The organism is Brucella pseudogrignonensis (genome assembly GCF_002252525.1).
In the GTDB taxonomy this organism is placed as follows: Bacteria; Pseudomonadota; Alphaproteobacteria; order Rhizobiales; family Rhizobiaceae; genus Brucella; species Brucella pseudogrignonensis.
The window spans coordinates 163,897-210,326 of record NZ_NNRM01000021.1; the positions used below are offsets into that span (position 1 = coordinate 163,897).

A 46,430-nucleotide genomic window follows, 5' to 3' on the forward strand; every position below is an offset into this window, starting at 1 on the left:
GGCGTCCGGTATCCGCGATTTCTACATCGAGTTCAGCAAAATCAGCTGATCCAATCAGGATCGTGGGACGAAGAGGATGATACAGGTACCGACAAAGGCCGTTGCGGCACCAATGATATCCCAGCGGTCTGGACGCATTCCTTCTGCAGCCCAAATCCAAACAATCGAAGCGATGATGTAAATACCGCCATAAGCGGCGTAAGCACGGCCAGCAGCGTCACTTTCAATCAGTGTAAGCAGGTAAGCAAAGAGCCCAAGGCAAACCAGCCCGGGAATGAGCCAGAGCGGCGACTTATCGAGTTTGAGCCACGCCCAGAATGTAAAACAGCCTGCGATTTCAAACAAAGCTGCGGCGACATAGATAAGAAGCTGCAAAGCGATTTTCCTAGAGACGGTTTGTTGCACAAGGCTGAGGTTCAGCAGCTTTGCGCTGGTATTTATACTCCAGCCCCGCGCACCCCCAAATAATGCCGAATAGCAAATAGAAATGACGCCAGTGATCGGTATCAATGACATTGCCAATCAGCACATGCCCCAGATAGGCAGCATAGGCGCACATCAGAAATGGCTGCCACGGGCGGTTTCGAAACATCAGTTTGAAACCAATGCCGAGCGTTAGAAAAGTCAGCGTCATAAAGCTTATGAAACCGATCCATCCATAGTCGAGTACCGCTTTTAGCCAGGTATTATGCGTGTCCTCACCAAACATAGGCCCAAACTCAAGCGGTCCAATGCCCAAGGGATGTTCGGTGGCTAACCACATGCCCAGCCAGTGACGCGCAAAGCGGCCCAGCCGCGCGCTATCGTAGCTTTGTTCCAGCTGTGCACGCTCGAGAAAGAAGGAGCGAACATCTGGAATCTGCAGCAGCAGCAGCACAGTGAGAACAATCACGACAACAGAGAGGAGGCCAATCGTTATAAGTCGCAGCCGGAACTTGTTGCTTTCACTTTGCAAAAACAGAACTGCGAAAATGCAAATGAAGGAGAGGGGAACCATCCCCCATGCGGCGCGTGAGAACGATACCAATATGCCCAGCACAAGCACACAACATAGCGGCATGTAAATCAGGAGATCGCGCATATTTCCGCGCATGATACGGTAAAGGCACCATGTAAAAGGCAGGACCAGAAACGGAGCGTAGACGTTAGAATCCTGAAATGCCCCTTTAGCACGATCATAACGCGTGAAGATTTCCGCACCGGGAAAAAGATTGAGATAGCCAGCAATGCCCAATAGCGAAGATACAAGACCGATGAGCAGATAGGCATTGAAGATCATTTTCAGGCGCCGATAGTCGGCTTCGATGATTGCTGCATAGAAAACTGCTGTGAAGGCCAGGAAGAGCGACACAGCGATGTAAAGCGGCGCATCCTTGGTATCCGCCATCTGCATGACGGAAATCATGCCGCCGAAATTGAACATGGCGAAGATTGCAAGCAGCACCATACTGGTCCGCGTCAACCGCATCCCGAAAAGCAGCGCTACACTAATGAGCGCGACCATATAGAGTTCATACGGCGCGGGCTCGCTCATGACGAACCCAAGCAGAAATACACCGAACCCTATAGCGAAATTACTGATCAGCCTGTTCAGTGCGCGCTTGCCCGCAACATCGGCAGCAGGCAGGCTACGCCGATTTTGAGCCGCATCGTTGACGCTATGGGAAATCGCGCTCAATAAGCATTTTCCGTATTGAGAAGTCGGATCGGCGTGAGAAACAGGATCTTCAGGTCAAACCAAAGCGACCAGTTTTCAATATAAAACAGATCATATTCGGTGCGCATTCTGATCTTGTCGTCATTGTCGATTTCGCCGCGCCAGCCATTGATCTGAGCCCAGCCTGTTACGCCCGGTTTTACGCGGTGGCGGGCGAAATAGCCGTCAACCACTTCGTTGTAGAGCACATTGTGTGAGTGAGCAGCTACTGCATGGGGGCGAGGTCCGACGAGGGACAGCGATCCGGTTAGCGAGTTGAAGAACTGTGGCAGCTCATCGATAGACGTTTTGCGGATAAAGCGGCCAACTCGAGTTACACGCGGATCATTTTTAGTGACGGCATTGCGCGCTGTCGGGTCGCTAAGCTCGGTGTACATCGAGCGGAACTTCCAGACATTGATCACTTCGTTGTTAAAGCCATGGCGCTTCTGCTTGAAGATTACAGGTCCCTTGCTGTCGAGCTTGATGGCAATGGCTGTGGCCAGCATGATCGGCGAAAGGAAAATGATGCCAAGCAGACTGAAGGTAATGTCGAAAATACGTTTCGCGACAGAATCCCAATCGTTGATTGGTTTGTCGAAAATATCCAGCATCGGCACGGTGCCGATGTAGGAATAAGCACGGGGACGGAAGCGAAGATGATTGTTGAGGGCCGAAAGACGAATATCGACCGGCAGGACCCAAAGCTTGTTCAAGATCATTAGAATACGCTCTTCAGCACTGATCGGCAGAGAGACGATCAGCATGTCGATATAGGCGATACGTGCAAATTCTATGAGTTCTTTGATGTTTCCAAGCTTGGGATAGCCAGCGACGATAGGTGGAGAGCGTTTATCATCGCGATCATCGAAAATGCCGCAAATGCGAATATCATTATCCGGCTGTTGCTCGAGCGAGCGGATCAGCGCTTCAGCGTTAGGGCCACCACCGACGATTACGGCGCGACGCTCCATGATACCGTTTCGTGCCCAGCGGCGGATGCGCCATGAAACGAACAGACGGCAAATAATGAGAACAATCAGACCGCTCAAGGCCCAGATAAGAAACCAGGCACGCGAAAAGTCGGACGAAACTTTAAACAGAAAGCCAGCGACGGCGACTGTGCCAAGAACCGTCGCCCAGCTGATGATGACGCGTTTCAAATGGCGGCTGGGGCTACGCAGAATATTGATCTGATAGCCGTTGTTTATTTCCATCGAAAGCACATACAGGCCACCACCTGCGGCCATGATCAGGAAATAATAAAGCAGATGAGGAGTGTTGAAGCTTACATAATAAGCGAAACTGAATACGCCCGTCAGAAAAACAATGCCGAACTCAACGAGCCTGATGACCCCGCTCACCATGGTTGGTGACAATGTGTCACGAGCATATTGCTCGGCCATCTGGCGCGCCATCGGGTTCAGTTCTACCCGTTCGTTCTGCTTGGAATCCTTCGCACCGCTGGCATTGCTTGCCTCAAGGCTGTTTGGAGAAGGCGTATTATTATCCCGCACAGTTTTACCCCTACTAATCAAAGTGCCGGGCTATCTTTAAAGGCAAATCCTAAGGAATTGCTGATTAAACGGCCTCCATCACGATAAGATCGTTAGGATCGTGCCTCACGGTAAACCAATTCTATAGAATGTGCCATTGTCTGGAGGCTGAAGCGCTCATGCAAGCGCGAGGCGTCGGGCATGGAAGCCTTGAAGCTGTCTTCGTCGTTCATGATGACAAGCAGCTTAGCTGCCAATTTCTCCACGTCGGGTTCGACGAGAGAAGGAGAGCTGGGGCCGAAGATTTCAGGGATGCCACCGACATTGCTGGCGAGCACAGCCTTTCCTGCAGCCAAAGCTTCCAGAACGATATAGGGAAAAGCTTCTGCACGCGATGGCACGACCATGACTTTCCCGAGCGCAAAAGCTTCGCGTGCTGCCATTCCAGACATGAAACGGATTTGGTCCGCCATTCCCAGCTCATCTGAGAGCGCCAGAAATTCCGGCTTCTCGGCGCCGTCGCCTATGATTGTCGTGGTGAAGCGTTGGTTGTGTTTGTCGCGAAGGTCGGCGAGGGCGCGGATCAACAGATCAGGGCCCTTCAAGGCACGCATGGTTCCGACAAATAGAAAATCGGTGGCGTCTGGTACGGTTGCCGCATGAACAAACTCTTCATCGGACAAACCATTATAGATGACCGCATGAAGATCATATGGTCGACCGACTTTCTCTTCGTATGTTCGCTTCTCAAAATTTGAAACAAACAGAACAGCGTCGGTCAGCGGCGCCAGCAGTTTTTCGATGAGAAAGACAGCGCCACCGCGGCGTGTCTTTCTGTCGAAATGCAGGCTACCGCCATGCGGTGAATAGATACGGGCTACGCGAGACTTAAAAACCCGTAGGACTGAACCGAACAGACGTGCATAAACGCCACCTTTGGCGCCATGACCGTGCAGGATGTCCGGCTGCAATTTCTTGATGATACGATACGCTTTGAATGCCGCTTTGATATCGCCAGTGCCGATATGTCGTTGCATGGCGATACGGTGGATACCAAGCGTAAGGTACGGCTGTAACTCTTCGAGCAACGCTTCTTCACGCGGACCGCCGGTCGTAGCATCGCAGACGATGCCGACCTGATGTCCATTTTGAGCTTGCGTCGCGACGAGATCACGCACATGGCGGAACAGCCCGCCGGTTGGCTCACGGAAACAATGGACGATCCGAAGTGGGGAAACGCTTTTTTCATCAGACATTTATCGCCATCAGAACAGACGTTCGCGGACATAGACTGTGTCGCCCGGCAGGATCGGATCAGAGATCAGAACCCGACCTGTCACCACTTCGCCGTTAACGGTGCGCGTGATGTCTACATTCTCCTGATTGGCACGAGGGCTGAAACCGCCAGCCGCAGCAATGGCTTTCTGAACAGTCATGCCCGGCACGTATGAATACTGACCGGAGCCACCGACTTCACCCATGATGAAGATTGGTCGATAGCGATCAACCTCGACACTTACATCTGGATCGCGAAGGTAGCCGCCGCGCAGTTTGGACGCGATAATGCCTTCAAGCTGCTTTACGGTTTTGCCGCTCGCAGGAACGCTGCCAATAAGCGGGAAAGCGATGTAGCCCGATTGATCGACGCTATAATTATTGGTGAGGCTTGCCTGCTCAAATACGGTAACGCGCACGCGGTCGCCAGAATTGAGCATATAAGGCTCGTTCAGTGCTGCATGAAAAGCCGGAGGAGCAGGGCGATAGCTTGAACATGCGGAAAGCGTCATCGCCGCGAGGCCGAGCGCGATGAGGACCACGTGGCCCGAGCGCTTTTTATGAGTTTTCTGCATTGTCATTGTTGCCTCGGTCTCTTCCGAAAAGCCTGCCGCATTTAGAGATTCGGATCACGAATATCCGAATGCTTATGAGTGATGTTATCGTTTGATTAAGGTTAATGGCTGGTAAAGAACCGCCATTCGGATGAAAAATCTTTATACATGGGCAGCTTATACAGGGCGTATTGAATAAAACCCGTTTGTCCTCTGCTAATTCGAGCGGCGATCCGTGCTGCGTCAGCAATTTGAGCCTTGGTATTAACATTGCGATGCGTGTGTTTAACGGTCTGGTTACCTTGTTCGTTTACGTTTCCTTACAAAATTGGCTGTTTGCCTTTGTATGGGTGAGGGCGGTTGCTCGAGAACCGTTGTCTCGCGGAGTGTCGGAATGACTGAAGTCGATAGCCTGTCGAAAGACGCAGATATTGATATCGGTGCGCTCTTTGCGAGCCTGCGCCGCAATTGGCTTTTGATTATCAGTGGTGCAGCCATCATGGCTGTGCTGGCGTGGATTATTTGTCTGCTTCTCACCCCGGACTATCGTGCAGAAACGCGCATTCTGATTGAATCGCGCGAGTCCGTTTTTACGCGCCCCAATGGTGAAGCGACGACCGAACGTCCTGTCATGGACCCCGAAGGCGTTAAAAGTCAGGTCGAGGTTCTAACCTCTGGCGATCTTTTGAAGCAGGTTGCAGACAAGCTCAAGCTTACCGAAAACGAGGCATTTACCTCAACGAATATAAAGCCTTGGACGCGTGTCTTGATTCTTCTTGGGATGCGTAACAACCCAGAAAATCTGACGCCTGAAGAGCGCGTGTTGCAGATTCTGCGTCAAAACCTGCAAGTCTTCAATGTCGCCGGTTCACGCGTGATCGTGGTTCAATATACGTCTGCCAGTGCGCAGGAAGCAGCTGATATCGCAAATGCGGTTGCAGACGCATATATCGCGCTTCAAGGTGCTGCAAAACTTCAATCCAATGATGATGCTACCGGCTGGCTTGCGCCTGAAATCGAGGATCTGCGCGGTAAGGTTCGCGATTCAGAAAAGAAAGTCGCTGATTATCGTGCGGCCCAGGGACTTCTGACCGGACAGACGAACAGCACCATCGCCGCCCAGCAGCTCACAGAAGTTACAACCGAACTTACGCGTCTGCGCGCCAATCGTGCCGCTTCGGAAGCTCGTGCCGAGAGCGTCCGTCAGGCACTCGCTTCGGGTGTGCCGGTTGATACGCTGCCCGATTTGGTTGCGTCAGGCATGATGCAGCGCCTTGCTGAACGTCGCATTGAACTCAACGCGCAAATTGCTGATCTATCGGTGACGCTGCTTGAAGGTCATCCGCGTATTAAGGCTTTGCGTTCGCAGCTTGCCGATCTGGATCGTCAGATTAATGCGGAAGGTCGCAAATTGCTTGCGAGCCTCAATAATGAGGTGAACGCCGCGAAACTTCGCGAAGATGAGCTTAACCGCGAGCTTAATCGTGTCAAAGCACAGGCCGCACAGGCTGGCGCGCAGGAAGTGGAGTTGCGGGCTCTTGAGCGTGAAGCCGCGGCTCAGCGTCAGCTGCTGGAAACTTATCTGACGCGTTATCGCGAAGCTGCGTCGCGAACGGATCGCAATTATGTTCCTGCCGATGCGCGCATCTTCTCGCGCGCCGATGCACCTGCCGTTCCTTATTATCCGAAGATCTTGCCTATCGTCAGCGCAACCTTTGTTGCCGGACTTCTCATTCTTTCAATCTTCGTATTGCTACGTGAGCTGTTCAGCGGTCGGGCATTTGTAACTGCGGATGGAAGGCGCATTGCTTCGGTCGAAGAAATTGAAATGCCGGTCATTGGGGCTGCGACCGATATGGCTTTTGTGCCGCCTTCGGAAAATGAACTAGAAGGCGCTCACAGGCCTGTCCGGCATTGGACATCGCCATTCATGACGGAAGCTTTGGTCGAAATCGACCAGAATGCTCCAGCCATTCCGGAAAACCCGAATGGTGTGAAAGCGGTTGCCGATAGGCTCGTGGCGAACAAATTGAAGCGCGTTATTGCGGTTTCGCCAGAAGGCGATGCGGCTTCCGCGGGCACTGTTCGGTTGCTGCGCGAGCTGGCGGATCGTGGCAAGCGTGCCATTCTGATCGATATGACTGCCTATGGCACGTTGGGGCGAACAATGCTGGATGGCGGCAACCGTGCCGGCATTACAGAGCTTCTCGCGGGAGAACGCCGCTTCAATGACGTCATTCACACCGACCACTATTCTCAGGCGCATGTAATGCCGCTTGGTAAAGTTGAGCCGGAAAGCGCAATGCGTTCGGCTGATCGTCTGCCGTATATTCTTGACGCGCTGGAAACGGTTTATGATTTCGTCGTTGTCGAATGTGGTCCTTCGACCTCACGTCAGATACGCCGTATCGCAGATGGTCCGGCATTGGTTATCATGAATATCGTCGATCCTGACGACAATACTGTCGTTATGGCAGCCCTTGATATGGATCAGGGTGGCTATGAAGACGTCATCATTCTGATGGATAGCCCGGCCCACGCTGCGGCTGCTTCCAGTTCTGAAACGCCACGGCCGACAGCCTGATTTCGATTCCCCATCAATGAGATAGCGCTTTCAACTGAATCAGATCGGGAAGCGCTTACCTTGAAATCTCAGCGTCGGGCCAATTTGCTCCGCATAGTCTTTGCTAATTGCCATAGGCGCGGATTGCCCTTGATTGCAGCAACCATCTTGCTTCTTGCTGATTGCAATACAGTGAATGCTTTGCCTTTTGCAGTCAGCGGAATGATGGTGTCGTAGATGCTGGATTGGATATCGCACCATTCCCGCTTATAGGACTCATCGCCGATACCGAAACTATAGATGTCTCGTCCGCTCTCGCAGTTTTTCTTGATATCTTCGTAGAACAAAAACTCGCCGGGGCTGGCGGTCATCAACTCATCATCGGCAATGGCGCTGAACTCGACGGTTGGCCCGGATTTCGAGATGCTCTTGCCAATAAGCGAACGGATTTTGCCGTTCACCTCCAGAACCTGAAGTTCGAAATTTGGAGATTGCTGTTCTGCAGCATGGCTATAAAGCTGTTTGAAGAAGGCCTGAATGTTTGCCTCTGCAAAAGGGTCGCTTATTCCCATTTGTTTAAAACGGTGGGCTTTGAGTGCAAAGAATGCGTCGAGCGCCTGCTCAGATTGCAGACGAGATTCAGGCCTATAAATCCGCCATCCGCCAGCTTCTTCATAGCGCCGACCATGCTGACGATGTTTTTTAAGTTTACGCTTGGCGTTGCTGCGCTCCAGCACGCTTTCAAAGCTGCAAGTGATAGATGCCGCAAGAACCGGATTAGGGTTCTCTGCGCTCTTCGTCTGTAACAACGGATTATCGCGCCCAGATAAGGACGGTAGCTGCCGCGTCAGTGAAAGCACATCCACGTCTGGGCGCGCTTTGCGTATAGCTGTCACAAGATTTTCGATTGATTCGTAATCAACCTGACCGTCAAGCCATGGGAAATTGCAATTCGCGTGGCTTCCACCGGGATAGCGCAGAACGCGTGCGCCATTCATTCTTAGGGCTTCCAATGGCAATAGCATGATGGGCTCGTTGCCAGCAAAAAGACCCGCTACAAAGCTATCCGCATTAACTTGCCTGCGCCAGCAGTCGATCCAGTCAAAACTTTGAGCATTCCCGTGGACGGCATCCTGTTTTGACCAGATATCGCGCAACTGCTCATAATCGGTGATGAGCCGCGGTGTCAGGCTAACTGTTGCCTTGTCAGTCACGTTCGACCCGCCCCCGCAAAATAATCAGTGACGTTTTTGGCGCGGAGGTTGTGCCATCCACCAGATAATACCCATGGCTGGTAAAACCCATAAAAGACCTGTGAGAAGGAAGTAGAGCAGATGTACCCATGCCGGTGAATTGGCGAGCTGGGCTACAGCGATGATCGTTGCAAAAACTGCATAGATAATCACAAGGGCTACCAGCAGAAACGTGCCAATGAGTTTTTTCAGCCGAACGGGCATGTCTTTCTCCTCTGTCCTGTCTTCACTAGCTCGTGAGCACGCGCAAAGGAAGCGAAAACGCGTCGGCATGTCGCGTGAACCTGTCTTGTAACCTCTTCGCCTATGCGGCATGTATCCCTGACTAAATATTGAAGGAAGAGATGGCATGGCGGCAGTTACCGTTCGACATGAAGGGCAGGGCGCAACAAGATCCCGCGATGATACAAATCGTCGGTTGATCCGGTATTGGCTCTATGCGGTTTTTGTCGTTCTGATCGCCATTGTCATGGTCGGCGGCGCCACCCGCATGACAGGCTCGGGCCTGTCGATTACCGAGTGGAAGCCGATCCATGGCGTTATTCCGCCACTCAATCATGCAGAATGGCTGGAAGAATTCGATAAGTACCGCCAGATTCCGCAATATCAGCAGATTAACAAGGGCATGGCCCTTGAAGAGTTTCAGTTCATCTTCTGGTGGGAATGGGCGCATCGTATGCTGGCCCGCTTCGTGGGCTTTCTGGTGGCGGTGCCGCTTGCGTTCTTCTGGCTTACGGGCCGTCTTAACACGACACTGAAATATCGTATGCTCGGTCTGCTTGCATTGGGCGGTTTTCAGGGCGCAATCGGCTGGTGGATGGTTGCATCGGGCCTGAGCGAACGCACAAGTGTCAGCCAGTATCGCCTGGCGATCCACCTGACCACAGCCTGCGTCATCATAACGGCGGTGTTCTACATCGCCCGCGGTTTGGTGAAATATACCGAACGCCCGGCGGAACGGTCTATCCAGCGTTTCGCAGGCTGGCTGGTATTTGCGGTGCTGATACAGATTTATCTTGGCGGTCTGGTTGCCGGTCTTCATGCCGGTCTGACTTATAACACCTGGCCATTGATGGACGGTGCGATCATTCCGTCAGATCTGTTCATACAGTCGCCTTGGTGGCGTAACCTGTTTGAAAATCCAAAGACCGTGCAGTTCGTTCACCGGATGTTTGCCTATACGGTGCTGGTTCTGGCTGTGCTTCATGCTGTGCAGGTCTGGAAAAACGCAGCTGCAACCACCCATGCGCGCCGGACCATCGTTCTGCTGGGCCTGATACTGGTACAGGCGGCTATCGGCATTGCAACACTTCTGATGAGCGTTCCACTTGATCTCGGTCTCACACACCAGTTTGTTGCGCTGATGGTGCTGGCCTTTGCTGTGGCGCATTGGCGCGCAACGAAGGGCGCTTACGAGGGATAGGCTTCGGGCCTATTATGAAGGGGTCCAAGCCTAAGCCGTCAGGCGCAGGCTTCGTAGCGCAGAGGCTATTTTCAGCTCCCGCGCTTCATCGGCATCATTGCCGTCTTCACGGTGCCACGCCGCCGAAAGGCAGCCATAAGCAAAAGCATAATCCAGAACATAGGCCGGATCGCGTTTGAGGATTGGCGCGAAATGCTCGGCCATGTGCTTTGCGCGTTGAAGATCAAGGCACAGATCATCGCGATCAAGCGGATTGTAGAAGATATTGGCGGCATCGAATGCTGCATCACCTATCAATCCATGGGGATCGATCACCAGCCACCCGCGCGGCCCAAAAATGACGTTCTCGTGGTGAATATCACCATGCAGCGGAATGACGCTATGTGGCGATGACAGAAGGCGTTGGGCAAGGGATGCGGCTTCCGCATAGACCGGGCTTTCATTGGCGACTGCAAACAGACCTGCGAAATGCTTATCCAAAGGCTGCAGATCAGTGGGAACGGCAGCGGGAGAAGGCTGATGCAGTGCAGCCAGAACCTCACCGAAAACTGTCAGGCACTCGCCGTCTTTACCGTTCTTCAGGTGCTGATCAAGATGATAGCTGCCCGCATATTCGAGCAGCATCGACGTGTCTTTGAGATCGTAAAGCTTTGCAGCGCCGTGACCGTCACGCCATGAAAGATAATGCGCGCCACGCAATTCTTCCATGCCTGCAGGCTTCAGCTGCTTGATAACAAAAACGTCGTCTGGATAATCGTTGCGTTCGACTTTCCAGACGAGGCTTGAATGTGTATCAGCCAGTGGCTCAAAAGAGCCGATATTCCATTCGGCAGGGAATATCGGCCTTTCCGTCATTAGGCTTTTCCAAGCATCAGATTCATGTTCTGAACAGCGGCACCCGAAGCACCCTTGCCGAGATTGTCGAGCAGCGCCACGAGATTGACCTGATTGTCACCTTCCGTGCCAAACACGAACAGCTTCATGCCATCCTTGCCTGCAAGCTCCTCAGCATCGACGCGCGCAAGCTTGCTGCTTTCATCAAGCGAAACCACTTCCACAATATCCTGACCGGCGTAATGTGCAGTCAGAGCGGCATGAATATCCTTGAGCGATGGAGTGCCTTCAAGCTCGGTAACAAACAGCGGAACCTGAACGATCATACCCTGCGGGAAACGGCCCACGCTTGGGCTGAAAATCGGACGACGATCCAGACGGCCATGCAACTGAAGCTCCGGCACATGCTTGTGGTGCAGCGACAAGCCATAAAGGAAGTTATTGGCTGCGAGATGCTCTGGATGGTTCTTGTCTTCCATCTGCGCGATCATCTGCTTGCCGCCGCCCGTATAGCCGGAAACCGCGTTGACGCTGATCGGATAATCCGCAGCCAGCAGGCCAGCGTCGCGCAATGGGCGCACCAATGCGATTGCACCTGTCGGATAGCAGCCGGGATTGGCAACGAGCCGTGCCTCAGAAATCCGCTCACGCTGTCCTTTTGCAAGCTCTGCAAAACCATAGGCCCAGTCGGCATGTACCCGATGTGCGGTCGAGGTATCGATGATGCGGGTCGAGTTGTGACCTTCCAGCAGTGTGACAGCTTCCTTGGAAGCATCGTCCGGCAGGCAGAGGATCGCGATATCGGCAGCGCGCAGATAGTCGGCGCGCAAATCCTTGTTGCGTCGCTCGGCTTCCGGGATGGAAATAACTTCAAGATCGTCGCGCTCGGCAAGGCGGCTGCGGATTTGCAGACCAGTTGTGCCGTGTTCGCCGTCGATGAAGATTTTCGGTTTCATGCGCTTTGCCTTTAGATTTCAGAAAGTTACATCAATATTCGGAATCGATTTTTCAGCCACTTGAATCAGTTTCTGAGCTTTATCTATCGTCGTCGTGCTTTTTGTTCAGCCAGCAATCCAAGATAATACATTGCGATTGTGGCACCTGCGATTGCCGTTATATCAGCATGATCATAAGCCGGTGCAACCTCAACAACGTCCGCACCCACAAAATCAAGCGAAGTGAGCTTACGAAGCACGGAAAGCATTTTTGCAGACGAAGGGCCACCGGCAACAGGTGTGCCTGTTCCTGGCGCAAAGGCCGGGTCGAGGCAATCAATGTCGAAAGTCAGATAGGTCTTCTTGCCTGCGGTACGCTTGAGAATTTCGTCAGCAATTGCCTGCGCCGACATATCCTCGACTTCGTGACCATAAATGATCTTGATGCCGCAATCTTCCGGCGCATGTGTGCGAATACCGACCTGGATCGAATGTTCGGGGTCGATAATCCCGTCACGAACGGCACGCGCGACGAAAGAGCCGTGATCGATGCGTTTGCCATCGTCGAACCACGTATCCTGATGTGCGTCAAACTGAACGAGCGCCAGCGGGCCATATTTTGCAGCGTGGGCTTTAAGCAGGGGCCACGTCACGAAATGATCGCCGCCAAGCGTTAGCAAAAATGCATCTGATTTGAGGATTTTTGCGGCTTCCCGCTCGATAGTAGCTGGCGTCTTATAGTGATTGCCATAATCAAGCAGGCAATCACCGTAGTCGATGACAGCAAGGTCTTCGAACAGATCGCGCTCGAATGGATATTGCGGATCATTGTCGAAAATTGCCGATGCACGCCGAATGGCCTGCGGACCAAACCGTGCGCCCGGACGATTAGAGACCGCCGCATCGAATGGAATACCCCAGACCACTGCTTCTACACCTTTCAACGATTTACTGTAAAGACGCCGCATAAACGACAGCACACCCGCATGGGTGGGGTCGGTGGCAGCACTTGTCAGGCTGCGAGCGGTGAAAGCATGGTCAATCGTCTTAGAAGGCATGGCCGGCTCCCGGATGGTGTCTCAACTCTCATAGCGCTTCACGAAGCAAAATGGGAGATTGCTTTATGCGGTTTTAAAGCATGTCGCGGAAAAGTGGGAACCGGTTTTCCGATAACGATATGCTTAAAATCAAAAAAGATGGGGCGATCATAATGATTACGATTAAGTGCGACGCCCTCTATCTTCAAACCCGTAAGCGCGTTCTACACGCGCAATGCGAACGCAATAAGTTTCATACCACTGCTGGCGACCAAGCTTTTGTGCCACAAGATGATCGACGTCGCGCTTCCATGCTCGGATGCTATCTTCATCCACCCAGAATGAATTGGTAATGCCGAAACCTTCTGCATCGCGCGCACTCTCAACGCCAATATAGCCGGGCTGCTTTGCAGCAAGCTCCGCCATGCGGTCGGCCATTTTACCATAGCCATCATCATCGCCCAGACGTTGCGACGAAAACGAAACAACGAAGTAGGGTGGTTGGGGTGTATGAGCGAAGCGTTGCGACGGCATTTATTGTTTCCAGCTTTACAATCCGGTGATCAATAACAAAAAAGCGGACCCGAAGGCCCGCTTTTCTGTAATTCCAAAGCGATAAATATGAACGCTTCGAGAACTGGCCTGAAGCGTATTAACGCTTCGAGAACTGGAACGAACGGCGAGCCTTGGCCTTACCGTACTTCTTACGTTCAACAACGCGGCTATCACGGGTAAGGAAGCCACCCTTCTTAAGAACCGTGCGAAGGCCTGGTTCGTAGTAGGTGAGTGCCTTGGAGATGCCGTGACGAACAGCACCGGCCTGACCGGAAAGACCGCCGCCAACAACAGTTGCGACAACGTCGAACTGACCAGCGCGGTTCGAAGCAACGATTGGCTGCTGCAGGATCATCTGCAGAACCGGACGTGCGAAATACGCAGCGAATTCTTTGCCGTTGACTGTGATCTTGCCAGAACCTGGCTTGACCCAAACGCGAGCAATCGCATCTTTACGCTTGCCGGTCGCGTAAGCGCGGCCCTGAGCGTCGATCTTCTGAACGTGAACCGGAGCGGCTTGTTCAACGGCTACGCTGCCGAGTTCTTCGAGCGAGTTGAGCTGCTCAGCCATGATTATGCATTCCCTTTGTTCTTGCGGTTCAGCGCTGCAACGTCCAGAACTTCTGGCTGCTGAGCTTCATGCTGATGTTCTGCACCTGCGTAAACGCGCAGGTTCTTCATCTGGCGACGGCCAAGAGGACCGCGTGGGATCATGCGCTCGATAGCCTTTTCAAGAACGCGTTCCGGGAAACGGCCTTCGAGAATCTGGCGAGCAGTACGTTCCTTGATGCCACCTGGATGGCCAGTGTGCCAGTAGTAAACCTTGTCGGTGTACTTCTTGCCGGTCAGAACAACCTTGTCTGCATTGATGATGATGACATTGTCGCCATCGTCAACGTGCGGGGTGAAGGTTGCTTTATGCTTACCGCGCAGGCGATTGGCGACGAGGGATGCGAGACGACCGACGACGAGACCTTCTGCGTCGATCAGAATCCACTTCTTCACCACTTCGGCTGGCTTCTGAGAAAAAGTTGCCATTGAAGTCTTCCTTGACTTAATCCCCGATCTTGCGATCCGGGCTTTTCTTGTTGCTTGTGTTGGTCGTACCAATCGTGACGACGGCCAACCGTAAGAACGTATAAAAGCGGGCTTCCATACGTGCTGGGCGGGTCGATACACAAACTCTGACGGGCCGTCAAGCGCTGTTTTTACCGCAATCTTTTAAAATATCAATAAAAACAAAGACTTATGATATTGGTATTATAATACCGTATCTTTTTATCGTGGTGGAATGGAATAAGTCGCGGTTGCGTGTGCAATAAGCTCACCTGTTGTGGTGCTTGTAAGGCTTATATCCAAAACGGCCAAACGCTTTCCGAGCTTGAGAATCCGTGCCACGGCTTCGACTATGCCTGGATCGGCTTTGCGGAGAAAATTGATGTTGAGGTTGGTCGTGACCGCCAGCGCTACAGGCCCGATATGACCTAAAATCGCTGCGTAAGCCGCCACATCAGCCAGGGCAAAGAGAGAAGGGCCTGATACAGTGCCGCCCGGTCGTAAATGTTGTTCGTCAGCATGAAGATGCATGATCGCAGCACCCTCGCTGACCGACACGATCTTAAAGCTTTCACCAAGCTGCGGAAATTCGCGCTCCATGAAGGTTTGTAAATCTTCAATGCTCATGACGGGACTCAAGCCGGTATGGTGTGCGGTGCTGATGTTCATCTTCTCTCCCTTGTAATAAGGAATAGGGGGAGTACGGCCGGTCTTGCAAGCCTGTGTTTCTGTATGCTTACAATAAAAGCCGCAATGGCATTGGAGGAACGTTATGCAGATGTCTTCAGATTACGAGATTCTCGATATTCTGCAGTCGGTCAAAACGATTGCTTTGCTTGGTGCTTCGCCAAAACCGGAGCGGCCGAGCAACGGTGTCATGAAGTTTCTGTTGGATCGTGGCTATCACGTCATTCCCGTTAATCCGGGGCAGGTGGGAAAGACCATCCACGGGCAGCAAGTCGTAGCCGAGCTTGCCGACATCAATGAGCCGATTGATATGGTGGACGTGTTTCGCGCGTCCTATTCACTTCCCGGTATTGTGGATGAAATTCTCACCTTAAAACATCGCCCGGCCGTTCTTTGGACACAGCTTGATGTGGTGCATGAAGAGGCTGCAAAAAAGGCTGAAGAAGCTGGCTTGAAGGTTGTGATGGATCGGTGTCCAGCTATCGAGTACCCGCGTCTGATTGGTTGACCGTAAACCACGGAATTAATTTCTTTAATTGTGTCGCTCGGAGCAAGTTCCTCCTTTGCTTTCTTTCAAGCAAAGCCTAACGTCCGGTCACATTATTTGGCATAGGCTGTCAGGAGGAACTCATGTCTAAGCGCTCACCAGGGATCGAAACACTCGCAGTTCACGCAGGCGCGAAGCCTGACCCAACCACGGGCGCGCGGGCCACACCGATCTATCAGACCACATCCTTCGTGTTTAACGATGCAGATCATGCCGCATCTCTGTTTGGCCTGCAGGCTTTTGGCAATATCTATACGCGCATCACAAATCCAACCACAGCCGTTCTGGAAGAGCGCATTGCGGCACTTGAAGGTGGTACGGCGGCTGTTGCGACGGCTTCCGGTCATGCTGCACAGCTGCTTGTTTTCCATACACTGCTGCAGCCGGGTGATAATTTCATCGCAGCGCGCCAGCTTTACGGCGGTTCGATCAACCAGTTCGGTCAGTCGTTCAAATCTTTCGGCTGGCAGGTCCGTTGGGCTGATGCGACCAACCCGACCGATTTTGCAAAGCAGATCGATAGCAAAACACGCGCAATCTTCATTGAAAGCTTTGCCAATCCGGGTGGAATCGTCGTCGATATCGAAGCGATTGCCGAAATTGCACACAAGCATGGTCTGCCACTGATCGTAGATAATACGCTGGCATCGCCTTATCTGGTACGCCCGATTGAGCACGGCGCGGATATCGTCGTGCATTCGCTGACCAAATTCATCGGCGGTCATGGCAATTCGATGGGGGGCATTCTGGTTGACGCTGGCACATTTGATTGGGCCAAGTCCGGCAATTATCCTCTTCTGACTGAACCGCGCCCAGACTATGCAGGGCTCGAATTGCATAAGACCTTTGGCAATATCTCGTTTGCCATTGCGGCGCGCGTGCTCGGTCTGCGTGATTTTGGCCCGGCCATTTCACCGTTCAATGCATTCCAGATCCTGACAGGCGTTGAAACGCTGCCACTGCGTATGCAGCGCCACGCGGATAACGCATTGAAAGTTGCGTCATGGCTGCATGGGCACGAAAAAGTGTCCTGGGTAAATTATGCAGGACTGCCGCATGACAAATATCATGCGCTGCAGCAGAAATATTCGCCGAAGGGCGCTGGCTCGGTTTTCACCTTCGGTCTGAAGAGTGGCTATGAAGCGGGCGTCAAGTTTGTTGATAGCCTTGAGCTGTTCTCGCTTCTCGCCAATATCGGTGACACGCGTTCGCTGGTTATTCACCCGGCATCAACGACGCATCGTCAGCTGACTGACGAACAGAAGGTCGCGGCGGGCGCAGGTCCTGACGTTGTTCGTCTGTCCATTGGCATTGAAGACGCCGATGACATCATCGCTGATATCGAGCAGGCACTCGGCAAGGTTTGATGCGATGAGCCGATTCCTCAGCTTTGATATCGATGGTGTGGAACCAGAAGAAAGCGCTCCTTTGCCGGAGCGCGTTCTTTCGGGCGATCCGCGGTTTCTTACGTGGAACTTCGAGGAAAGTACCGACGGCAAGCTATTCGCAGGCATATGGGAGAGCTCATCCGGAAAATGGCGCGTAGAATATGACGAATGGGAGTTTTGCCATATTCTGGCAGGCCACTCGGTTTTGACGGAAGAGGGCGGCGAAGCACGTACGCTTAAAGCAGGCGATAGTTTTGTTATTCAGCCGGGTTTCAAAGGTACCTGGGACGTTATTGAAACTACGCGCAAAGAATATGTAATCCGGCTTTGAAAGTGCCGCTTGATTGTTTGAAACTGAAAGGCCCGGTCGATTGACCGGGCCTTTCTTTTTAAGCGCCGTATGGCACCCAAATGTTTTTGACCTGAACAGCTCTGCGCAAGTAATCGCGACCTTGTGCTTCGCTGGTATTGTTCCAGTTAGGCAGGCGGCCATTATTGACCCAAGTGGCCTTGAGATTTCCGGCAGAAGCCTTTTCAACCATCGCGCTGCCTTCCTTAGAACCGAAGTACCAAAGGGCTGCCACTTCATCATGTTCAGCCAATGTCTTGGCTAAGACATCACGCTCGCCGGTGACAATGTTGATTACCCCACCCGGCACATCCGATGTGTCGAGCACCTGATAGAAATCGCCAACAATCAGCGGATGATGGCTTGATGGCACGACAACTGTGCGATTACCCATCGCAATGGCAGGCAGCACAAGTGAGACCAGCGATAAAAGCGGAGCTTCATCGGGGCAGACAACGCCCATCACACCCCATGGCTCGTTCATGGCGAGCGTCACATGACGCGACTTGGTTGAATGTACTGCGCCGTCGAACTTGTCGGCCTGTGCCGCATAATAGAAAATGCGACGCAGGGATGCTTCGACTTCTTCGGTCGCTTTCTTTTCGCTGACACCAGTGCTCTCAACGAGGCGAGCCACAAATTCGTCGCGGCGTGCATCGAGGTTTTCACCCAGATAATAAAGCACCTGTGCCCGGTTATGGGCGGTGGCGCTGCCCCAGCTTGATGCTTTAGCCGCAGCTTCAACCGCATTGCGGATATCTTTGCGGTTGCCAATGCCAGCCTGACCGATAACTGCGCCGCCTTTGCCTGTAACCGAATAGCTATAACCACCATCAGGACGAGCCTGCTTACCGCCAATATAGTTCTTCATCGTGCGGTCAATGCCATTGATGACGATCTTGTCTTCACCTGACGGCGCCGCAGATGGTGCGAAATTTTCGACAGCCTTTGGAGAAGTCAGTCCCTTTTCCCAATCGGCTGCAAGATACTCGTAAAGGCCTTCGCGTGCGCCTTCACGGCCGTATCCGCTTTCGCGATAGCCACCAAAGCCTGCGCCTGCATCCAGCATATTGGTGCAGTTGATCCAGACAACACCGGCCTTCACGCGAGCCGCGAGGTCCAGCGCAACATTGATGTTTTCCGACCAGATGGATGCGGCAAGGCCATAACGCGTATTGTTGGCGAGTGCCACAGCCTCATCTGGCGTGCGGAATGTTGTGGCGGCGGCGATTGGTCCGAAGATTTCCACCTGACAGACCGTTGCCGCCTGATCGACCTCAGTGAAAAAACCGGGCGCAATGTAATTACCCTTGGCAGGCAGCGGATGAGGCGTCTGCCAGAGTTGTCCGCCTTCATCGATACCTTTCTGGATCAGATCGGATATGCGTTTCACCTGAGTAGGCGAGACAATGGCACCAACATCAGTGGATTTGTCGAGCGGATCACCGACGCGCAGGCTTTCAAGCCGCTTTTTCAGCTTGGCATAAAAGCGATCGGCAATGCCTTCCTGCACCAGAAGACGCGAACCCGCGCAGCAGACTTCGCCCTGGTTAAACCAGATGGCGTCGACGACACCTTCAACAGCGGCATCGAGATCAGCATCTTCAAATACGATGAAGGGCGATTTGCCACCAAGCTCCAGCGAGAGCTTCTTGCCGGAACCTGCAATCTGTTCGCGGATGATGCGGCCCACTTGTGTCGAGCCGGTGAAAGCAACCTTGTCGACGCCGTCATGACCGCAGACGCTCGCACCCGTTGTGCCATCGCCCTGTACGATATTGACGACACCGGCAGGCAGGCCAACTTCGTGGCAGATTTCTGCAAAAGCGATAGCAGTCAGTGGTGTGAGATCAGCAGGCTTCAGCACCACCGTATTGCCAGCAGCCAAGGCTGGCGCGATCTTCCACGCCAGCATCAACAATGGGAAGTTCCAAGGGATCACCTGACCACAAACGCCAACCGGTGAGAAGCCCTTGAACTCATCTTCAACCATCTCTGCCCAACCGGCATGATGGTAGAAATGACGAACTGCCAGCGGAATATCGATGTCGCGCGTTTCACGCAGCGGTTTGCCATTATCCATGGTTTCCAGAACCGAGAGGAAGCGTTCTCGCTTCTGGATATGGCGGGCGATTGCATAAAGATATTTTGCACGTTCATGGCCGGATAGCTTTGACCACTTGCCAAAGGCACCACGCGCAGCTTTCACAGCCTGATCGACGTCTTCCTGCGTTCCAAGTGTGATCTCGGCAAGCTTGTCGCCATTGGCAGGATTGGCCACGGCAATGGTTTTGCGACCTTCCGGTTTGACGAAAGCGCCGTTGATATAATGACCGAAAGAATGGCCATGCTGTTCCAGCCACTGCTTCACATCGCCGTTTGCTTCAGGGGAAGGTCCATATTCCATGGTCTTCAGAATGTCCTTGATGGGTCGCATTTTATGTTCCTTACGAGCATTTCCAGCAAAACTGCGTGAGCGTTTGAGTAGGAGAATGCGAAATGCCAAGTTTAAGCAGCGGCGTGACGATTGGCGCTCGAATAGCGTCCGGTCACGAAGTGCTCTAGTTGTCGTTCAATGTCGCCGAGCATTGATGATGCGCCGATGCGGAAAAGATCGGGTTCAAGCCAGCGATTGCCGAGCTCTTCTTTCATGAGCGTGAGCCAAGCGAGTGCGTCCTTGGCGGTCTTGAGACCACCGGCAGGCTTGAATCCGACGATCTGCCCGGATAGCTCGCCGTAATCCCGCAATGCCCGCACCATGGTAAGGCTGACGGGCAGCGTCGCGTTGACATCTTCCTTGCCGGTCGAGGTCTTGATGAAATCAGAGCCCGCCTGCATCGCAACCATCGAGGCGCGATAAACATTGGTGAGCGTGTTGAGATCACCGGTTGCGAGAATGGCCTTCATATGCGCCTCGCCACAGGCTTCGCGCATGGCGGCAATTTCGTCATAAAGCGCGGACCAGTTTTGTGTCAGCACATGCTCGCGGGTAATGACGATGTCGATTTCGTGCGCACCCTGCTCAACCGCATAGGTGATTTCTGCAAGGCGCAATGGCAAAGGTGTCAGGCCTGCCGGAAAACCTGTTGCCACAGAGGCTACGGGAATGCCGGAGCCCTCCAGTGCTTTGACTGCATGGGACACCATGGTCGGATAAACACAGACTGCGCCGGTGGTTATGCCTGCATCAAGCAGGCCGAGGGCTTCAAGAATGTCATCGCGCACGGGGCGGCGCGCTTTGGCACAAAGCCTGCGCACACGTCCGGCAGTATCATCACCGGCGAGCGTAGTCAGGTCGATGCACTGGATTGCACGGATAAGCCATGCTGCCTGATATTCTTTCTTGATCGAACGTCGCGCTGGCAGCGTTGCAGCGCGACGTTCCGAGGCGCTGCGGTTCACGACAACATCTTCAAACCATTCAGGCTTGAGCGGCGTGCCATTATTGCGGGGAAGGGTTTCGGTCATTGTATTGTCCGTCTGTGAGGTTTGTTGACGTTCAAGAGCACTTAGGCGCGTTCGATCAAAGGCGCGTGGTCACGGCAGAACGTTTCAAATTCATCGGCACTGGCATAAGCCTTTTGCGTGCCGGGTCGGGTGATGGAATGAGCGGCATAAAGGGAGGCTTTGCGAAGGGCCGCTTCCACATCGCCGGTCTCTGCATAAAAGCGTGCAAACGAGCCGATAAAAGCATCGCCTGCGCCTGTCGTATCTTTCGGTGTGACTTTGACCGGCGGGATATTGACGATCTCAGTTGCGGTAATCATGCGTGCGCCACGTCCGCCCAGTGTCACGATGACCGTGCGGATCCCACGCGCAATCAGCGAGCGGGCGGCAACGACAATCTCATCATCCGTGCTGGTTGGTAGGCCAGACAAAAGAGCAAGCTCGCTCTCGTTGGGCACGAGGAAGGTCACTTGCCGGATGCGTTCCGGATCAAGATCAGCCGCCGCAGGCGCAGGGTTCAAAATGGTTTCGATGCCGTTTTCAGCTGCAAAAGCGATGGTGTGGTAGACGGTCTCGACCGGCACTTCCATCTGCATGAGGATCAGGCCGCATTCCTTCAGATCATCGGCAGCCTTATCGACTTCGGCGGGCAGGAGGTCTGCATTTGCACCTTTGACGATCAGGATCGAGTTTTCGCCTGAAGGTTCGACGAAGATGGGGGCTACACCGCTCGACTTGCCCGATACCTTGAGAACGTGTCGCGTATCGACGCCAAAGCTATTGAGATTGCGGATCGTATTATCGGCAAAGACGTCGTCGCCAACACGCGTTACCATCATCACGTCGGCACCGAGGCGTGCAGCTGCAACAGCCTGATTTGCCCCCTTGCCGCCGCAGCCAATTTCGAACGTTGGTGCTTCAAGCGTCTCGCCGGGGCCAGGCATACGGTTCACATAGGTGATGAGATCCACCATGTTGGAGCCGACCACTCCGATCTTTCTGGTCATAAGAAGTTCCTTTGAAATTTCAGAGTGCCCTGATCTTGGCTTCAAACTGTTCGGCGGCAGGCTGATCTAGATAGCCAAGGCGCACGGGGAAGATGGCGCGCTCACCCGACGCCAGTATCCGCACATTGTTCTTGGCTTTTTCGGCGAGATAGCCTTCCGGCTCGCAAGTGGATGGCAGGGCAAAGGCTGCAACCTGCGCATCACCGTTGACGAGAATCCACCGCACGGTTTTCGGGAAAGCCTCAACCGGATAGGAGATCGCAAAGCCGTCACCATCGGCTAACTGCATCATCTGATGGGTCTTGCCATCGGCATCGGACGGTAAGCCACGAATGTAGAAAACCTGCTCGGGATCGTAGCGCTCCGGCTCATCGAGCACTTCCATCACGGAAGGATCTGCGGCCAGTTCATCAATCAAGGAGAGGTAATCGTCATTGGGCGTCACATGGCCCGGAACGGCCGTGCGAACCTGCACCTGATCTGGTGTAAAGGCGACCGGCTGCACAATGCGCGCGTCTTCGTCATAGGCGAAATTGACGTGGCACATATACATCAGCTCCATCGGAGCCGATGACAGGTTTTCAACATCCATGGTGATGTCGAAGAGCGTTTCCTTCGCATGAAGCCGAACGTTTGGCCGAGCGAGATAATGCGCGCCAAAGCCCATGACATATTCATATTCGCCAGTGACTTCGACAAAGCTGCCATGTTCATCCGCTCCGAATAAAAGCCCTGCCTTGTCCATCTTTGCGCAGGCCATCTCACCATGCAGAAGGTGATTATCCTGCGGTGAAGGGCAGCCATTGCGCAAGATTCCGCTGTGAAAAGCAAAGCATCCGTAAGTCTCGACGATGGTTGTTGCCGGGCGCGGCATGGAGAAGCTGTTGCCCATGGTGAGATCAATGCCGTCGAACTCTGCGCCCCATACCATCTGCCCCATGAATGGAAGCACAATGATATTGCCGCGCTCGTTTTCGATCAGCAGAGCTTCAATACCGCTTGGATAGCGAAATGCCGTCACACTCAGCCCGTCTGCACTGGCAATGACATGCGGCTGTTCGACAAAGTCCTGACGACGAAGATGAAATTCAATATCCTGCATTTGAGATCACCTGCCTTGATTGCGCGAAGCATTGATCGCGATAACGAGGATGAGGAACGCACCCCAGATGAAGTCGATCAGGTGGTTGGAGAACCGCATCATCTGAAAGCCGGAGGAAAGAAGCATGAGAGCGATCAGCGCGATTGCGATGCCCAGCACACGCCCCTTGCCGCCTGCCGGATTCGTGCCGCCAAGCACGGCGATCAAAACCGCCTGCAACAGATAGGATGCGCCGTAATCGGATTTGGCCGCATTGGTACGTCCCGACAAAATGATGCCCGCAAGCGAAGCGAGAACGCCCGTCAGCATGTAGGAATAAAGGATCATGCGTTCTTTGCGGATGCCAGCAAACACGGCTGCGCGCGGGTTGGTGCCGATCAGCATCAGATTGATACCAAGCGTGGTGCGGGTCAGCAAAATTCCGACGAGAATGCAGACCACAATGAATAGAAGGAAAGGCGTGGCGATGCCCATGATCTTGCCATTGCCTACCCAGTTCCAAGCATCTGGGAAACCAACGATGGCAGGCCCACCGGTAAGCACCAGCGCCAGTCCCATCAGAACCTGGCCTGTGCCGAGTGTTGCGAGGATCGGCGTGATGCGCAGCTTGGCGATCAGCAATCCATTCACAAGGCCTGATAGAAGCCCGATGAGTATCGCAAGCAGGATACCAATGACCGTGTAGAATAACATTCCAGAGCCTGAAGTCTGGGCTGCCTGCACCATGGATGAATGGAAATAGACGCCAGCGACAATACCCGCCAGATTGGCAATGCCGACGACCGAAAGATCAATGCCGCCCGTCAACATGGCAATCATCATGGCGATGGAGAGGATGCCCAGCTCCGGCATGATGTAGCTGATTGATTCAAAATTGTAGTAGCGCAGGAACTTGTCCGGGTTCATCCAGGTCATCAGCGCGAACACGAGCACGGTGATCACAACGAGCTGGATGATATTGTTGTCTCCGCCAAGGATGCGGCGCATGTCGAAAGACTGTTTCATGTCGCTTTCTCCCTTCAGGCGATGCTTTTGCGATCACGCCACGCCGTGATGGCGGTTGCTGCGATGATAATGAGGCCCACAACGACACGCTGCCATGTGGTGTCGACCTTCATGATGATGAGCGAGTTTTTGACCATCACGAGCATGAAGACGCCCATGAGTGTGCCGAGTACCGTTCCGCGTCCGCCGAAAATCGAGGCGCCACCGAGAACCACGGCTGCGATCACATCGAGTTCTAGGCCTACAAAATCGCGCGGATTGGCAAGCCAGATCATGGATGAATGCAGCAGCCCCGCAAAACCTGCCAAGGCACCCGCCACGCAATAAACGAAGAAGATCGTGCGGCGCGTGTTAAAGCCGACGCGCTTTGCGGCTTCCGGCGAGCCGCCATAGGCATAAACACTGCGTCCGATCATCGTATGGCTGAGTATCAGGTGGATCAGCAATGCAAGCGTGAGATAGACGAGGAACATCGCGGTCAGACCAAAGGCTGTACCGGAGGCTGAGGTGAGCGAAATTACGTCCGTCTTGCCAAACTCGATCAGCTCTTTTGGCATCTTGTTGATATTGACGATGCTGGTGCCAACGAGACCCAGCACAAGGCCGCGTACAATGGAGCCGGTGCCGAGCGTCACGATCAGCGGGATCATCTTGAAGCGATGGATGATGAAGCCGTTAAAGGCACCGAGCAGCAAGCCGATAAGCGTTGCCGCGACAAACGGAATGAACACACCATCATAGCCAAGGTAAACCATAGCGCGGACGGTCAGATACATTGCCGCAATAGCAAAGGCCGTAAACGATACGTCGATGCCGCCGGAAATCATCACCAGCAGAACGCCAAGCGCCATGATGCCGATCACGACATTGGAACGTAGAAGCCCGAAAATATTATCCAGTGACCAGAAGGCGGGGTTGATAAGACCAATGATAATCATTGCGGCGAGAAGCACACAGGCAATGATGAATTCGGTACTGCGAATGAATTTCATGTGCCGGTTCCTCAATTCAACGTCTTGAGCCGGTCATTGACGGCGTCTTCAGTCATGTTTTCACCGGAGAGTTCATCGACGAAACGTCCACGATGCATCACCAGCACACGATTACAGTTCTGAACCAGCTCCGGCACATCATCGGAAATCATCAGAACGGACAGACCTTCATCCTGTGCGAGTTTGTGGATGATGTTGTGAATCTGAGCCTTTGAACCCACATCAACGCCAACCGTTGGCCCGTTGAGGATCAGGATTTTAGCGCCAGTCAAAAGCCATCGCGCCAACACAACGCGTTGCGCGTTGCCGCCGGAGAGATGGTTGACGGGTGTATGCGGGCCGGGCGCAACAATATTCATTGCCGAGAACATGTCGCGCGTCGTTGCATCGGCCTTTTTGCGATTGATGAACAAGCCGCGTACGAATTTCTCAATCGACGTCACAATGATATTGCGCTCAATCGACTGGGTGAGGAACAGCCCTTCCGTAAGACGATCTTCCGGCACATAAGCAACGCCGCAGGCAATACCTTCCTGCACGGTTTTGGGGTGAACGGGCTTGCCGTCGATCCGCACATTACCGGTAAAGCCAGGCTTCATTCCAAAGAGAGCCAAGGCAAGCTCGGTACGGCCAGAACCGATCAGGCCGGAAATGCCAACAATCTCGCCTGCATGAAGCGTGAGGCTGGCTTTTTCCACTGAACCTGGAACCGAGAGATTGTCGACCTCAAGGCTCGGGACACTGGTGGCGCTGTCACGGGCAACCCATTGGTAGCTGTGTGCTGTCAGTTCCTGGCCCGTCATGGCGCGGGTGATCGCCGGTTCGTCAAACTCGTTAATCGGGCCTTCCGCGACTTTCTTGCCGTTGCGGAAAACAGTCAGCCGCTCGCTGATTTCCAGCATTTCGCGCATCTTGTGGCTGACGAACAGCACAGCGATGCCCTGTGCCTGAATATCGCGCACGATCTTGAACAGCGCGTCGACTTCATGTCGGGTAAGCGCAGTGGTTGGTTCATCCATGATCAAAAGCCGCGCATCGGCCATAACGGCGCGCGCTATTGCTACGATCTGCTTGCCGGATGTTGGCAGGCTATCCACATCGGCATCCAGATCCATCTGAACACCGAGACGATCAAGCGCCTGCTGCGCAAGTTCGCGCACGCGCTTCCAATCGACAGCTTTTCGACCTTCCATGAGAAATGTATTGATCGCGAGGTTTTCCGCGACCGTCAGGTTCCCGAACAGCGAGAAATCCTGATAAATCACCTGAATGCCATGATGTACGGATTTGACAGGATCGAGCTTGCCGACCGTCTTGCCGTCGATCAGAATTTCGCCGTCTTCGGGTGTGTAAACACCGGACATGATCTTGATTACAGTGGATTTGCCAGAGCCGTTTTCGCCAGCTAGGCAGTGAATTTCGCCGGGCTTGATGGCAAAGGACACGTCGTCCAGTGCTTTCACGCCGCCAAAGCGCTTCCCGATATGGCGCAATTCGATCAGATTTTCAGTCATAGAGGCCTCGTGCAAGGCTGCAAATGCAGATGGAATGGGGAGAAAGAGGCGGGGGCCTCTTTCTCCTGTTCAGCAACGATTAGAAGTCGTACTGATCCATGTTTTCCTTGGTCACGCCGACCCAGCCCGCGCCGTAGAGCAGATTTGGCTTCGAAGCGTCGGGAGCGATCAGGCTTTCATAGCCAGGCAGACCGAGATTAAGGCCAGCCTTGATTTGCTCGTTCTTCTTTTCAAGAGCTGCAACGGCCAGCATATTCATGGCATAGCCAGCGACTGCCGGGTCCCAAAACTGAATATACTGAACATCGTCATTCTTGATGTATTCACCGGCAACCGACACAAGACCGGTGCCAGCGAATGAGACTTTACCCTTTAGTCCGCCTTCAGCAATCAGACGACCGGCACCGGCTGAAGTAGGCATTGGCGCGCCCAGAATACCGGTGATGTCCGGATAGGCGGTCATCGCTTCCTTGAGCTTATTGTAGTCGGTATTTGCATCGTCATAGGTTTCGAGACGTTCAGTCGCCTGTGACATTTCCGGGAAATTGGCCTTCTGATACTCAACGGCACCATCAACCCATTCCATCTGTGACTTCGAGGTCAGGCTGCCAACGGTGGCAACATATTTGCCCTTGCCGCCCATCGACTTGCCGAGTTCCTTCATAAGGTTGGCGCCGTAGGCCTTATTGTCGAAAGCTTCGATGTCATAGTCGACATTCTGAATGTTGGAAGCTTCATGGCTGATAACGACGATGCCGCGTTCACGAGCCTTCTTCAAGACTGGTTCCACAGCCTCGACCGAGAACGGCACGATGGCAATAGCGTCAACGCCCTGTGCAATAAGGTTTTCGACGATCTGAACCTGAGCGGCCGCATCTGCCTGACTTGGACCAACCATCCAGACGTCATTGCCGGTATCGGCCTTGAACTGCTCAACGCCGTCACGCATACGGTCGAACCAGGCAATCCCGTCAACCTTCACAACTGTCGCGATCGTATATTTCTTGTCGTTTGCCGTCGTGATGAGGTCTTTATTGATTTTCGACGTATCGACGACACCTTCCGCAAAAGCATGTGGCACGGCAACAGACATCGTAACAGACGCGGCAATAGCCATGGACGCGATAAACTTCTTCACCGGTATTTCCTCCCTGGAAACGAATAGCCCCCGCCAAAAACGCATCCGCGCAGGCGAGATTGGTGACTACTGATTTTTACGCTGATGCTTTGCAGACTGCTGCTGACATCAGTGTCTCCTCCATTGCGACCATCAACACTGGATAAGTCGCAAATTCCTCTTTCTTGGCGCAGGCTGCCTGAAGCTTTCTGGCCTGCTGCAAATTCCTGTTGTCAGATCCTCCCGATAATGCGAACTATAATGTTACAATCCGATCATTATGTTTGGATCGTTTCATATTTCTGTTTGACCTGTCAAGTATGCACCATCGCAATTGCACCAATTGATGTGGCAAGCTAAACGGGGGTGAACCGCAACCGAAATGGGGAATCAGTGAGCAGGATCAGTCGTAAAGACGAACGGATTGCCGAACTTGCGGCTCTTGTTGAGGAAGCGGGAGTGCTGCGTCTTCGCGATGCAGCCACGCGGCTGGGCGTTTCGGAAATGACAATTCGCCGCGATATCGGGACAGATTCCGGGCCGCTCAATTGTTTGGGTGGTTACATTATTCCTGTGCAGGATAACGGTAACGGCAGCGATTATGTCTTTGATCTTGAAAAAGATTGCCATGCCAATGCAAAAGCGCAAGCCTGTGCGGCAGCTGCAGCACTTATAGAAGCGCATGACACCGTTTTTATCGATTGTGGCACCACAACGCCATATCTCGCGCAGCAAATACCGCAAAACCAGCACATCACCGTGGTCTGTTATTCGCTGAATATCGCCGAGATTCTATCGCGCCGGGATGATGTCCGGCTCATCGTGCTCGGTGGGGTTTACCACCCGGAAGCCGCGTCTTTCTCAAGTGATGAAGGCATCGAAGTTCTCAAGCGCGTCAATATCAACAAGGCTTTCTTGTCGGCAGGCGGTGTTGATGAGCAACACGGAGTAACCTGCTCGCATTTTCATGAGGTGCCGGTAAAGCAGATGGCGATGCAGCGCGCGCTGCAGAAACATCTGGTTGTTGATGAAAGCAAATTCGGCAAAGTCCGCGCTGCACGCTTTGCCGGAATGGTAGATTTCGATTCCATCGTTTCAGGCTGAAATACACGTCCGTCGTCCCGCAATTAGGAAGCTTTGGTGCAGTTCAAATTTTCGAAATCGGCGCTGGTCATCACGATCATGATCTTCTTTGGTCTTTTGCTGTTGGCGACCGCAGGCGCTGGCCTTGGCTGGATAAGAAGCTTCTTAGGCGATGTTATTGCTGTAATCTTCGTCTACTTTGCATTCCGTACGGTGCTTGACGGAAACCGAGTTTTGTTGGCTCTGGCGGCATTTTTTGTAGGCGTGGCGGTTGAGGCCGGGCAATATCTGTCCAAAGTATTCGGTATTGAAATCAGCAACCGAGCGCTGCGGATCATTCTGGGAGCGACGCCGGATTGGCTCGATGTTCTGGCTTATGGAATCGGTGGGTTGCTGATTATCGCGTGCCTTGGAGTAGGCGCTTTATTGAAGCGCGATCTAAGAACGTGATTTTTCAGCAAGCAGACTTTCTTTGAACACAATGCTCTCTTATACCTCTGTTTATAGGCTTTGCTGATGAGCGCTGGAACGCGTCTGTCGCTCGCAATAGCCTTCATCAATTCAAGCTTTTGACCACGGATGTACTGGCACTGGTAGACATTGATGATCAGGAAGGTCGGTGCATTTTTGCCCCGGCCTTTTTTGTTGCGTAAAATTCGATTGAATACGCGCACAGTACTTCAAGCGCGAAGATCGATCAGCTCATCTACCGACGTTGATGCTACGAGCATGTTTGCTTGGATTGTCCGCGCATATGCACATTCTTAACGAAGAATAGCACGTGTAGCGCGCAAAATCGCGTGGCAGCGCGCGCAAGATCGAGTGGCAACAGTTTTACGATGTCAAAGAACTGAGCGGAAGGCTCATTGAAGGTAGCTTAAAGAGCGCCTCAAGCTCCGTTCATAATAATGAGTTCCTTGACGGCTTTTCCTTTTCCGCCAGCTGCCGTGTAGGTCAGGTCAACGCCTTCAATATTGAAGGCCGAAAAGATGGACCGTATTTCCGGCACGTCATTGATTGACAGGATGAACCAGCCTTTGATGCGGCCGAGGCGCTCAGCCAAGATTTCGAACTGATCCCGGCCGAATAGTTCCTTACCATAAACGCCTTCCGTGCCCCAATAAGGCGGATCAAGATAAAACAGCGTTTCTGGTCTATCGTATCGATCGATGAAAGCTTGCCAGTCCAGGTTCTCGATAACGACCGAAGCAAGCCGCTCATGAACCTCCTGAAGCAATGGAGCGAGCGTCGTCAAATTGAAGCGCGATGAGCCACTGTAATTGATGCCGAATGATCTTCCAGCCACCTTGCCTCCGAACGTCAGGCGCTGAAGATAGATGAAGCGCGCTGCCCGCTCCAGATCAGTGAGTGTGTCCGGATCGGTAACAGTCAGGCGTTCGAAGTCCGAGCGGCTCGTAATTTGGAACCGAAGCGTGTCCATAAGCTGCGGATAATGACGCTGGAGAATGCGAAACAGGTTTGCCACGTCTTTCGAACGGTCATTGATGAACTCGGCGCGGGGCGCGGCTGTACGTCTGAAGAACACTCCGCCCATGCCGACAAACGGCTCGGCATAAAGCGAATGCGGGATAGTATCGATCTTCTGGCAGATGCGCTTTGCAAGCTGCCGCTTGCCTCCGATATAGGCGGCGGGCGGCGAAACAGGATCGAAGGATGTGAAATCGGCCTTCTGGCTCATGTACGTTCCTAAGAGAATCGGTCACAAACCAATTGCCCGAAAGGGCAAGGATGCGACGGTTATCTTGGATGGCTGTCGGGCGGGTTGCTCTTGCCGGAATGGCCCGCCGCCACGAATTGACGTGGCCGTCCCTAGTTCGGCTTTCAGCCGAGATGCGTTCAGTTGTTCAGTTTGAACCGATGATCAGAACGGCGCGCTCCGCGTTTCATCGACTGTCGTCTTTCCTCAAATTCGCGCTCGACCAGCTCTGCCTTTTTCTGCTGATGAAACTCCAGTTCGGTTCGAGTGAGGATTTCCCTATCGCGCAACGTCAGATCGCCAACCAGCCTTTGGCCGGTTAGATCGGGCCAGTATTCGCCCGCACCGAGCTTCCACAGGTGGCGCATTGGCAGGCTATTCACTACATTGCTGTGTGGCGGATAGACCTCAATAGCCACGACATCAGGCCCGAAATACTTGTTCTTCAGCTCCTGCAGCTCGTCCCATGTGATTGTGCCGTCATGTTCAACGGACATGAGGCCGCGTAGTTCGTCAAGCAACACGCCCACAACCGCCGTCATGACTGCACCTGTGCGGAAGGCCAGACGATAGCATCAACAATCGCACGGGCCGCGGCTTCATCTTCCGCCGCATCAATGTCGCGCTTGGCACCAAGGCGGATGCTTTCGATCATTGCGCCAATTTGCTGCCATTGTGCGAAGGCAGCAAGAACTACGTCTGCAACCTCGCCAATCGTTTCAGCAGTGATGCCGACTTCTGATGATAGGATCGGATAGTCTGATGGCTGCGGATTGGTTGTAGCTTTGAACGCCTGCGCCTCAGTCACCTTCTGCTGATACGTCATCGCCTGACCATGGCCGGGCGTGATGTATTTCAAGCGTTCAGCTTCTGCGGCTGCATCAATGCCGACTTTAAGCGCCGACTTGATCTGTAAGAGCGTTGCCGCTGGCTGCATACGTGCAGCGTCTATTCCGGCCTGCCACTCGGTTTCCGACATTTCAGTCGCATCCTCGGGCAAGACCGGACCAGAACCCCAAACCTCGCGGCCATCAACGATTATATGGAAATACTTCATAGCTGGCCTCAATCTGAAAGAGCGCGAATGTAGGTGTCCAGGACGACAATCGGACCTGTTGCGAGATCCTTTTCCACCATCAGGTAAAGGGTGTATGTCGCCGTTGGATCAAGGTTGTTGAACTCAGCCGAAAGCGTCATTGGCTGCTGGATGCTGCTCGCTTCTGAACCGGAGCCGTTTGTGTAAAGGCCAAGATACTGTGAACCTTGATCTGCCTGACCAGTGCGCCTCAAAACCAGATAGCCAATGACGCCAGCAAATGTTGTGCTGATATTCTTAACGCCGCAATATGCTGAAACCGACAAGTAGGTCACGCCGGTAATCGACGCGATGCTTTGAGCGCTGTTAGCAGATTTCACACCGGAAATATCAGAAAGAGCGACGCCAGGAGTAAAAGCATTCCATCGTCTTGCGGCTTTTGGTGCAAGCTTCTCAAAATACAGCATCGGGTTCATGAGAATGAACGCGGTACCATCGTAATAGAAGACCGCATCGCGTCCTGATGCCAATTCTCCTGCGAACACACCGCGACCATTGCTATAACGGATCGGCTTTGCACCCAGACCGTTCAGATTAAGCGTTGGGCCATCAGCAGTATTTGTCGTTGAAATACGCACACGCGCAACCAGACCAGCCGCATAAGCCTGTGTTGCAGGAGTGAGCGTGGCTGTAAGCGCATTTGCCGATCCACCCGCTACGGCATAGCTCCATTTGCCGGACTGGGCATCAAGCGCGAGCTTTTCTACATAGGCACCGCCCACTTTCTCGAACACACGCCCATCCGGCAGGCTGATGCCGTGGCCGTCTCTCGCATTGACAATGCGCCATGACGACCCGGTCCATTCGGCCAGTTTTTGCTGATTGCCAGACCATACGCCCGTTGCACCTGCCGGAATGATGTAGGCATCACCGAGAACGGCATCATTCGGAGGCGCTGTCGTCGTCATGGAGATTACAGGAAACCAAGCCACGCGATTTGCAAAACCCGGTGCAGCAATTAATTGCAATGCCTCCCAAAGCTGTTGCTGATTTTCGGGATCAAGCACTAAGCCTGCGTTTTCAACGACCGCGCAGATTTCCTCCTGTACGTCATTGAGAATTTTATCTGTAACCTCGGTACCGGCAATGCCAGCTGCAGCATTCTGTGAGCGAAAGCCACGACGGCCTGAGCCGATATCGACAGTATTCGCACCGTTAACGCGATCCATGTCAGTTCTCCACGTATGAGAATACAAGCTGAGTGTGCGCAGGCTTTAGCCGCCGCAACTCACATTCAATGTCACTGATTTCAAAGCCACCAAGCGGCTGGCCTGCCGTGTTGACGCCCGCTCGGAATATCCATTCCGAGATCAGCTGCAGCTTTACGCGCCAGGTGAATTGTTCGCCTTCTGCGATCAGCGGCTGACCGGCCAGAAGAACGCCTGCATTGGACGGCCAGAACTCTTCAATTTCGATGGTGTGGCCGAGGCTTGCAGCCATTTTGACGAAGTAAGGAATGCTTGCGCCGCCCTTGGCGATCCAGCGCTGATGTGCACGGCGCTGGCGCTGTTCAATGGTTTGATTGCCAAGATCACGACCACAAGGATCAGGACCAAGAACACGCTCGAAATCCGGCAATAGCGCATTTGCAGTGCGCGGATCGATCTCGTCCATCAGTTTTTCAGCATCGGCCTCGGCCTGAACAAGAACCTTGGCAATGCTGTCGAGAAGAGCATCCAGAACGCCGCCGCGCTTACCGAGGGCAAAGCCGCGTGGCAGCTTTCCGATCAGGCTGGCGAGAATGGTTGATTGCGGTCTGGTCATCATGGGTCCTCAAAAGTAACGAGGCCGGGAAGCGGATATTCATCGCGCTCCAAACGGAACGGAGCTGACGGTGAAATCAGATCATGCGCGTATTCGCCGGAGGCCGCAGAGATGGCTTCCGATATGCGCGATGGCTCAATCAGCGCTCCGATCGGACTGTCGTTCTGATCGTCGCTCTCATCACCTATGGTAGCGATGAATGCCGCAAAGGCTTCCTCGACAGCTGCGCGGGTCGAAACCCCATCAGGGCGAAGCCGCACGGTGATCGGGATCGCACGCATCTTTGCAGGCACAATCACGACATAGGCTGTGACGGGACGAACGCCGGACGAAGAACCGGGTGCGCCGAGATATTCAAGCTGCTCGGCCATTTCCGATACGGTTGGTGCACGGGCTGATGTGCCGTCTTTCATTGCGACGATAACGCCGACCGAACCACGGCCCACCCAATCGGTGATAGGCTTGACAGCGCGAACGTCAAACTGCTCGCGCAGCCAGCTCATATAGTCAAAGCCAGCACCTCCATGTGGACGCTGACGGATATAAGCCATGACAGCGGCTGCAAGTTCTGCAGGCGTCTCGGCAACCGCTCCACCTGCAAAGCCGCCCTCGGCAACCGTGATGCGATTGATCTCAGGAAAGGCATTGACTGTGCGAAGGCGAATGCCAGCTTCGAGATTGCCGATAGGACCAGCTGCAACGGCTTTTGCAGGCACAAGGATGCTCCCGCCTACGGGAATGACAGCGAGAGCTGTAGTGCGGAATATAGTGCCATCGGAACCGGCGATCTCAAGATCAGCGGGTAACTGCGCACCGGCTGCACCTTCGATGTTAATATTTCCAACTGCATATGTGGCCGGTCGCGCCGCAATGCCCCAGATATTGGCATGTCGATCGACAAACTCACCCTCTGCGGTGTCCACGAAATACTGTCTGCCCCACCATGCGACATGATCGTGGATCTCGCGCGCTTCCAGTGCGACAGCCCGACCGATCATGGCGAGCGTTCCGCGCGCCGAACGAACGGCACGGGAAATCGCCAGTGGATCGACCAGAGGCCGCACAACGGAAATGCTGAACTCCATGGCCGAGGCGATACGTTCAGCGATGGTCTTTGCGGATGGAACGGGCCAAGGCATCAGGCAGTCCTCCGGCCGGAAATAGCGGTGTCATCGACCAGGACGCGCCAGCCGAGCATTTGCGGCGCGACCCATTCCGTCTCGATCTCGGCCGGAATGCCGGTATCGGAGGTCACCCATTCAAGGCTTTCGGCAAGCCAGCTCTGGTAAAGAAGGCGGGTGGTTTCGGTTTCCTTGGCGCGATCAAGCAGCCAACAGCGCGAACCGATACGCTCACCATAAGGATCGAGCGCATCGGCAGCAGCACCGCGACGGACATCGATGCCTGACCCTGTCAGGAATTGCGAGCGGCCTTCCGGCAGCGGATCGTCTGGATTGGCACGGCGATCAAGGCCGACAGAAAGAAGCACCGGCGTGATCGGGGTTTCATCAATGATGAGATCGCCATCCGCGCCGATCTCCAGATCAGCGCGGCGGGTTTCCGGGTCATAGATGAGTGCCACATCGTAAAACATGCCCCGGTTCTATCGCGCGCGCGCGAAAACGATCATGCCCGCCAAGGCGGGCACGAAACAGATTATCCTTGTGGAACGCCAGTGGTACTGTTTCCGGGAGAGACACCAATATGAACATGGGTTGAGCCGATGTTCTTGCCGTCATGGGTGACGGTTCCGCCCTCGATGTCAACGCCACCAGCCGAGACCGTCACGGTAACGCCACCAACCTTCAGCACGATCGACGCTCCGGCCTGGACACTGATGGTTCCGTCTGCACCCACAAGAATACCGTCGCCGTGCTGATTATAAAGTGCAGCTTCACCCGGCTTCAGCCCACCCATACGAGCGGATGGATTCCCGACTGGCAAGAGTACGATGTCATCCTCATTGCCGCCAATGGCAACGGCGACGGCAAGTGCGCCATCTTCCGGTGCCGAGGTCGCCAGCCCGTAAGGCTGCATGATCTCGACCTTGTCGCGCCAGACGCCAGGAGCAACTTCCACCGAGGCGGTCTGTGTTTCGCCATCGTCATTGATGTTCTTCAGAACGACGCGGCGAGCGATCCCGCGAACCTTGCTGGCTGTTTCATGATCCATGGTTGACCTCGTGTTGTTCAAGTTCACAGGGCCGAAGCGGTTCCGTCCAGCGGCCCGCCCGATCCCTTGCCCTTGCTCTTTTTGCTGCTCTTCTTACGGCCCTTAACGTTCTTTCGACGGCCCTTTACAGGCTTGTTGTCGAAGGCCTCCGGTGAGGTGACAGCGATTTCGGTTTCGCAGCCGCTTTCCTCCTGCAGGAGGAAGGTCACGCGGGAAATCAGCATGTCGCGGAACACGTCCTGAAAGGAATCGGAGACCTCAACCATTTCGTTGACGCGCCACAGACGCCCGTTCGCCTTGTAGCCATGAACGCGATAGGAGATTTCCTCGCTCTCGCCGCGCTTGGTGCGCATGCGCCAGTCGGCTTCATCCTTGCAGCCCTTGTCATCGGCCTTGGAACGGGCCAGATGAACGATCGGGCGATAGCGCCTGATCTCGTCGTCTGTCGCCTCGCCACTGGCAACAACGCCGCGTCGTTCGCGTTCGGTGGCCGAACCGTCGGTTGCCCCTCTGTCTTCCGGCTTTACCGGAGCGCTGCCGCCCAGAAGCGGTGCTGCACGACCGTCGCGAACGGTAGCAGCCTTTTCCGACTGACCACGCACGATAACCTTGGAATGACGGTCCTTATGGGTGAACTGGCCGGAGGAGCCTTTCACGTTCCCAGGCAGCGAAAGTGCTGCCGGAGCGCGATTGGCTCCGGTCCGGGTGATGACGACACCGCCGACGCCATCCGACATGACAAGGGCATGGCGCTGGCGTGTGCCTTTATCGATGGCGCTCAAGCCGGTTTCAGAAAGATCGATGCCGTAGCGCGGAAATGCATCGCCGGTATCGATCTCCGAGCGGACGGAAAGCCCGAACGGTTCTGCGATGCGCTTGACGGCCTCTTCCAGCTTCACATTGTTGAACTCGGACGGACCAGTTGGCGCGGCCGTACTGTCGACCAGATCACCCGCCTTGTCCTTGCCCGATATCGAGACCATGGCGCGCTCTTCATCGATGTCGGGTGAAACGGTTTCGATATAGCCTTTCAGGACAAGCTGATCCTCGACATAAGCTTCCGCCTCCATACCGGGCTTCAGCTTGAACACCGCATTTGCAGGCGATGCAAAATCGAAGGTGGAGAGCGCCCGAGTGTAATCGCGCAGCTCGAAACTGAAGGAGCCGCTGAAGTCCTTCAGGTCGCGGGTGATGTTGGCATTCGTCCACTGGTCGAATATCTGCCCGTTCACCTTCAGCCAGATCGAGCGCGCCATTATTCCGTCACCTCGACGCGGCCAGCAGGAATGCGGGCTGGATGGCGCGGCCGGTTCCGCTCGATGATCGAGAGGTAGCCGTCCTCGATCGCGGACGGATCGTCACCATAGATATGGTTGGCGATCTGGAAGGCATCTGACGGTCGATCGGTTTCGATGATACGCGATGCTGGCAAGCGTCCGATCGCTTCATTGATATCGGCAATCAGGCGCAAGCGAACGTCGCGGGTAGCGCGGATGGTGGCGCTGGCCTCGGCAGCAAAATCGGAATCGGAAAGGCTGGATAGCAGATCGGTATAGGCATCCAGTTGGCCGACCAGGCTGTCGCGCAGCACGCTTGCTTCCGCTCGTGAACCGAACTCGACATAGGCAGCGAGCTGTCCGGCCTTGGCAAGCGCATCGCCTGCCGTTCCGGCCAACAGCACCGTGTCCGGACGCGACACGGTATCACCGGCAAGAACGACAAAAGCAGCACCGGCACTGGCGTTGATGTCGAGTGCCTGACGTGCCGACAGGCCGGTGTGGGAACTGGTTGCCTCTGCCGCCGGAGCAACCGCAGGCATTCCGGCGAGATCGGGAACGAGATTGACAATCATGTCCGTCACCGAGCTGGCGGCGCTGGACAAGGCTTCAGGTGTGGCAGGCAAGGATTGCGGCAGGACTGCGGAGATCAGGGCAGAAGCCCTTCCGGCGCTGGACTGCCAGTAGGAAACAACCTGTCGGGCGGTGCGCTGTGTGGCGTCAGTGCGAAGCCGGGACAGGGTTCGCCTCGATGTCGATGTGGTGAGAGACGCGGCAAGCGAGACAAGCGAAAGGGCAGCACCGATCAATGCCGAGGCGGTTGAAGCAAAGCCTGAAAGTCCCATGCCATTATAGCGCTTGAAGGTGGCGCTGAAGCGGACGACGCGCAGCTCGTGCGCGGCGAAGGAAATCTCGGCCGTCTCTTCCATGATGACCTGCATCGGGCCAAGCCATGGATGAATAAGCGTACCCGGTCCCGGCGTCTCGAACGCGGCCTTCAGAGCCTGTGCCTGGGCAATATAGGAATCGCTGACGATCAGTCCTTCGACCTGGACGGTTTGGGTTGCAAGGCCGAAATCGTCATAGGCAGCTTGGTCGATACCGGGGAACAGATGCTCGGCAACGCGACGGCCGACCTGTGTCGAAGTATCGGGCACGTGGAAGGAAATACCACGATAAGAAGCTGGAAGCAGTCCAGGCAGAACGTCACTGATGCTGTCGAAGATCATGGGAACCTCTATGCCCTGCCGATGACGCGGCCACGATCGGTCGTTAGCCCGACATTCTTGTTGTCAGACGTGGCGCTTGCGAGCCTGCCCGGACCATCAACCTTGATGCGGATATCACCACCGACATTGATCGACTGCGCCGGACCGGCGACAGCTGCAAGGCGTGTCGGCGTCGAGAGACTGGCCCGCTGATCAGGATTATTGCCGTTGGCAGGCGTGGGCCGCGGCAACTCTGGCAATGGGGGAACCACAAGGTTTCCGTTCAACGCACCGCGAGCATCTTTTCCGGTGATCTGACCGTTGAAGTCTTTCATATCTGCCGGAACGCCGAGGATAGCTTGCTTTACGGCATTGACTGCGCTGACGATACCGTCGAGCCAGCCCTTGATCTTGTTGTAGACAGGCTCGAAGCCCGCAGCGAGCGCGTCCCAGGCAAGCACCGGCAGCTCGATCGGCATTTTCAGGAAGCCCCAAAGCTTCTCTACGCCGGAAGCAAGAGACGATACAACGAACGTTGCCGTTTCAGGGAAGATGCGCGCCCAGTCTGGCATTTCCTGTTTGCCTGCTGCCCAATTTGCAAGTTCGGCCAGTCCCTTCGTCAGTGCCGATATGCCCTGCCAGATTTTCTCAAGTCCGGTGAACTTCAACAGTTCCAGCTTGCCGAGCCATTCGCCCATGGTGCGGGCAAAGCCGCTCATCTTGCTGGTGTCAAAACCGACAAGCTGCATCAAGTTGCTGGCAAGCGTACCGAGAGCGCTACCCAAATCCTTCAGGTTGTTCCACGTATCGCCCATATGGCCGAAGGTGCGCTTCAGGCTTTCGCCGATCGGCGCTAGCGACGGCTCGATGCCCTTGCCGATATCCTTCAGCGCGGTCCAGGCGGTTTGAAGCCCGTTGAAGACGCCTTCAAGAACCTTCAAACTGCCAACCTTCAGGCTATCAAAATTGATGTTGGCGAAGATAGAGCGGGCACCATTCGAAATCCGCGACCATGCGCGTGGCGCAGCATCCGCGACATAGTTCCAGGCACGAACCGCCCCGTCCGACACGCGCGACCAGACGCGGGAAAGATAAGGCTGTGCCTGTCCCCACAGACGCTTCGTGCCTTCCCATGCCTTGGAGGCGCGATCCTTCAGGCCGTCCCAGAACTTCATGAGCCTGGGCGCGACCTTGTCCCAGTTCTTCGCAATCAGGACGCCAGCGCCAGCCAGCAGGCCGATCACAATGCCAAGCGGTGATAGGATCACGCCGATCAACGCGCCGATTGCACCAAGACCCGCACCGATAATCGGAAGGACAAGGCCGAGCGCCCCAAGCGCCGTGACCAGGAGAACGACACCGCCAGTGCCGGTCAGCAGGGTTTTCATCCAGCCGCCTGTTGCCTGATCGATCTGCCGCACCCAGCGGATACCGGCGAGCAACCATTCGTTGATGGTCGGAAGCCATTCACCGAAAGCAAAACCGACCTCCCGAATGGACTGTGTGCCGATTTCGTTGAGGATCGTTAGCTGCCGGTTCATGCCCGCCATCTGCGTTTCGAAGTCGGTATCGATCGCTGCACCCGTCGCGGCGGCGACCTTTTCCTTGATGTCCTTGTATTCCTGCACGTTCGCCATGAACGGCACGATGAAATCCAGAACCTGCTGATCGGAGAACAGCTCGGAAACCTTGCTAGCTGCGCCGATCGCTTCCAACTGTTGGCGAACATAGGCAAGAGCCTCGGCACCCTTGAGGCCGTTCTTTTCTGCGGCCTTCATGTATTTGCCGATCTGCTCTTCGCCGACGCCGGTGAGCTTTCCGACCTTCTGCAGCATGGCTTCCAGCGGGTTGATGCCCTTGGATGCAGCGTCCAGCATGACGGCCTGAATATCGACGCCCATGCCCGCAAAGTTCTTGATGGTGCGCTCAGACAGTGCCTTCGACAGGAAGTTCGAAAGATTGTTCGCCGCGATCGACGGATCGGATGTTCCCTTCATAGCGATCTGGAGTGCCGAGCCGAGGAAGTTGACAGCCTCGCGGCCCTTCACACCGAATTTTGCTACCTGTGAAGTCAGGCGCGGGAAATGCTGTGCCATGTCCTTCAGCTCGAAGGAACCTTCCTTACCGGCGATCACAAGCGCACCAAGACTGTCGCGCATCTGATCGGCGGGAAGCTTCAGGTTGTTGAGCATGGCCGTGCCAACGCCAGCCATGTCGGAAAATTCCGCATTCGCAGCCGTGGCAGCGCGGCCGATATCGCCAATGGTGGCGTCGATTAGTTTCTGATCGACGCCCGCAGCAATCATCTGGCCTGCACCGGCCGCAATCGTTTCCGACGCCTGACCGATGACAAGGGCCAGTTCTTCATACTCAACCTTGGCCTTGGCCGCGAAATCAAACGCGGCCTTGCCAGAGAGTTCGGCGGTGCCTGCAATATCGAGCAGCTGTTGCTGGAAGGCTGCGGCTTCCTGAACCGGCCCCATGAAGGAAATAGCGGCAACCGCCGTACCGAGTATCCCGATACGGCGCGCAAAGCCGGTCAATTTCTGAAGGTTGCCTGTAAGGCGGCGCATCGGACTTGAGAGCTGATCGCGAAGTCTGACTAGAACATCGAGCGCCATTGATTTTGATGCCATGGTCTAGCCCTCTGCCTCTTTGATCCTGTTCCGAAAAGCCATGATGCTATTCCACCAGAAGGTGGCGGTTGCCGCGTCCATCGTGTCGATTTCAGCGGCAGAGAAGCCCGATCCATCGGCGATCCCGCCGAGGATTACTTGCCAGTCTTCCGGCCACTCGCCAAAAAAGAGGATAGCACCTGCGCAGATGCGGTGATGTCGGCCGCATCAAGCCTGTCATAGAGCACGTTCATGATGGCCTGGCTGATCCGTGTCGAACGCGAAAACGCGACGACGTTCATCGAATCTTCGGAGGTGGCCGAAATTGCCCGCTGATCAGCGCCGGTCAGACGATGGAAAGTCAGCTCGGAATATTTCTCCTCGCGTACTTTCCCGCCCTTCTTGATCTCCAGCGTCCGAGGGTAAAGCAGTGGCAACGTGACCGAACCATTGTCATTCTGGATGGCATGATCCGGCAGGCGATCATTCGGATCGATGTCCTCATCGACATCGGCGACCACGCCAGCCTTGGTGGAAACAGGTCTGTCCAGGTCCACCACTGCGTCCGTGACAGGACGCTCTTCGTCGGTGAGATCGAGATCGACAACATTCTTAGCCATTAAAGCACCTCTTCAGGAGCGCCGCCCGCCCACTTGAGNCTTCGCCGCCGGTGATGTCCGGATGGTCGGTCAGGAAGGCGTCAGCGAAAATGAAGGTCTGGCCGGTATCGCAGACAACCTGCAATTCGCCTTCGCCCTCATCCCAGAGACCGCCGTAGCGCTGTCCCTTTTCGAGGTTCGTTGTCGCGGTGACTTCCGAAGCCTCGAACTCCTGGGCGCGACCGACCTTGCGGCCATAGGTGACGGCATTGTTCTTGATGCCGCCCACCTTGATCTTCGCGCCCTTTTCGACGGGGATGTTTCGGCCCCGCCAGACAATGTCCACAATGCCAAGTACCTGTGCCATGGTTCTCGTTCCTTACCTTTAGACCTGGAATTCCAGCGAACCGGCGAGCACCATCAGATTGCCGACAATGTTGATCTGCTGTCGGCTTTCGAGGCGGTTCTTGTCGCTGGACGAGCGCTGGAAGGCGCTCTGTTTGATGGTGGCCTCGACATTCTGTATCCAGACCAGATCGCCATAGCGGCGGCAGCGGCCCGCCCAGGAGGCATGCATACGGCGCGGTGTGACAACCGAGGACCCCGTTTCCTCGTCATTGCCGACATTGGTCGCGAACGCCGCGCTGTCGTCATCATCCGTGAGCTTGGCACGCGGATAGAGAAGCGAAACATAGGAGTTCCAGTCGTAGCGGATACGCGACAAGGTGGCAGGCACCATGATGTCGAGCCACGCTTCATCATCCACATTGAGGTTGGATTTCCGGTATGTGGTAATGAGGCGCGAGATCGTGACTGAACCATCAGAAAGGCTTTCGAAGGTCGAGATACCACGGCGCAGTAGCAGATCGCGTTCCGTCTCGATGAACTGGTCGGCGGGACTTGGCGCTTCTACGCCTGGCACAACAAGCGAGCGCAGCTGGCGCGCAGGATCGTTAGCGAGGTGGAAGCTCGCAAGCCCCATGACTGCCGCCGACAACACCCACGAACTGGTCGGCGAGCCATTCAGTCCCACTGCCGTCAGGAACGGGCAGTTCGTCAGCTGACCCCAGGTGCCAAGATCGGCAAACGTGCCGCTCTTGCCGACATAGCCATGTGCATCGAGCTTCGACATCGCGGTGAAGCGATTGGTCAGGAAGTCTGCGAACACGCCCATATTGGTCGGATCACTAAACGGCTGCTGGATTGCCGTGTACCAGGTGTTGGCGATCACATCGAGCGCAGGCGTCAGATCGGGATTGCCGGAACCGCCCGCCATCTTGGTCGTTGCAACGTTGAGGCCGGTCGGTAGAGGCTGCGCCTCGATGTCCACGCGCAGATCGATGTCGTTGCCGACTTCACCGCCATGGCGGCTCGTGACAGTGACGACACCGGCAGCGGCTGCGGCTGTGACCGGCAGGCTGACGTTCTCGTTGATCGCAGCGGCGAGCGATGCTGCAAGCTGTGCGACGGTGGCCGTGGACTGCGCAGTGAAACGCACCTGCTGGCCTGCAATCTTGAAGCGAAGGACAAGAGCCTGCGAGACTGCGCCGGTGAATGTAATGGTGCCGCTGGCCTTTACCGCGTCTTCATCGTCAGCGATCGCCATGACGAAGAGGCTTTGCGTCTTGTTGGCCTTGCGGAACGCCTTCACCTGTTCGGCTCCGATCGAACCGATACCGAACAGCGCCTGACCTTCGGTGTCGCGAACGACTTCCGTGATGGTGCCGGGCTGCAAGGTGCCGGTGGCGAGCTTCAGGCCGATAATCAGGTTCTGCACCGGATAATCGAAGATGCCAAGATTGCGATAGTTCGGCTTGACCTCAAGATAGGTGCCGGGAGAGCGCCAGTCGGTCGGGATTTCGTCAAAAACGAAGTCAGCCATGATTATTTACCTCCGTTCTTGGCCTTTGCGGCCGCGTCATCGTTGGCGTTGCTGTCAGTGCCGGTTGGCGCTGGTGTGATCGGAGCCTTGACGCCAACCTCGACCAGATCGCCGTCTGCGATGCGGCGGCGTATATAAAGAGTGACGGGAACCGTCGCGCCGCCTTCAGGCCAGTCGCGGCCATCTTCCATGGGCACGGTGCGGCCGGGTGCGAGCTTCAGCTTTTTCTCAAGCATGGCTTTCCTCGGGGTTGATGGTTTCGGTGATGACAGGTTCTTCCGCATCATTCGTGATCCAGGTGATACCGAGCGACTTGAGATCGTCGGCAGTCTTGATCTGGAAGGCGGAAAGCGGCGATGTGAAGCGCACATCGAAATCGATCTGGGCAAGCACGGTGGCGTCGTCAGCCCATCCGTCCGCATAGACCGCTTCGGCACGTGTGACCGTGCAAGTGCCAATGTCAGACAAGGTGCAGCCGCTCAAAAGCACGCTTGACACATCGATCATGGCATCAAGGCCGATATCGAACCGATCGCCCTTGAAGCGGGCATCGAGATTGCTCGATGCTTTCACGACCAGGACAAGCCGCCAGTTGGCAGCGCCCGACAGCAAGCGGCCGTGGTCCCGATCCGGCTGAAGGCCCATCCAGGCGAGACCGATAAACGGCTTCAGGCGAACGATGCGTTCAAATTCCTTGACGGTCAGAACGGCAGGAACACGCGCGATCTGGAATTTCTTTTCCGGGAATGCGAGGCGCAGCCGCGCGATGATGGCGGCTTCCATGACCCTGATCGGCGCTTTGGTGAGTTCAGGTTCAGCCATCTCACCAGCCCTTCAGCGATTCATCGGAGAATATGGCGGGACGGCCGGAAAAGCGTGGGCCGTTGGACTTCCCAAAGTTTCCGGCCGAAGCGGCCTCAATGGAAATCAGCCCCTTGGCAATATTCTCCAACCAGGTGATGACTTCCTTGCGTTCAAGGCGCATCTGTTCGGTCGGCTCGGTACGCTCACCCTTCGCAAGATCATAGCGAGCGAGAACACATGCAGCGCGCACGATATCCTTCGGAACTTCTGCAAGCGGCACCTTGTAACGGCCGCGCAGATAGCCGTCGATCAGCGCCGTGGCATCTGCCAGGGCAACTTCGATCTTGGCCGGGTCAAGGGTTTCGGTTTCACGGTCTTCCGGCATGGAAAGCCGGACCATTTCCGTGTTGCCGAACCGCTCGATCATATTTGCGACTGTGGCGTACAAGTGCCGTTCTCCGGTTTAAGGTGGAAGCCGCCTGCCGCGACGGCTTCCGGGTCATGGCCTGTTTCAGCGGCGGCCCGTTATTAGTCTTCGAGTTCGATCAGTTCAGTGACCAGATCAGGATCGCCCAAAATCTGGTTGAGCTGGATCGGCTCAAACATGTCGATCTGATATTCACTCGTTCCATTGTGCCGACGACCGCCACGGCGAATGCCTTCGACCTTTGCCGTAATGCGAATGCCGTTGCATGCAAACTTGCCGTGCTTGACGGCATAGGCTTCGACAGCAGCTGCGATGAAATCAAAGCCAGCGTCTTTCGCGGCCTGGACGGATGCAGCGACAATCGCATCAATCTCAATCTCCGAAGCTTCTACCGTCTGGTCGCTGACGGGACCGACCGGATTGCCGGTCCCGTCATTGGTCGCAGTCGCCGGGGAGGTATTGGTTGTCGTTGCGTCACCCTGGACGGCACCGCCGTTCTGACCGGTGTTGTCGGGGGTGTTCGGCAGAGGGCCACCAACCGGCTCGGCAGCGGGTACTTTCTTGGTGTCTTCTGTGGGCTTTGCAGCTTTCGCCATCGTGTTGCTCCGTTGCTTCAGGGCTTTTCAAAAGGGCTTCGAAGCCTCTTTGAGAAACCCTCCCGCCCGTTATGGCGGGAGTGCTTTTCAGTTCTTCTCGATCTGCTATTCGATGAGCGTTCGGGGCACTGGAAGTGGCAGGCGCACATCCATGCTTTTCGACTTGGCAAGGATGGAAACGTCGGTCGGACGAAGCATCGCGACGAAGGCCAGACCAGAAGCTGGTTGAAGGCTCATGTCCTGACTGACGGACGTCACCAGTGCCGAGGCGGGCACGGGCGCTTCGCTGTTGGCAAGATAGAAATCAACAGGATTGGAGAGGATTTTTTCATAGGCAGGGATATCGACAGCCGATGCAGACGCGATCGATGTGAAGGCGAAAGCCGCCACAATCGCGAACATGCTGCCGAAAAACAGACCCACTTTCCTCATGGTAAAACTCCGGGTTTAAGTGCAGTGACAGGGGTAGTCCGGTATGCGCCGCCCGCTGTCGGTGCGGGCGGAACTCTTGGGACGCGCTGGATTAGGCCAGCAGCGGGATGACGACCGGCTCGGCCGTGCCCTTCCACTCGTTGCTCTCTCCATTCGCGGCCAGCTCGTTGAGCAGCAGCTTGCGGGCTGCACCTTCCAGTGTGGACGGTACGAGCAACTTGCGTGGATTAATGGAGATCACTTCGCCGTTGCGTTTGCGGATGGAAGTCATCGCGGCGCGGGCAGCGGCGTAGTTCTCGGCATTCAACGGCAGCTTGGACTTGTAAATCAGCTGCCAGAGGCCATAGCCGGCATTGCAGCGACCATCGACGCCATAAACCGCCTTGCCGCCGAAGAAGACGGTATCGTCGGTCGCCTGATCCTTGCGGATAAGCTGGAAGCTCTTGCGGCTCTGATAGATGATCGGCTTGATGACCTGGCTGTCATCGACCAGGTACCAAGCCGGAGAGGAACCGGCAGCGAAATTGGAGACCGAAGTTTCCTTGCCGTCCTCATCGTAACCGGGATGGTCGGTGTCGAAGAAGTTCTGGCCATCATAGCACTTGGTTGTTTCGCCCTTCTTCAGGAGCGGGAAAACCAGCTGATCCGGGAATTGCGCGGCATTCTGACCGAGCTGTGCCGCCATGGATGAGAGGAAGCCCAACTGATCGTCTTCCACCTGGGAGATGCGAACGCCGATCGTGCCTTCAAATTCCCTGTTGCGGATCGTGTAGGTCTGCATCGACAGGTCATGAACGATGCGGTCGCCGATCCATTCACGAATCCCCGGCAGATCGTCCATACGCGGATATTCGTTTGCCGCCGTGGTCGATGGAACGGTCATGGCGACGGTCTGATAATGCGTCGTCGTGGAACCAAGCTGCGCG

50 protein-coding genes (1 of these 50 running past the window's edge) are annotated in these 46,430 nt (G+C 54.9%); 8 read left to right on the forward strand and 42 right to left on the reverse strand.

Translation table 11 applies throughout. From position 1 onward, the window contains the following. A protein-coding gene (locus tag CEV34_RS12690; protein WP_007874485.1) for a MarC family NAAT transporter crosses the window boundary here: on the forward strand, positions 1-49 show its end. The gene continues 617 nt to the left of window position 1, outside the view; the window shows 49 of its 666 coding nt (coding positions 618-666); its start codon lies off the left edge, out of view; it ends in the stop codon at positions 47-49. A gap of 5 nt (positions 50-54) precedes the next feature. On the opposite strand, the gene CEV34_RS12695 is transcribed toward CEV34_RS12690, so the two are convergent. The 5 genes from CEV34_RS12695 to CEV34_RS12715 form a co-directional block, all read right to left on the reverse strand. Next, positions 55-375, reverse strand: coding sequence for a YnfA family protein (locus CEV34_RS12695; RefSeq protein WP_007874488.1), 321 nt, complete (start codon positions 373-375; stop codon positions 55-57). A 10-nt stretch (positions 376-385) separates the two neighbouring features. Further along, positions 386-1,678 (reverse strand): O-antigen ligase family protein, encoded by a 1,293-nt coding sequence (locus CEV34_RS12700; protein ID WP_007874490.1) that lies wholly within the window; start codon positions 1,676-1,678, stop codon positions 386-388. After that, positions 1,675-3,213, reverse strand: coding sequence for an undecaprenyl-phosphate glucose phosphotransferase (locus CEV34_RS12705; RefSeq protein WP_007874491.1), 1,539 nt, complete (start codon positions 3,211-3,213; stop codon positions 1,675-1,677). The genes CEV34_RS12700 and CEV34_RS12705 overlap by 4 nt, the downstream gene beginning before the upstream one ends. A gap of 92 nt (positions 3,214-3,305) precedes the next feature. Next, positions 3,306-4,448: a glycosyltransferase gene (locus CEV34_RS12710; protein WP_007874492.1), complete on the reverse strand. Its 1,143-nt coding sequence runs from the start codon at positions 4,446-4,448 to the stop codon at positions 3,306-3,308. Between the two features lie 9 nt (positions 4,449-4,457). After that, positions 4,458-5,042 (reverse strand): polysaccharide biosynthesis/export family protein, encoded by a 585-nt coding sequence (locus CEV34_RS12715; RefSeq protein ID WP_039859661.1) that lies wholly within the window; start codon positions 5,040-5,042, stop codon positions 4,458-4,460. A gap of 373 nt (positions 5,043-5,415) precedes the next feature. Between CEV34_RS12715 and CEV34_RS12720 the strand changes: the two genes are divergently transcribed. Then, a complete protein-coding gene (locus CEV34_RS12720; protein ID WP_007874494.1) occupies positions 5,416-7,605 on the forward strand; it encodes a GumC family protein in 2,190 nt (729 codons plus the stop codon). A gap of 68 nt (positions 7,606-7,673) precedes the next feature. Here CEV34_RS12720 and CEV34_RS12725 read toward each other — a convergent pair whose 3' ends face one another. Both CEV34_RS12725 and CEV34_RS12730 read right to left on the reverse strand, forming a co-directional pair. After that, positions 7,674-8,444 carry a GNAT family N-acetyltransferase gene (locus CEV34_RS12725; protein WP_235819042.1) on the reverse strand — a complete coding sequence of 257 codons (771 nt, stop codon included), beginning with the start codon at positions 8,442-8,444 and terminating at the stop codon, positions 7,674-7,676. 378 nt (positions 8,445-8,822) lie between these two features. Further along, positions 8,823-9,041 carry a DUF2842 domain-containing protein gene (locus CEV34_RS12730; RefSeq protein WP_007874498.1) on the reverse strand — a complete coding sequence of 73 codons (219 nt, stop codon included), beginning with the start codon at positions 9,039-9,041 and terminating at the stop codon, positions 8,823-8,825. A 145-nt stretch (positions 9,042-9,186) separates the two neighbouring features. Between CEV34_RS12730 and CEV34_RS12735 the strand changes: the two genes are divergently transcribed. Further along, positions 9,187-10,260, forward strand: coding sequence for a COX15/CtaA family protein (locus CEV34_RS12735; protein WP_094543716.1), 1,074 nt, complete (start codon positions 9,187-9,189; stop codon positions 10,258-10,260). Positions 10,261-10,290: 30 nt separating this feature from the next. On the opposite strand, the gene CEV34_RS12740 is transcribed toward CEV34_RS12735, so the two are convergent. From CEV34_RS12740 to CEV34_RS12770, 7 genes are all read right to left on the reverse strand, one after another. After that, on the reverse strand, positions 10,291-11,115 hold the full coding sequence (locus tag CEV34_RS12740; RefSeq protein ID WP_007874502.1) for an aminoglycoside phosphotransferase family protein: 825 nt from the start codon (positions 11,113-11,115) through the stop codon (positions 10,291-10,293). Continuing rightward, entirely contained in the window at positions 11,115-12,050 is a 936-nt protein-coding gene (argC, locus tag CEV34_RS12745; protein ID WP_007874504.1) for an N-acetyl-gamma-glutamyl-phosphate reductase, read from the reverse strand. Before argC ends, CEV34_RS12740 begins: the two co-directional genes overlap by 1 nt. An 83-nt stretch (positions 12,051-12,133) precedes the next feature. Further along, complete coding sequence (gene speB, locus CEV34_RS12750; RefSeq protein WP_007874506.1) at positions 12,134-13,087, reverse strand: agmatinase; 954 nt, start codon at positions 13,085-13,087, stop codon at positions 12,134-12,136. 162 nt (positions 13,088-13,249) lie between these two features. Further along, positions 13,250-13,600 (reverse strand): antibiotic biosynthesis monooxygenase family protein, encoded by a 351-nt coding sequence (locus CEV34_RS12755; RefSeq protein WP_007874508.1) that lies wholly within the window; start codon positions 13,598-13,600, stop codon positions 13,250-13,252. A gap of 118 nt (positions 13,601-13,718) precedes the next feature. Further along, positions 13,719-14,192, reverse strand: a complete 474-nt coding sequence (gene rpsI, locus CEV34_RS12760; protein WP_007874509.1) for a 30S ribosomal protein S9 — start codon at positions 14,190-14,192, stop codon at positions 13,719-13,721. A gap of 2 nt (positions 14,193-14,194) precedes the next feature. After that, positions 14,195-14,659 (reverse strand): 50S ribosomal protein L13, encoded by a 465-nt coding sequence (rplM, locus tag CEV34_RS12765; protein WP_007874511.1) that lies wholly within the window; start codon positions 14,657-14,659, stop codon positions 14,195-14,197. Positions 14,660-14,899: 240 nt separating this feature from the next. Further along, positions 14,900-15,346, reverse strand: a complete 447-nt coding sequence (locus CEV34_RS12770) for a PaaI family thioesterase (protein ID WP_007874513.1) — start codon at positions 15,344-15,346, stop codon at positions 14,900-14,902. Positions 15,347-15,449: 103 nt separating this feature from the next. On the opposite strand from CEV34_RS12770, the gene CEV34_RS12775 reads away from it, so the two are divergent. The 3 genes from CEV34_RS12775 to CEV34_RS12785 all read left to right on the forward strand — a co-directional run bounded on the left by CEV34_RS12775 (position 15,450) and on the right by CEV34_RS12785 (position 17,630). Then, entirely contained in the window at positions 15,450-15,872 is a 423-nt protein-coding gene (locus CEV34_RS12775) for a CoA-binding protein (protein WP_094543717.1), read from the forward strand. Positions 15,873-15,994: 122 nt separating this feature from the next. After that, on the forward strand, positions 15,995-17,278 hold the full coding sequence (locus CEV34_RS12780; RefSeq protein ID WP_007874516.1) for an O-acetylhomoserine aminocarboxypropyltransferase: 1,284 nt from the start codon (positions 15,995-15,997) through the stop codon (positions 17,276-17,278). A gap of 4 nt (positions 17,279-17,282) precedes the next feature. Continuing rightward, on the forward strand, positions 17,283-17,630 hold the full coding sequence (locus CEV34_RS12785) for a cupin domain-containing protein (protein ID WP_007874518.1): 348 nt from the start codon (positions 17,283-17,285) through the stop codon (positions 17,628-17,630). Positions 17,631-17,688: 58 nt separating this feature from the next. Here the strand turns inward: CEV34_RS12785 and CEV34_RS12790 are convergent, their stop codons facing one another. The 8 genes from CEV34_RS12790 to CEV34_RS12825 form a co-directional block, all read right to left on the reverse strand. Further along, positions 17,689-20,085 (reverse strand): aldehyde dehydrogenase family protein, encoded by a 2,397-nt coding sequence (locus CEV34_RS12790; RefSeq protein WP_162699642.1) that lies wholly within the window; start codon positions 20,083-20,085, stop codon positions 17,689-17,691. 71 nt (positions 20,086-20,156) lie between these two features. Continuing rightward, the gene (gene deoC, locus CEV34_RS12795) at positions 20,157-21,116 is read right to left on the reverse strand and encodes a deoxyribose-phosphate aldolase (RefSeq protein ID WP_007874526.1); all 960 of its coding nucleotides are present in this window, start codon (positions 21,114-21,116) and stop codon (positions 20,157-20,159) included. A gap of 41 nt (positions 21,117-21,157) precedes the next feature. Beyond that, positions 21,158-22,102: a ribokinase gene (gene rbsK / locus CEV34_RS12800; RefSeq protein WP_007874528.1), complete on the reverse strand. Its 945-nt coding sequence runs from the start codon at positions 22,100-22,102 to the stop codon at positions 21,158-21,160. A gap of 19 nt (positions 22,103-22,121) precedes the next feature. Next, positions 22,122-23,204, reverse strand: a complete 1,083-nt coding sequence (locus CEV34_RS12805; protein ID WP_007874529.1) for an aldose 1-epimerase family protein — start codon at positions 23,202-23,204, stop codon at positions 22,122-22,124. Between the two features lie 6 nt (positions 23,205-23,210). Continuing rightward, positions 23,211-24,209: an ABC transporter permease gene (locus CEV34_RS12810; protein ID WP_007874530.1), complete on the reverse strand. Its 999-nt coding sequence runs from the start codon at positions 24,207-24,209 to the stop codon at positions 23,211-23,213. A gap of 14 nt (positions 24,210-24,223) precedes the next feature. Then, positions 24,224-25,201 carry an ABC transporter permease gene (locus tag CEV34_RS12815; protein WP_094543718.1) on the reverse strand — a complete coding sequence of 326 codons (978 nt, stop codon included), beginning with the start codon at positions 25,199-25,201 and terminating at the stop codon, positions 24,224-24,226. Positions 25,202-25,212: 11 nt separating this feature from the next. Further along, positions 25,213-26,715, reverse strand: a complete 1,503-nt coding sequence (locus tag CEV34_RS12820; protein ID WP_007874532.1) for a sugar ABC transporter ATP-binding protein — start codon at positions 26,713-26,715, stop codon at positions 25,213-25,215. Positions 26,716-26,794: 79 nt separating this feature from the next. Beyond that, on the reverse strand, positions 26,795-27,853 hold the full coding sequence (locus CEV34_RS12825) for an autoinducer 2 ABC transporter substrate-binding protein (protein WP_007874533.1): 1,059 nt from the start codon (positions 27,851-27,853) through the stop codon (positions 26,795-26,797). 372 nt (positions 27,854-28,225) lie between these two features. Between CEV34_RS12825 and CEV34_RS12830 the strand changes: the two genes are divergently transcribed. Then, entirely contained in the window at positions 28,226-28,936 is a 711-nt protein-coding gene (locus CEV34_RS12830) for a DeoR/GlpR family DNA-binding transcription regulator (RefSeq protein ID WP_007874534.1), read from the forward strand. Positions 28,937-28,972: 36 nt separating this feature from the next. Continuing rightward, positions 28,973-29,365 carry a ribosomal maturation YjgA family protein gene (locus tag CEV34_RS12835; RefSeq protein ID WP_094543719.1) on the forward strand — a complete coding sequence of 131 codons (393 nt, stop codon included), beginning with the start codon at positions 28,973-28,975 and terminating at the stop codon, positions 29,363-29,365. Positions 29,366-29,804: 439 nt separating this feature from the next. Here the strand turns inward: CEV34_RS12835 and CEV34_RS12840 are convergent, their stop codons facing one another. From CEV34_RS12840 to CEV34_RS12935, 20 genes are all read right to left on the reverse strand, one after another. Then, positions 29,805-30,614: a DNA adenine methylase gene (locus CEV34_RS12840; protein WP_094543720.1), complete on the reverse strand. Its 810-nt coding sequence runs from the start codon at positions 30,612-30,614 to the stop codon at positions 29,805-29,807. Positions 30,615-30,772: 158 nt separating this feature from the next. Continuing rightward, a complete protein-coding gene (locus CEV34_RS12845) occupies positions 30,773-31,174 on the reverse strand; it encodes a DUF7694 domain-containing protein (protein WP_235819043.1) in 402 nt (133 codons plus the stop codon). Beyond that, positions 31,171-31,689, reverse strand: coding sequence for a hypothetical protein (locus CEV34_RS12850; RefSeq protein ID WP_094543721.1), 519 nt, complete (start codon positions 31,687-31,689; stop codon positions 31,171-31,173). The genes CEV34_RS12845 and CEV34_RS12850 overlap by 4 nt, the downstream gene beginning before the upstream one ends. Positions 31,690-31,697: 8 nt before the next feature. Then, a complete protein-coding gene (locus CEV34_RS12855) occupies positions 31,698-32,897 on the reverse strand; it encodes a DUF2793 domain-containing protein (RefSeq protein WP_094543722.1) in 1,200 nt (399 codons plus the stop codon). 1 nt (position 32,898) lies between these two features. After that, a complete protein-coding gene (locus CEV34_RS12860; RefSeq protein ID WP_235819044.1) occupies positions 32,899-33,495 on the reverse strand; it encodes a YmfQ family protein in 597 nt (198 codons plus the stop codon). Continuing rightward, a complete protein-coding gene (locus CEV34_RS12865) occupies positions 33,492-34,631 on the reverse strand; it encodes a baseplate J/gp47 family protein (protein WP_094543723.1) in 1,140 nt (379 codons plus the stop codon). Before CEV34_RS12865 ends, CEV34_RS12860 begins: the two co-directional genes overlap by 4 nt. Continuing rightward, on the reverse strand, positions 34,631-35,086 hold the full coding sequence (locus tag CEV34_RS12870) for a phage GP46 family protein (RefSeq protein WP_094543724.1): 456 nt from the start codon (positions 35,084-35,086) through the stop codon (positions 34,631-34,633). Before CEV34_RS12870 ends, CEV34_RS12865 begins: the two co-directional genes overlap by 1 nt. A gap of 62 nt (positions 35,087-35,148) precedes the next feature. After that, complete coding sequence (locus CEV34_RS12875) at positions 35,149-35,664, reverse strand: phage baseplate assembly protein domain-containing protein (RefSeq protein WP_094543725.1); 516 nt, start codon at positions 35,662-35,664, stop codon at positions 35,149-35,151. 23 nt (positions 35,665-35,687) lie between these two features. Beyond that, positions 35,688-36,920: a phage baseplate assembly protein gene (locus CEV34_RS12880; RefSeq protein WP_094543726.1), complete on the reverse strand. Its 1,233-nt coding sequence runs from the start codon at positions 36,918-36,920 to the stop codon at positions 35,688-35,690. Continuing rightward, positions 36,920-38,170, reverse strand: a complete 1,251-nt coding sequence (locus tag CEV34_RS12885) for a DNA circularization N-terminal domain-containing protein (protein WP_094543727.1) — start codon at positions 38,168-38,170, stop codon at positions 36,920-36,922. Before CEV34_RS12885 ends, CEV34_RS12880 begins: the two co-directional genes overlap by 1 nt. Before the next feature lie 8 nt (positions 38,171-38,178). Further along, the gene (locus CEV34_RS12890; RefSeq protein ID WP_094543728.1) at positions 38,179-40,785 is read right to left on the reverse strand and encodes a phage tail tape measure protein; all 2,607 of its coding nucleotides are present in this window, start codon (positions 40,783-40,785) and stop codon (positions 38,179-38,181) included. Between the two features lie 134 nt (positions 40,786-40,919). Beyond that, the gene (locus tag CEV34_RS12895) at positions 40,920-41,384 is read right to left on the reverse strand and encodes a hypothetical protein (RefSeq protein WP_094543729.1); all 465 of its coding nucleotides are present in this window, start codon (positions 41,382-41,384) and stop codon (positions 40,920-40,922) included. Further along, positions 41,377-41,730: a phage tail tube protein gene (locus tag CEV34_RS12900; protein WP_235819045.1), complete on the reverse strand. Its 354-nt coding sequence runs from the start codon at positions 41,728-41,730 to the stop codon at positions 41,377-41,379. Before CEV34_RS12900 ends, CEV34_RS12895 begins: the two co-directional genes overlap by 8 nt. Before the next feature lie 18 nt (positions 41,731-41,748). Beyond that, entirely contained in the window at positions 41,749-43,245 is a 1,497-nt protein-coding gene (locus CEV34_RS12905) for a phage tail protein (RefSeq protein ID WP_094543730.1), read from the reverse strand. 2 nt (positions 43,246-43,247) lie between these two features. Continuing rightward, positions 43,248-43,481 (reverse strand): DUF2635 domain-containing protein, encoded by a 234-nt coding sequence (locus CEV34_RS12910; RefSeq protein ID WP_094543731.1) that lies wholly within the window; start codon positions 43,479-43,481, stop codon positions 43,248-43,250. Beyond that, positions 43,474-44,067: a hypothetical protein gene (locus tag CEV34_RS12915; RefSeq protein ID WP_094543732.1), complete on the reverse strand. Its 594-nt coding sequence runs from the start codon at positions 44,065-44,067 to the stop codon at positions 43,474-43,476. Before CEV34_RS12915 ends, CEV34_RS12910 begins: the two co-directional genes overlap by 8 nt. Before the next feature lies 1 nt (position 44,068). After that, the gene (locus CEV34_RS12920; RefSeq protein WP_094543733.1) at positions 44,069-44,497 is read right to left on the reverse strand and encodes a gp436 family protein; all 429 of its coding nucleotides are present in this window, start codon (positions 44,495-44,497) and stop codon (positions 44,069-44,071) included. An 80-nt stretch (positions 44,498-44,577) separates the two neighbouring features. Then, complete coding sequence (locus CEV34_RS12925) at positions 44,578-45,072, reverse strand: hypothetical protein (RefSeq protein ID WP_094543734.1); 495 nt, start codon at positions 45,070-45,072, stop codon at positions 44,578-44,580. Between the two features lie 105 nt (positions 45,073-45,177). Further along, entirely contained in the window at positions 45,178-45,504 is a 327-nt protein-coding gene (locus CEV34_RS12930; protein ID WP_094543735.1) for a hypothetical protein, read from the reverse strand. A gap of 91 nt (positions 45,505-45,595) precedes the next feature. After that, the coding region (locus CEV34_RS12935; protein WP_094543736.1) for a Mu-like prophage major head subunit gpT family protein at positions 45,596-46,430 on the reverse strand (835 nt) is incomplete at its 5' end.

What these genes read in the sequence shown, in the direction of transcription:
- CEV34_RS12710 (WP_007874492.1), bottom strand. Translation starts at nt 4,448, where the DNA reads ATGTCTGATGAAAAAAGCGTTTCCCCACTTCGGATCGTCCATTGTTTC.
- CEV34_RS12715 (WP_039859661.1), bottom strand. Translation starts at nt 5,042, where the DNA reads ATGCAGAAAACTCATAAAAAGCGCTCGGGCCACGTGGTCCTCATCGCG.
- CEV34_RS12720 (WP_007874494.1), top strand. Translation starts at nt 5,416, where the DNA reads ATGACTGAAGTCGATAGCCTGTCGAAAGACGCAGATATTGATATCGGT.
- CEV34_RS12730 (WP_007874498.1), bottom strand. Translation starts at nt 9,041, where the DNA reads ATGCCCGTTCGGCTGAAAAAACTCATTGGCACGTTTCTGCTGGTAGCC.
- CEV34_RS12735 (WP_094543716.1), top strand. Translation starts at nt 9,187, where the DNA reads ATGGCGGCAGTTACCGTTCGACATGAAGGGCAGGGCGCAACAAGATCC.
- CEV34_RS12740 (WP_007874502.1), bottom strand. Translation starts at nt 11,115, where the DNA reads ATGACGGAAAGGCCGATATTCCCTGCCGAATGGAATATCGGCTCTTTT.
- argC (WP_007874504.1), bottom strand. Translation starts at nt 12,050, where the DNA reads ATGAAACCGAAAATCTTCATCGACGGCGAACACGGCACAACTGGTCTG.
- speB (WP_007874506.1), bottom strand. Translation starts at nt 13,087, where the DNA reads ATGCCTTCTAAGACGATTGACCATGCTTTCACCGCTCGCAGCCTGACA.
- CEV34_RS12755 (WP_007874508.1), bottom strand. Translation starts at nt 13,600, where the DNA reads ATGCCGTCGCAACGCTTCGCTCATACACCCCAACCACCCTACTTCGTT.
- rpsI (WP_007874509.1), bottom strand. Translation starts at nt 14,192, where the DNA reads ATGGCTGAGCAGCTCAACTCGCTCGAAGAACTCGGCAGCGTAGCCGTT.
- rplM (WP_007874511.1), bottom strand. Translation starts at nt 14,659, where the DNA reads ATGGCAACTTTTTCTCAGAAGCCAGCCGAAGTGGTGAAGAAGTGGATT.
- CEV34_RS12770 (WP_007874513.1), bottom strand. Translation starts at nt 15,346, where the DNA reads ATGAACATCAGCACCGCACACCATACCGGCTTGAGTCCCGTCATGAGC.
- CEV34_RS12775 (WP_094543717.1), top strand. Translation starts at nt 15,450, where the DNA reads ATGCAGATGTCTTCAGATTACGAGATTCTCGATATTCTGCAGTCGGTC.
- CEV34_RS12780 (WP_007874516.1), top strand. Translation starts at nt 15,995, where the DNA reads ATGTCTAAGCGCTCACCAGGGATCGAAACACTCGCAGTTCACGCAGGC.
- CEV34_RS12785 (WP_007874518.1), top strand. Translation starts at nt 17,283, where the DNA reads ATGAGCCGATTCCTCAGCTTTGATATCGATGGTGTGGAACCAGAAGAA.
- CEV34_RS12790 (WP_162699642.1), bottom strand. Translation starts at nt 20,085, where the DNA reads ATGCGACCCATCAAGGACATTCTGAAGACCATGGAATATGGACCTTCC.
- deoC (WP_007874526.1), bottom strand. Translation starts at nt 21,116, where the DNA reads ATGACCGAAACCCTTCCCCGCAATAATGGCACGCCGCTCAAGCCTGAA.
- rbsK (WP_007874528.1), bottom strand. Translation starts at nt 22,102, where the DNA reads ATGACCAGAAAGATCGGAGTGGTCGGCTCCAACATGGTGGATCTCATC.
- CEV34_RS12805 (WP_007874529.1), bottom strand. Translation starts at nt 23,204, where the DNA reads ATGCAGGATATTGAATTTCATCTTCGTCGTCAGGACTTTGTCGAACAG.
- CEV34_RS12810 (WP_007874530.1), bottom strand. Translation starts at nt 24,209, where the DNA reads ATGAAACAGTCTTTCGACATGCGCCGCATCCTTGGCGGAGACAACAAT.
- CEV34_RS12815 (WP_094543718.1), bottom strand. Translation starts at nt 25,201, where the DNA reads ATGAAATTCATTCGCAGTACCGAATTCATCATTGCCTGTGTGCTTCTC.
- CEV34_RS12820 (WP_007874532.1), bottom strand. Translation starts at nt 26,715, where the DNA reads ATGACTGAAAATCTGATCGAATTGCGCCATATCGGGAAGCGCTTTGGC.
- CEV34_RS12840 (WP_094543720.1), bottom strand. Translation starts at nt 30,614, where the DNA reads ATGAGCCAGAAGGCCGATTTCACATCCTTCGATCCTGTTTCGCCGCCC.
- CEV34_RS12845 (WP_235819043.1), bottom strand. Translation starts at nt 31,174, where the DNA reads ATGACGGCGGTTGTGGGCGTGTTGCTTGACGAACTACGCGGCCTCATG.
- CEV34_RS12850 (WP_094543721.1), bottom strand. Translation starts at nt 31,689, where the DNA reads ATGAAGTATTTCCATATAATCGTTGATGGCCGCGAGGTTTGGGGTTCT.
- CEV34_RS12855 (WP_094543722.1), bottom strand. Translation starts at nt 32,897, where the DNA reads ATGGATCGCGTTAACGGTGCGAATACTGTCGATATCGGCTCAGGCCGT.
- CEV34_RS12860 (WP_235819044.1), bottom strand. Translation starts at nt 33,495, where the DNA reads ATGATGACCAGACCGCAATCAACCATTCTCGCCAGCCTGATCGGAAAG.
- CEV34_RS12865 (WP_094543723.1), bottom strand. Translation starts at nt 34,631, where the DNA reads ATGCCTTGGCCCGTTCCATCCGCAAAGACCATCGCTGAACGTATCGCC.
- CEV34_RS12870 (WP_094543724.1), bottom strand. Translation starts at nt 35,086, where the DNA reads ATGTTTTACGATGTGGCACTCATCTATGACCCGGAAACCCGCCGCGCT.
- CEV34_RS12875 (WP_094543725.1), bottom strand. Translation starts at nt 35,664, where the DNA reads ATGGATCATGAAACAGCCAGCAAGGTTCGCGGGATCGCTCGCCGCGTC.
- CEV34_RS12880 (WP_094543726.1), bottom strand. Translation starts at nt 36,920, where the DNA reads ATGGCGCGCTCGATCTGGCTGAAGGTGAACGGGCAGATATTCGACCAG.
- CEV34_RS12885 (WP_094543727.1), bottom strand. Translation starts at nt 38,170, where the DNA reads ATGATCTTCGACAGCATCAGTGACGTTCTGCCTGGACTGCTTCCAGCT.
- CEV34_RS12890 (WP_094543728.1), bottom strand. Translation starts at nt 40,785, where the DNA reads ATGGCATCAAAATCAATGGCGCTCGATGTTCTAGTCAGACTTCGCGAT.
- CEV34_RS12895 (WP_094543729.1), bottom strand. Translation starts at nt 41,384, where the DNA reads ATGGCTAAGAATGTTGTCGATCTCGATCTCACCGACGAAGAGCGTCCT.
- CEV34_RS12905 (WP_094543730.1), bottom strand. Translation starts at nt 43,245, where the DNA reads ATGGCTGACTTCGTTTTTGACGAAATCCCGACCGACTGGCGCTCTCCC.
- CEV34_RS12910 (WP_094543731.1), bottom strand. Translation starts at nt 43,481, where the DNA reads ATGCTTGAGAAAAAGCTGAAGCTCGCACCCGGCCGCACCGTGCCCATG.
- CEV34_RS12915 (WP_094543732.1), bottom strand. Translation starts at nt 44,067, where the DNA reads ATGGCTGAACCTGAACTCACCAAAGCGCCGATCAGGGTCATGGAAGCC.
- CEV34_RS12925 (WP_094543734.1), bottom strand. Translation starts at nt 45,072, where the DNA reads ATGGCGAAAGCTGCAAAGCCCACAGAAGACACCAAGAAAGTACCCGCT.
- CEV34_RS12930 (WP_094543735.1), bottom strand. Translation starts at nt 45,504, where the DNA reads ATGAGGAAAGTGGGTCTGTTTTTCGGCAGCATGTTCGCGATTGTGGCG.